At 44.1% G+C, this 57,671-nt stretch carries 43 protein-coding genes and 1 pseudogene; 28 read left to right on the forward strand and 16 right to left on the reverse strand.

Annotation, left to right across the window (positions count from 1 at the left end; translation table 11 throughout):
• Positions 1–789 (forward strand): hypothetical protein (locus A4R26_RS19155; protein ID WP_207625787.1); only part of this gene is annotated, 789 nt, incomplete at its 5' end.
• 47 nt (positions 790–836) lie between these two features.
• Positions 837–2,057 carry an AlbA family DNA-binding domain-containing protein gene (locus A4R26_RS19160; protein WP_081166667.1) on the forward strand — a complete coding sequence of 407 codons (1,221 nt, stop codon included), beginning with the start codon at positions 837–839 and terminating at the stop codon, positions 2,055–2,057.
• A gap of 108 nt (positions 2,058–2,165) precedes the next feature.
• Here A4R26_RS19160 and A4R26_RS19165 read toward each other — a convergent pair whose 3' ends face one another.
• The 4 genes from A4R26_RS19165 to A4R26_RS19180 all read right to left on the reverse strand — a co-directional run bounded on the left by A4R26_RS19165 (position 2,166) and on the right by A4R26_RS19180 (position 5,092).
• The gene (locus A4R26_RS19165; RefSeq protein WP_081166670.1) at positions 2,166–2,675 is read right to left on the reverse strand and encodes an HAD family hydrolase; all 510 of its coding nucleotides are present in this window, start codon (positions 2,673–2,675) and stop codon (positions 2,166–2,168) included.
• A complete protein-coding gene (gene dprA, locus A4R26_RS19170) occupies positions 2,666–3,970 on the reverse strand; it encodes a DNA-processing protein DprA (RefSeq protein ID WP_081166674.1) in 1,305 nt (434 codons plus the stop codon). Before dprA ends, A4R26_RS19165 begins: the two co-directional genes overlap by 10 nt.
• 5 nt (positions 3,971–3,975) lie before the next feature.
• On the reverse strand, positions 3,976–4,581 hold the full coding sequence (locus A4R26_RS19175; RefSeq protein WP_081166679.1) for a hypothetical protein: 606 nt from the start codon (positions 4,579–4,581) through the stop codon (positions 3,976–3,978).
• 136 nt (positions 4,582–4,717) lie between these two features.
• The gene (locus A4R26_RS19180; protein ID WP_081166683.1) at positions 4,718–5,092 is read right to left on the reverse strand and encodes a helix-turn-helix transcriptional regulator; all 375 of its coding nucleotides are present in this window, start codon (positions 5,090–5,092) and stop codon (positions 4,718–4,720) included.
• 62 nt (positions 5,093–5,154) lie between these two features.
• Between A4R26_RS19180 and A4R26_RS35870 the strand changes: the two are divergent.
• Positions 5,155–5,280 (forward strand): annotated as a pseudogene (locus A4R26_RS35870) (ATP-binding protein); the annotation flags it as partial.
• A 24-nt stretch (positions 5,281–5,304) separates the two neighbouring features.
• Complete coding sequence (locus A4R26_RS19185; RefSeq protein ID WP_242674957.1) at positions 5,305–5,640, forward strand: magnesium chelatase subunit ChlI family protein; 336 nt, start codon at positions 5,305–5,307, stop codon at positions 5,638–5,640.
• A gap of 65 nt (positions 5,641–5,705) precedes the next feature.
• On the opposite strand, the gene A4R26_RS19190 is transcribed toward A4R26_RS19185, so the two are convergent.
• Complete coding sequence (locus tag A4R26_RS19190) at positions 5,706–6,464, reverse strand: sugar transferase (protein ID WP_081166686.1); 759 nt, start codon at positions 6,462–6,464, stop codon at positions 5,706–5,708.
• Between the two features lie 460 nt (positions 6,465–6,924).
• Here A4R26_RS19190 and A4R26_RS19195 point away from each other — a divergent pair, with 460 nt between their 5' ends.
• From A4R26_RS19195 to A4R26_RS19245, 11 genes are all read left to right on the forward strand, one after another.
• Positions 6,925–7,746, forward strand: a complete 822-nt coding sequence (locus A4R26_RS19195; protein WP_081166690.1) for a glycosyltransferase — start codon at positions 6,925–6,927, stop codon at positions 7,744–7,746.
• Between the two features lie 102 nt (positions 7,747–7,848).
• Positions 7,849–8,976, forward strand: a complete 1,128-nt coding sequence (locus tag A4R26_RS19200) for a glycosyltransferase (protein ID WP_081166694.1) — start codon at positions 7,849–7,851, stop codon at positions 8,974–8,976.
• Positions 8,977–8,995: 19 nt separating this feature from the next.
• Entirely contained in the window at positions 8,996–9,343 is a 348-nt protein-coding gene (locus A4R26_RS19205) for a hypothetical protein (protein ID WP_133054732.1), read from the forward strand.
• Between the two features lie 326 nt (positions 9,344–9,669).
• On the forward strand, positions 9,670–10,386 hold the full coding sequence (locus A4R26_RS19210) for a glycosyltransferase family 2 protein (protein WP_081166702.1): 717 nt from the start codon (positions 9,670–9,672) through the stop codon (positions 10,384–10,386).
• A 336-nt stretch (positions 10,387–10,722) separates the two neighbouring features.
• Positions 10,723–12,969 carry a DUF6020 family protein gene (locus A4R26_RS19215; RefSeq protein WP_133054733.1) on the forward strand — a complete coding sequence of 749 codons (2,247 nt, stop codon included), beginning with the start codon at positions 10,723–10,725 and terminating at the stop codon, positions 12,967–12,969.
• Between the two features lie 111 nt (positions 12,970–13,080).
• Complete coding sequence (locus A4R26_RS19220; protein WP_081166709.1) at positions 13,081–14,064, forward strand: glycosyltransferase; 984 nt, start codon at positions 13,081–13,083, stop codon at positions 14,062–14,064.
• A gap of 60 nt (positions 14,065–14,124) precedes the next feature.
• A complete protein-coding gene (locus tag A4R26_RS19225; protein WP_165760335.1) occupies positions 14,125–16,437 on the forward strand; it encodes a glycosyltransferase family 4 protein in 2,313 nt (770 codons plus the stop codon).
• Positions 16,434–18,101, forward strand: coding sequence for a glycosyltransferase (locus A4R26_RS19230; protein ID WP_081166718.1), 1,668 nt, complete (start codon positions 16,434–16,436; stop codon positions 18,099–18,101). The genes A4R26_RS19225 and A4R26_RS19230 overlap by 4 nt, the downstream gene beginning before the upstream one ends.
• 110 nt (positions 18,102–18,211) lie before the next feature.
• A complete protein-coding gene (locus tag A4R26_RS19235; RefSeq protein WP_278248433.1) occupies positions 18,212–20,350 on the forward strand; it encodes a glycosyltransferase in 2,139 nt (712 codons plus the stop codon).
• Positions 20,351–20,357: 7 nt separating this feature from the next.
• On the forward strand, positions 20,358–21,155 hold the full coding sequence (locus tag A4R26_RS19240; RefSeq protein WP_081166725.1) for an ABC transporter permease: 798 nt from the start codon (positions 20,358–20,360) through the stop codon (positions 21,153–21,155).
• A 2-nt stretch (positions 21,156–21,157) separates the two neighbouring features.
• Complete coding sequence (locus tag A4R26_RS19245; protein WP_081166729.1) at positions 21,158–21,895, forward strand: ABC transporter ATP-binding protein; 738 nt, start codon at positions 21,158–21,160, stop codon at positions 21,893–21,895.
• On the opposite strand, the gene A4R26_RS19250 is transcribed toward A4R26_RS19245, so the two are convergent.
• On the reverse strand, positions 21,889–23,196 hold the full coding sequence (locus A4R26_RS19250; RefSeq protein ID WP_081166732.1) for an O-antigen ligase family protein: 1,308 nt from the start codon (positions 23,194–23,196) through the stop codon (positions 21,889–21,891). The genes A4R26_RS19245 and A4R26_RS19250 overlap by 7 nt on opposite strands.
• A gap of 174 nt (positions 23,197–23,370) precedes the next feature.
• Here A4R26_RS19250 and A4R26_RS19255 point away from each other — a divergent pair, with 174 nt between their 5' ends.
• Together A4R26_RS19255 and A4R26_RS19260 are read left to right on the forward strand one after the other, a co-directional pair.
• Positions 23,371–24,450, forward strand: a complete 1,080-nt coding sequence (locus A4R26_RS19255) for a glycosyltransferase family 4 protein (protein WP_081166735.1) — start codon at positions 23,371–23,373, stop codon at positions 24,448–24,450.
• Entirely contained in the window at positions 24,447–25,586 is a 1,140-nt protein-coding gene (locus A4R26_RS19260) for a DUF1972 domain-containing protein (protein WP_081166739.1), read from the forward strand. Before A4R26_RS19255 ends, A4R26_RS19260 begins: the two co-directional genes overlap by 4 nt.
• A 174-nt stretch (positions 25,587–25,760) precedes the next feature.
• Here the strand turns inward: A4R26_RS19260 and A4R26_RS19265 are convergent, their stop codons facing one another.
• Together A4R26_RS19265 and A4R26_RS19270 are read right to left on the reverse strand one after the other, a co-directional pair.
• Entirely contained in the window at positions 25,761–26,960 is a 1,200-nt protein-coding gene (locus A4R26_RS19265; RefSeq protein ID WP_081166743.1) for a hypothetical protein, read from the reverse strand.
• Between the two features lie 18 nt (positions 26,961–26,978).
• Positions 26,979–28,247, reverse strand: a complete 1,269-nt coding sequence (locus A4R26_RS19270; RefSeq protein ID WP_081166747.1) for an oligosaccharide flippase family protein — start codon at positions 28,245–28,247, stop codon at positions 26,979–26,981.
• A gap of 81 nt (positions 28,248–28,328) precedes the next feature.
• On the opposite strand from A4R26_RS19270, the gene A4R26_RS19275 reads away from it, so the two are divergent.
• The 4 genes from A4R26_RS19275 (at position 28,329) to A4R26_RS19295 (ending at position 33,722) form a co-directional block, all read left to right on the forward strand.
• Positions 28,329–29,168: a hypothetical protein gene (locus A4R26_RS19275; protein WP_081166751.1), complete on the forward strand. Its 840-nt coding sequence runs from the start codon at positions 28,329–28,331 to the stop codon at positions 29,166–29,168.
• A gap of 30 nt (positions 29,169–29,198) precedes the next feature.
• Positions 29,199–30,467, forward strand: a complete 1,269-nt coding sequence (locus A4R26_RS19280) for an O-antigen ligase family protein (protein WP_081166754.1) — start codon at positions 29,199–29,201, stop codon at positions 30,465–30,467.
• A gap of 620 nt (positions 30,468–31,087) precedes the next feature.
• Positions 31,088–32,875, forward strand: coding sequence for an ABC transporter ATP-binding protein (locus A4R26_RS19290; RefSeq protein ID WP_081166761.1), 1,788 nt, complete (start codon positions 31,088–31,090; stop codon positions 32,873–32,875).
• Positions 32,876–33,299: 424 nt separating this feature from the next.
• A complete protein-coding gene (locus A4R26_RS19295; RefSeq protein ID WP_081166764.1) occupies positions 33,300–33,722 on the forward strand; it encodes an NAD-dependent DNA ligase LigA in 423 nt (140 codons plus the stop codon).
• 140 nt (positions 33,723–33,862) lie between these two features.
• Here A4R26_RS19295 and A4R26_RS19300 read toward each other — a convergent pair whose 3' ends face one another.
• The gene (locus tag A4R26_RS19300; RefSeq protein WP_081166767.1) at positions 33,863–34,564 is read right to left on the reverse strand and encodes a response regulator transcription factor; all 702 of its coding nucleotides are present in this window, start codon (positions 34,562–34,564) and stop codon (positions 33,863–33,865) included.
• 34 nt (positions 34,565–34,598) lie between these two features.
• Entirely contained in the window at positions 34,599–36,002 is a 1,404-nt protein-coding gene (locus tag A4R26_RS19305) for a sensor histidine kinase (protein WP_165760336.1), read from the reverse strand.
• Between the two features lie 195 nt (positions 36,003–36,197).
• On the opposite strand from A4R26_RS19305, the gene A4R26_RS19310 reads away from it, so the two are divergent.
• From A4R26_RS19310 to A4R26_RS19340, 7 genes are all read left to right on the forward strand, one after another.
• Positions 36,198–39,311: a SusC/RagA family TonB-linked outer membrane protein gene (locus tag A4R26_RS19310; RefSeq protein WP_081166774.1), complete on the forward strand. Its 3,114-nt coding sequence runs from the start codon at positions 36,198–36,200 to the stop codon at positions 39,309–39,311.
• A 19-nt stretch (positions 39,312–39,330) separates the two neighbouring features.
• Positions 39,331–41,178, forward strand: coding sequence for a RagB/SusD family nutrient uptake outer membrane protein (locus A4R26_RS19315; RefSeq protein ID WP_081166777.1), 1,848 nt, complete (start codon positions 39,331–39,333; stop codon positions 41,176–41,178).
• Between the two features lie 174 nt (positions 41,179–41,352).
• Positions 41,353–44,040, forward strand: coding sequence for a T9SS type B sorting domain-containing protein (locus tag A4R26_RS19320; RefSeq protein WP_081166780.1), 2,688 nt, complete (start codon positions 41,353–41,355; stop codon positions 44,038–44,040).
• A gap of 33 nt (positions 44,041–44,073) precedes the next feature.
• The gene (locus A4R26_RS19325; RefSeq protein ID WP_081166784.1) at positions 44,074–44,985 is read left to right on the forward strand and encodes a PorP/SprF family type IX secretion system membrane protein; all 912 of its coding nucleotides are present in this window, start codon (positions 44,074–44,076) and stop codon (positions 44,983–44,985) included.
• 10 nt (positions 44,986–44,995) lie between these two features.
• Complete coding sequence (locus A4R26_RS19330; RefSeq protein WP_081166787.1) at positions 44,996–45,958, forward strand: hypothetical protein; 963 nt, start codon at positions 44,996–44,998, stop codon at positions 45,956–45,958.
• Between the two features lie 127 nt (positions 45,959–46,085).
• Positions 46,086–46,823 carry a basic secretory protein-like protein gene (locus A4R26_RS19335; protein WP_081166791.1) on the forward strand — a complete coding sequence of 246 codons (738 nt, stop codon included), beginning with the start codon at positions 46,086–46,088 and terminating at the stop codon, positions 46,821–46,823.
• Positions 46,824–46,901: 78 nt separating this feature from the next.
• Positions 46,902–49,184 carry a GH92 family glycosyl hydrolase gene (locus A4R26_RS19340; protein WP_081166794.1) on the forward strand — a complete coding sequence of 761 codons (2,283 nt, stop codon included), beginning with the start codon at positions 46,902–46,904 and terminating at the stop codon, positions 49,182–49,184.
• Between the two features lie 8 nt (positions 49,185–49,192).
• On the opposite strand, the gene A4R26_RS19345 is transcribed toward A4R26_RS19340, so the two are convergent.
• The 6 genes from A4R26_RS19345 to A4R26_RS19370 form a co-directional block, all read right to left on the reverse strand.
• Complete coding sequence (locus A4R26_RS19345; protein ID WP_081166797.1) at positions 49,193–49,642, reverse strand: DUF2721 domain-containing protein; 450 nt, start codon at positions 49,640–49,642, stop codon at positions 49,193–49,195.
• A 310-nt stretch (positions 49,643–49,952) separates the two neighbouring features.
• The gene (locus A4R26_RS19350) at positions 49,953–51,716 is read right to left on the reverse strand and encodes a tetratricopeptide repeat-containing sensor histidine kinase (protein WP_165760337.1); all 1,764 of its coding nucleotides are present in this window, start codon (positions 51,714–51,716) and stop codon (positions 49,953–49,955) included.
• A gap of 302 nt (positions 51,717–52,018) precedes the next feature.
• Positions 52,019–52,663, reverse strand: coding sequence for a response regulator transcription factor (locus A4R26_RS19355; RefSeq protein ID WP_081166804.1), 645 nt, complete (start codon positions 52,661–52,663; stop codon positions 52,019–52,021).
• A 285-nt stretch (positions 52,664–52,948) separates the two neighbouring features.
• Positions 52,949–54,538 (reverse strand): DUF1501 domain-containing protein, encoded by a 1,590-nt coding sequence (locus A4R26_RS19360; RefSeq protein WP_081166807.1) that lies wholly within the window; start codon positions 54,536–54,538, stop codon positions 52,949–52,951.
• A gap of 16 nt (positions 54,539–54,554) precedes the next feature.
• Positions 54,555–56,234: a DUF1800 domain-containing protein gene (locus A4R26_RS19365; protein WP_165760338.1), complete on the reverse strand. Its 1,680-nt coding sequence runs from the start codon at positions 56,232–56,234 to the stop codon at positions 54,555–54,557.
• 207 nt (positions 56,235–56,441) lie between these two features.
• Positions 56,442–57,617, reverse strand: coding sequence for a thiolase family protein (locus A4R26_RS19370; protein ID WP_081166814.1), 1,176 nt, complete (start codon positions 57,615–57,617; stop codon positions 56,442–56,444).
• Between the last annotated feature and the right edge of the window lie 54 nt (positions 57,618–57,671).

Genomic DNA, 57,671 nt, shown 5'->3' on the forward strand with positions numbered 1-57,671 from the left:
CCAATTAGACCAAACTCAGATCTGTTTATGCCTTTCTTTTATTCGTTTATTGAGAGTTATCTTAACGGGAACTCAATCAGCAAGCCCATACGAAGATTTACTGACCTCTTATTATCAGCCAGTATTGTTTCATTTATATTTAATAGATTCATTTTTAAGTATGAATGGATTTCGATAACCGACTACAAAGCAGTGCTGGATTTCTTCATTCAAGGGCATTTTGTGGTACCAATAATCTTATTTACGATCGTACATATTGGACTGGCAAATATTTCTTCAATTATTTTTACAATCACTACGCTGCATAAAAGCTCAAAATTTATCAAGCAAATAAAAAAATATCAGGTAAAAAAAAGGGACTATAAAGCATTTTTCAAAAAAATGAATAACAATGAAATCTTCCAGCTACCTATTGAATTTAATGAAACAGTATTACTTAAAGCCTATTATCACCTGAAGAATAATATCAGTGAAGAAGAGTGGAAAAAGGCAGAGACCGAAGGCAGCAAACTCAAGGAAAACCTTGAAAATGATTTTAATCTAACCGTTAAGGCAATAGTCGCCACCGCAATATACTTTTACAACTTGTCGTATTTTCGCTTCGGGCTTTTCATTACTTCTCTAGCCATTCTTCTTCTAATTGCTATCGCACTTTGGTACTTTTATGTACTTGTTTACATTCTACCTTCAGTACTAAACAAGATAGACACTGAATTTCAAAATTACATCGCAACCCAACAAGACCAAGGAAACATCACCCAAATAGATGAAAATTTGACTATTGAATAATGCACGTGTTTTTAAAAAGAGAAACCTAAAACTTAAAATTGCCTTTAATGTATCTGCAAGGAAAATACATAAATGATATTACTGCTGAAGATATTGAAAACTTAATTAACAATAGCATAAAAGAGAACAAGGAACTTGATTACAAAAGGGAGCTAAATATAAATTCAGGAAAGGACACTGCTAAAAACAGAACTAATTTTATTGGTGATGTTTCCGGAATGTATAACACGGACGGAGGATGCATTATATATGGAATTGAAGAGAAAAAAGATAACGAAAATAAAAACACTGGCTATCCTAGCAAAATCGTTCCTCTAGAAATTGAAAATCAGGACAAGTTCTCTCAGTTAATCTATCAAATAATTGGTGCTCATACAGATCCTAAAATCACAACGATAGTGGCCAGGTTTATTCTTGTTCAAGAAAAATTATTACTCATTATAGGAATACCTAAAAATTACGGATTGCCTTCAATGGTAACCCATGAAAGTACAAATAGATTTCTTAAACGAAATTCGGTTGGCAATTATCTAGTGTCAACTTCTGAATTAAATCAATTATTTTTAATGAATCAGTCGGTAAAAGAAAGGGCCAGCTCATTTAGATTAAACCGAATAAAAGAAATTCAAGAAACTACCTTAGTGCCCATGATTGCGACTGCAGGTAGTTATTTTTTACATTTCATTCCCTATAGTTTCGCTGATGAAAAGCAATATGATTTAATTAAACTAACTGAACTTAAGAACATCTATCCTGTTCCAAAAGAAGAGTATTACAGCAGTAATTACCTGAAATTCAATTTTGATGGCTTATACACATATCAACACGAACAAGGGCAAAATTTAGTTACTTCTCATATTCAATACTTCAGAAATGGTATTATTGAGATGTTTTCGCAAAGGTGCTGCACTATGGCGTCCAATTTGAAAATATTCGAAGGTCATGTATTTATTACAAACTTATTACAGGGTATTCCGAATATTACAGAAGCATTTAAGAAATTACAGGTTGAACCGCCTATTATGCTTTTCGTAAGTATCTTAGATATAAAGGCTGCTTACCTACGGACAGTAGGGGATGTCACTTATCCAATTACATACAATAAGGACAATTTATTCTTTCCTCCAATTGTATTAAATACATTTCCCTTAAGCAAAGATGAGATATTCGGTGAGTTAAAGCCAGCTTTTGATATATTATGGCAAACAGCAGGAGAAAAATCATGTCCTTCAATAGAAACCTTTATAAAGCTGCCGCCAAAAAAATGATTCAACTAACACTTTGTCATTTTTCAACGTATTTTATTAACATGCCAAATGGTGCTATATAAAAACCCATATATTTTATATGGGTTTTGAGTATTCTGGTCACTTTTCTCAATTTGTAAAGAACTGTTTAAAAAGAGGTATCAATTCGTCGGGTTGCTGCGCAACAAATGACGGCGAAAGCTGAATAAGCGAATCTGGATCCGCAGCTCCCCATAAGCAGGCAACTGATTTTACTCCTGCGGCATGTGAAGCCTGGATATCGATATTCCGATCACCCAAAGACAATGTTGATTCTGGAGTAGCCTTCATCATCGAAATTGCTTTAATGATGGGATCAGGATGCGGCTTTCGTCGCGCGGTATCGTGATAGCAGACCTTCTGATTACAGTTAATATTCCAATGGGCTATTACCCGATCGCAATACGTACCCGGACTTGAAGTCACAATGCAAAATGGAACGGTATGAGCTTCTAAGTAGGCGATTGCCTCAATAATGCCTGGATAAAGCGAGAACTGGGGTATTAATTGATATACGTCCGACCAGTTTCTATTGGTGCGATGAGATTCTGCAATTGATGAATCAATTAACGTTTGATCCAAGTCGAACACTACTCCCATAAGCTGCCTTGTTTGGTATCCGTGTTGGATTGTTCTTTCTTTTCTGCATTACCATTCGCTGGGATTTCATCAACATGCTTTTTCAGCCCATGATAGATATGATCATAGAGCTGCAAATACAACTTATTGTCCCTTTTTCCAAATCCGCTGATAAAATCCGCATAGCCAATTGAGTCTGAACGCTGCCATTTTCCGTCAATTGAACTAGCAACACTTATATCGTTCAAATATTCTTTTATGTGGGATGCTAAGACTATGGCGGTGTCGTCGAAATCACTGTAGGTTTTGCCTTCTATTACATTATGCTTGGATTCCCCGTCAGTACAAATGACACCCAACAAGTCAGGATAGAAATATGTCGCTTCTGATCCGTTTATATCTGTAAAATCATTCAGCAGGATAAACATGAGGATATCGATCTCATCCTTTGAATAAACCGGCAAGGCCTTCCCTTCCCTGATAAGCATTTGATTGCCCTGCACCTTCGGTTCAGATCGATATTGCTGCGGGTGATTGAAGCAAACCAATTTCCGATTGTATTCGTTGCAATACTTTGCGGTATGCATTGTTCCGCCCTTCACGTCGGTTTCAACGATAACAACGGATTGCGATAACCCCGCTTGAATCCTGTCGCGATCCACGAAATAGTTAGCCATTGGCCGTTGTTTGACAAAATATTCGGAAACCAACACTCCGTTTTTGTCTACGATCGTCTGCGCCAATTCCTTATTTTCCTTAGGATAGATATGATCGAGTCCGTGAGCCAGAACAGCCGCCGTTGTTCCATTGCCCTTAAGCGCACCCACATGGCCGGCTGTATCGCACCCTAACGCAAGCCCTGAAACCACATTGAATTTGTGCGAGGCAAAGACTTCGCCGAGCCGTTCTCCTATCTTCACTCCGAAGTCAGTGGGCTCCCGCGTTCCGATAACTGCAATGTTCGGCTTCTCCGATAAGACCTTGATATTTCCCTTGTAGCTCAATGTAACGGGAGGATCCGGCGTTTCGCGAAGCTGCTTCGGGTAATCTTCATCGAGGACACTAATTACGGATATGCCAGCTTTTTCTGATTGTTCCAAAATCTGTTCAGCATGGCCAAATGCAAGGTCATAAGCCGCAGCAGAATACTCTGGGAGTCTCATGCTGCCCGCTTGTTCCTTCACATAGTCGATCAAGTCTTGCTTGTCCGAAACGCTATGATCCAAAGCCGTCAGTAATTTCAAAGCCGTTTTCCTGCCCACTTTCGGCAGTTGCAACAAGGAAACTATATTCTGCACGCTTATCTTCTGTCCCATGCTATCTAGTTAAAGTGACTCAAATTTATCGATTCATTCAATGCGCCATCGTATTCCGTTTTCCCTAGGCAGAAAAAATAATAGCGACCGTGGGGCCATTGCTGTTTTAACACCTCCAATATAGCAGAAATGGTTGTATTGCTTGTAGTTACGTCATCAAGGATCAAGACATTCTTATTGTTCAGATCCTTTTCCTGATTTGCTACAAAATAAACATTTTCCATCATTTGCCTCCGCTCATCGCGCGTTCTTATGGTGTGCATCGGTGGCGTTTCCCTATGTTTGGCAAGAATCGTTGGCGAGTATTCACAGTTTAGCTGCTTCGCCAATACTGTTCCCAGTTTGTCCAACGCTTTTTGGCCTGACGGCCGCAGTTCCCTGCTGCCGAGCGCCCTGATAATGCAATCAAAGTTGATATCGGTTCCTGACAATACGGTTGAAGCCCAGTTGCACCATTTATGAACCCATTGCTGGTTATTATCCTTGAATTGTATTACATAATAGGGCAACGTTCCATTCGTCTGCCGTTCCGCCGAAACGTAATAACACAGATGCCAGGCGCCATGCAGTCCGAGGGTTCTATACTTCCATTCGGTTAACAAGCTAATCATTAGATATTTTTTAAGGGGTGAGAAAATGGCGTTCCCTATACGCAAAACACCGCAGGCAATAAAAATTACTACTCCGAGATAAAAAAACCGTAAAAAATACGGGTATGCAGCGAGTATAGGCTATCCGTTAGGAGTCCTATGCCGTCACCAGCACTGGTTCCAGCTTTTCCAAAATACGCCGCCTTGGTTTCGTCTTATTGCCTTCGCAGTCGATAAGGGTTCCGTGATCGATCCCCAGGCGCCTCGCCAATGCGCTTTGGGTCAAGCCGTGCATATACCGGTATTTCTTGATTTTGCCGCCAAGTGTACTGGCATTGATCTCCCACGGGAAAAAGCCTAAAAACTCGATAATCTTCGGATAGTACTTGATTTGCGGTTCGTGCCCTGTCATCTCCCAGTTGGTAATGGTTTGTTCGGTGGTGCCGATACGCTGGGCAACGTCCTTCTGCAGCAGTCCGAGCTTCAGGCGGCGGGCGCGCAAGTGATAGCCGAGCGTATCCGGATCAGGCATAACGCTGACATTCAGGGGCTTCTCCACGCTCCGTTCGAGCCGGGAAAAAGGCAACGCATCAATGCCCCTGCGGCTTCTATAATCATCCCGAAAAAGAGTGCACCTGTGCGCCGGGCGCCGTTCACAAATACCTGAACAAAATATCGGGGCCGCTGCTCGATCGTATAGACCTGCATGTTGAAGTTACGCCGGTTCCATTTAGTGATCTGAGTATGCAAAAGAATGCGGAATCTTCAGAAGAAATCCGTATTAGAGTTATCAATGCCCGTGATCTGCAAACCCAGCGGTATAAAAACAATGCAGGCGTTTATTGCAATGCGCAAATGAGTAGTAAGCTGTTAAAACAAGTATGTGTGCTTGATATGGCGGGACAAACTTTATTAAAAACGGCTATGCACAAGCTCAATTTATCGGCCCGTGCTTATGACCGTATATTGAAGGTAAGCCGCACAATTGCCGATTTGGCTGCAAGTGAAACCATTTTACCGGAACATGTGGCGGAAGCTATAACGTACAGGAATCTTGACAGAGATGGTTGGGGAGCGTGAGCGGTTCGGTTAAGATCTGGGGCAAAGAATAGAAATGGGCAGGCAATCGTTGCGAACTATTTAAATTAGTTCTGTATCGTTTTATAAGAAGGTGTGTTCCACTCTTCTGCAGGTGTGTTCTGTTGCGTTTTTCCTTTAAAGATCCGGTTGAAAACTTCACCTATGATCTGGGCGCCGGTCTTACGTACAATGCGAATATCTAACCAGAAGTTTGCATTACGAACATAAAAAGCATCGAACTGGTAGCGATGAAAAATGCTTTCAAAATCCTTTGTAGGACCGCGATAGCCTTTGATCTGTGCCAACCCTGTGATACCGGGTTTTACGAGGTTTCTGAATTTATATCCATTAACCGCATTGGCGAATTTATTACAGTCGGCATTCATATGTGGGCGGGGGCCTACAATGCTCATTTGTCCCATTAACACATTAAAGAACTGAGGGAATTCATCCAAACCGGTAACACGCAGGAACATACCGACCCTTGTGATGCGGGGATCATTATCAGTGGCCTGGCGAACATCTGCATCCCTATTAATGTACATAGTACGCAGCTTATAACACCAGAACACACGGCCAAGGAACCCTACCCGTTTCTGTTTGAAGAATACCGGTCCTCTTGAGTCAAGTTTTATCAGAACCATTAAGATGGGGAGTAACCATGATAACACCAGTGTAATGATCATTAACGAGGTCACAATATCAAAACACCGCTTTGCAACGAAGTATCCCTGCTTCCGCTCTAAATAGAGCCTGAGTGAAGGTGGATGCTCGGTAAAAAACTTTACTCTCTTATAAACTAAATTTTCAGGTTGCTCGATCATAGCACAGGTATTTGGTTCTTCCAGGATTTCGTAAACGAATTTAATGCCGTATTAGTACTTACGCTCTGTATTTACTACATTTTAACATCTAAAACATCAAAATCGCCTAAACCCTTAATAACTAAAAGTTAAAACAAATGTTTAAAAATTATAAAACCCATCCATTGACAATGCAAACTTAAGAAAGGTTGCACCAAAAAAGGTTTAAAATAATTTTCACTTTTTAGTAAACATTTGACATTCACGAATTTTGTTCAAATCAACGCGCTTATGGGCTAAAACAGCACGGTTATTGCCACTTTAAACACTTTATTATTTTTTACAGTGGGGCTGAAGCAACGTTTTAAGGCATTTTTGCACTCCATTAAGACCTAAATGTTTGAAAATGCATTTACATTTGCACTATTATTTAAAAACCACTGTTTTAAAGGTTAGATTTCGCATAACCGTTAATTAGAAAATGAGATCTTATCCCCCAACAATTGATTTTTATCTTTTAATACCCTTCTACAATAACTTACCGGGGCTGCTTCATTCGCTTAAAAGCGTTCACTATGATGCAGATAAATATACAGTGGTAATTGTTGATGATGGTAGCAGACAGCCTGTTGGCCTGGAAGATATATACAGGGAAATTTCACGCGATATTTCTGTTGAAATAATACAATTGCCTTGTAATAAAGGCATTACAGTTGCATTAAACTCCGGCCTGGAGTGGATAAAAAAGCAAAACAATGCAGCTTTTATTGCCCGGATCGATTGCGGCGATACCTGTTCGGACGACCGGTTCTATAAACAGGTAGCATTTTTAAAAGCGCACCCGTCGGTCGGCCTGGTAGGCAGTTGGTGCATTTTTAAAGATCATGTTTCAAATGTGGCTTACCGGTATATTACTCCTACCCGGCATAAAAAGATAAAAAGGGGTATGCATTTTAGAAATATTTTCATCCATCCTACCGTAATGTGGCGGTGCGATGCGATGAAAGACAATAAGCTTTATCCTGACACCTACCCCGATGCAGAAGACTACGGCTTTTTTTACCGCTTCTTGCAACAGGGCGAAACGGCTATCATTCCCGAATATCTGGTTACATGCGAAATAAACCACAAAGGTATTTCGCTGACTTCCAGGAGGAAACAGCTTAAAAGTCGTATTAAAGTGGTGCAGGAATACGGAAGAAACAGGGTTTTACGTTATTTGGGAGTTGTTAAGTTGAGATTGTTGCTTATTATACCATATAATATCATTTTTTCCATAAAAAAGTCATTATACGGTGTATAATCCGGTACTAATTAATGCCATATGATCAATATCAGGAATTTATTTAGTATAAGTTCCGTTATAGTATTGCAAATTTGCTGATTACCATTAAATCCATTTATTATGAAAATTGTACATGTGGCGGAGGCTTTTGCGGGTGGGATCGTAGTTTTTGTAAAATCGCTGGTTGAGAACCTGCCTGAAGATGAGCATATTATTGTGCATGGAGAAAGAGCTCATGTAACAAGTTTTACTGATATAAGAAAAAAGTTTGCCCGAACCAATGCACGTTTCGTTCGCTGGCATTCAGCACAACGAAGCATTTCCCTTGTTAAGGACTGGTCGGCTTTCTGGGAATTATACCGCATCTTAAAAAGGCTGAAGAAACAACATAAGATCGATGCCGTTCACCTGCACTCTTCAAAAAGTGGATTCATTGGTCGCCTTGTATGTAAATTACTGGGCATCAACAATGTAATATATACTCCCAACGGCGCTCCCTTCCTGGTAGGTACCAGCAAATTTTCGAATTTCCTGTACAAACAACTGGAACGCCTCGGTTATGGCTTTGGCGGTCAGGTAGTTACCTGCTCCCCATCTGAACAGGAGGAGTATGAAAAGATCGGCATCCGGTCTATCACTATCAATAACGGCATTCCTTTCGACCGCGTAAGTGGTTTTGATATGGAGCCTTCCAGCAAGAAATTCCGTATTGTAACCAGCGGACGCATTATCAATCAAAAGAACCCCGCTCTCTTCAACAGCATTGCCAAATACTTCGAAGAGTTCAAACAATTCCAGTTTATCTGGATTGGCGATGGTCCTGAAAGAGAATTATTAACTTCTTCCAATATAACGATCACTGGCTGGCAATCTGGCGAAGAAGTAGCCCGCCTTATTTCCGCTGCTAACGTATATTTGTCTACCGCCAATTTCGAGGGTTTGCCATATGCGGTTCTGGAAGCCCTCGCTCTTAAAAAACCAGTACTTCTTACAGACAGCGTAGGGAACCGTGACCTTGTAAAATCATGTTTGAACGGCGACCTGTTTAAACATCATGCTGAAGCGATAGTCAAATTGTTGCAATACTTTAACAACAGCAGCATGCTCAACATTATGGGAGAATATTCTGCCATGCACGGAAAAGAGTCATTTAATGTAAATCATACCTTTGCCCGGTATAAGGATTTATACGGGGGCAATCATATTGAAAACGATAAATATTTGAAGCCTGCCCTCGTAAATGCTTAATAAAAATTTGTATACAACCATGGAGAAGCAACTCAACGGGGTGATGAGTCATGATATGATCAAACAGCAACTGGACCATATCAGAACCTTTATTGAACTTGAGCTCACAGAAAAGAAAGAGACCATAAAAGAGCAGGCTGCAGAAATTGAAGAGTTGAAACAACTATTGCAGAAAAAAGAACTCGCCATCAGCATGTTTGAAGCCAATACCCAGCAGTTTCAGGAAACGGCCGAGGGCAACAGGCAACTGATCAATAAATTACTTGGAGATATAAGCAAGTTGCAAAACGAGATAGACTGGTATAAAAGGACTTATGAAAACAGAAGTTTTTTTGGTACGATAAAAGAGAAATTAAAAAGAAAATAGCTTTCGTTAGCCCTTGTCTTAATTAAAAAATATGTTCTTTTCACGTAGCGGATATTTCCAATATTTAGCTTCTCTTGTTAACTTCCATTATCTAACAGTGTTATTAAGTAATCGAATCCATTGTTGCAAGTTTACATTTGAACTTGTAGGCCTGATATTAAGCATTCTTTTTTCACCTTTATTTATTTTTCAAAAAGAAACCTTTCGCATCAACTCATTGATAGCGATGGGCTCGTTGCTATGGCATTGTTTGCCTGAAGGCCGTTCCGCTGATACACCAGAAATTACGTTAACCGCCACTGGCAAATAAAATCAAAATAATATTAATGAAAACGTTATCAGTCATTATCCCTGCTTATAATGAAGGAAAGACCATACATCTTATTTTAAACAGAATCAAAGCTACCACGCTGATCAACGAAATATCCAAAGAGATAATAATTGTTAACGACTGCTCTACTGATAATACAGATGAATCAATACTATCCTATATCCAAAACAACCCCGACCTGAAGATATCATATTATAAACATGAAATAAATAAAGGTAAAGGCGCCGCTCTTCATACAGGCATTGCCAATGCCACCGGAGATTATATTATTATCCAGGATGCCGATCTTGAATACGACCCCGAAGAATATAACAGGCTTATAAGACCGGTGTTCAAAGCATCGGCCGATGTAGTGTATGGATCGCGATTCATGGGCGGGTCTCCCCACAGGATTCTGTTCTTCTGGCATACAATAGGAAACAAATTTCTTACAGCGCTTTCAAACATGTTTACCAATCAGAACCTTACCGATATGGAAACCTGTTACAAACTTTTCAGGTCATCCATTCTTAAAAATATTCAATTGAGAGAACGCAGGTTCGGTTTTGAACCGGAAGTCACGGCTAAGATATCCAGGATACCAGATATTAAAATATACGAAGTTGGCATTTCTTATTACGGCCGAACCTATGCAGAAGGGAAAAAAATAAACTGGAAAGATGGGTTCCGCGCCATTTTCTGCATTTTAAAATATGGATTGTTTAAATTATAACAATGCAAAGGCGAATTTAATTATACAACCTGACGAACAATAAAGGTCCCCTGCCAGGTAATTGTAACGGTATACCATTTTTCATCGGCAAACAACCCCATAAATATAATGTCCTCTGCATCTAAAACCATAATTAGATTGTTTATTTCGCTGCTATTGGCAGTGTACCTGTTATTGTTACTTAAATTGTATTACGACTTAAGCACACTGATGAACTGTGTAACAGGGATTGTTGCGTTTACTTGTTGCTATATAATAACAGGCCGTATGCTTTTAAGGTTGCATAATAGGAAGCAGGTCATCCTGCTTTCTTTGGCCTCCGTGATATTTACTGCCATGGTTTGGATTGCAGCTCCCAGAAGTGTCAATCCTTTTACAAGCTCCCCGTATGTTGGCTATGTAAAGGTAACGGCCCTTGGCGAAAAGAATGACAGTGCGAGGGCGCCCGAGGTTTGGATCACCAGTATAAACAACAGTGAAACACAACAAAGCCTGAATGCCATATCACTGGCCAAAGGCTGGGAAAAAAATTACAATTATATCCTTTCGGCCAGAGACCAGCCTGCCACCCAGGAAATAAAAATCAGAAACTCCGGAAAGTATGAAATTGAATTCATAAGTCATTCATGGTCGGGCAAGGTAAAGATCGAAGATGGGAGCAATACGACGATAGTTGATCTTTTCAGAGAAGGTCCGGCAGGCAGCTACACATATACCGGTAGTTCAACGTTTCCGATCGTAAAAAAATTTAATGAGGCATATGCTACCCCAATTAGCATAATATCTTTTTTAGCTTTATTCGCATGCTCGTTTGTTTGTCTTGCCTTTGCTCAGTTAAAAAGCAATTATGCGTTGTTACTTTTTCCGCTTTCCCTATTTGCATTTATACTAACGGATCATTTCTTTTTGGACACAACAGGTAAGTTATTGGTGCTTACATTTAGTATCGGCGGTTATATTTTGATCCGGAAGATTGCATATAAAGATTATCTGAACAATCTTACCACATGGGAGAAGGTCTTTTTTCCGCTTGTAGTCATCTATGGCAGCTTCGCTTTTGTAGGACATCAGTTGTTCCTGGCCGTATATCCCGTTAAACAGCTTATTCACAAAATCTCATATTTCATATTATTCAGTGCCTGGCTGACATTAATGAGTATTGCCTTTTTACATGCTACGGAAATTATAAGAAAAAAGATAGGCCAAAAAGAATCCGTTGTACAGGCACGATCAATAAACCCTGTAAAGCTTTTCTTCACATTCATGGGTATTATGGTGGCATGCTGGTTGGTATATTTTATCGCTTTCTTTCCCGCAGTCATGTCGGCAGATTCTCTTGATCAATGGGCCCAGGCAACCCATTTTATACCACTGAATAACTGGCACCCGGTCTTTCACACCCTTTTTAACAAGCTGTTTATAACCATTTATAAAAGCCCTGCATCGATAGCGCTGGCGCAGATCGTTTTTATGGCAACCGTTTTATCGGCCTTCCTGTTAATGCTGGCGAAGAAAGGACTACCAGTTAAATGGCTGAAATGGATCGCATTAGGTATTGCATTGATACCTGCCAACGGAGTAATGGCGGTTACCCTTTGGAAAGATATTCCCTTTGCCATTTCCCTGGTTTGGTTAACATGCGTTTTGGCTAAAATTGTAACTGACGAAAATTATCTGAATAAGAAAACCAGCTGGCTCGAAATAACCTGCGCGTTAGTGGCAGCGGGATTGTTCAGACACAATGGTATTCCAGTTTACATTTTAGCTGTTATCGGCCTGATGGTATTATATTTCAAAACCAAAAACAAACGAATACTTGTCAGTTTGTCAATTTCTATTGCAGTAATGGCCGGGTACTTTCTTTATATATCCTCCCCTGAACGCGTTATACCCAATCCACCTTCGATAAAATTAGTGGCGCCAATTCATGGAATTGCCGCAGTAAAGTTCTACAACGGCAAACTGGCTAATGAAACAGTACAGGAAATGAGCAAAATTCTACCTGATTCCATCTGGAGAAGCCATTACCGGCCTTTCTCTGCTGACGAATACCTGTTCTTTACCAACAGGCCTTTTGTAAAGAATTTGGCAGAAATGTCTACGGGAAAAGTACTGCAGCTTTATCTTAACACATTAGCTAAAAATCCATATTTAGTTGTAAGGGACCGACTAAATGGCACAGAAATAGTATGGAATGTTTTTGAAGCAAACGGATCGTTCAATTACCGGTATCATCATGATCTCGATGAGAATAAATTTGGTCTTTCAGCAAATCCAAATTTTTTAAAGAAAATCATTGAAAAGTATCTGGAATACTCGGCAAGCATAGCAGACCCCGTTTTATGGCGTGCGGGGGTTTATAATTTTTTGATTTTACTGTTAATGTTACCGATGGCAAAAAGAAGTAAACGGTTCCTGTTATTCTTTATTCCTGTAATAGGAACCAATATTTCGTTGTTGCTTTCCATGACCCTTCAAAACTTCAGATACGTATATTATGTGCCGATGATATTTGGAATTATCTGGTTACTGTCTATATCAAACATTATGGCAGAGAAAAAATTTAAACACGATAAAAAATGAATTGTTAAAAATTGACCTGGTTGAAGGCTATGACGAAAGCATACTGAAAGGCCGCTTTAGGTAGGGCATGCTTGTGCTAGTAATACAAATTTTTTATTCTAATAAAAACTGATGTTACCAAAAATAATTCATTACTGCTGGTTCGGCGGATCAGAGATACCTGATAATTATAAGAATTTGATTGCCGAATGGAAATCTCTTCACTCCGATTGGATAATTAAAAGATGGGATGAATCCAATGCCCCAATGTCATTGCCTTACATTCAAAAGGCGATTAAGCATAACAATTGGGCGAATATCAGTAACTACGTCAGGTTATATGCTCTTCGTAGCGAAGGAGGTATATATCTTGACACAGATATGAAAGTTTTGCGACCATTGAATCAGTTGTTATCACATGAATGCTTTTTGGGCTTTGAGTCAGGGAACACAGGATCGGCCGATTTCTGGGTGAATAATGCAATCATGGGAAGTACACCCAATCATCCTTTTGTTAACGAATGCGAACAAAACCTGCTTAGCCGGTTTGATGGAACCGAACAGGCGAACCTGTCCTCGCCTCATTTGGTGACCAATATTCTCAAAACCCAATACGGCCTGAAAGAATATGGTCGCCAATTACTGAATAACATTATGTTATATGAAAAGGAGGTCTTTTATCCAATTCCGGTTGATAAGGTTTATTTATTGAAGGAAGTAAATACTTACCCGTCACACACCATTGCTGTACATTTATGGGGCAGAACCTGGTTTACAAATGAGATGCTGTTAGAGGAAATGGATAATCTTAGAAAATACACCCATGAACTCAACGAATATATTGAGAAAATGACCAGGGATCTCAATCGTTCAAGGGAAGAGCTGGAAATGGCAAATACCAGGCTTACCGAAGTGCAAAATGAGAATGCCACTTTTAAGTTTCTGGCGACAGATTTCCTGAAAAAGATTGAGGCAGGTCAGTTAACGCTCGAGAAATCTTCCACTGAAACCAACGGAAAGATCAATGAACTGATGAATGATATAAAAGCTATATCCAAACAGCAGGAAGTAATGAATCAAAAGCTTGATGCCCTGAAACTGGCATATAAAAAATAAATGGATGATACGGATTGCGGTCAATTGTCAATGGAATTTTTCAAATCTAAATACACATTAATGCACCCTTTATCCAAGGAGACTAACTTTAGCAACGGTATTAAAGCGACCTCCTATTTTTTTAACGAACATGCCAAAGAGCTTTTTCCTGAATCTGCCTTCGATTCCTTTCATACAGACGGCTCAGATCTGGCTATCTGCCTGCATAGCATTCGTGATGCAGCCGAAGTGATCGTACTGCTGTCGTCCATTGAATACAACCTACCTGATTTTAAAGGATGTATTATACTTTCTACCGATAACCGGCTTTCGGAACAAACAATAAACGTGGAAGAGTACCTGAAAACAAGTGCGGTTCCGGTAAAAATATTAGAACAAAAAGAGAATGCTACTGTAGTTGACATTAAGAATACCATGGCCGCCAACGTGGATAATAACTGGCTTCTTTTTATTGAACCCGGTATGCATTTTATAAAAGATCCGCTTGCGGCCATAAAGACAACTATTGAAGAACTGGGTGTTAACTTTATAAACTTACCCATCGTTAACAACGAAAACGGGAGCATAAGTTCACTTGGGGGCGCTCTTTTGGCAAACCAGAATGACAACAATACTTACCTGGTTTCAGGCAGTTATTTTGATTTTAAACCGGGTGTTGAGTTTACAGAGGTGAATATCCAAAGTCCCTTTTTATCAGATTACCTGTTTAGCAGTTCCTGTGTGGTAAACCGGAAAGCCTTCCTGCAGGAAGGCGGTTTTTCAAATAGTTCCAAAAATGGTTTGGATGACGTGGAGTTGTCCTTCCGCATTTATAAAAAAGGCATAAAAATAGGCAATGTCAACGATTTTGTGCTGGGAGAAACCAAAGTATCGACAAATGTTCCCAACCCTGTAAGATCTGATAAAGACAATTCATTCAACAATCAGGAAATACAGAACGCCATACCCGGTAATATAACCGGCAACATTACCTATTCAGAAGATATCAAAGAAGAAATTAAAGGTGAAAGACAGAAAAAAAGGATTGCCCTGATCGTAGATATAAAGGAGTGGGCCTTCCATAACATTGCCAAAAATATTGAAACACATTTGTCAGATAAATACGATTTCACTATTTATTTCCAGGCCGATTTCAAGGGCGACAAATGGCTTGATCTCTTTGCTGTTCTGTACCATGAAAAGTTTGATATGATTTTGTGTTTCTGGCGGCTTGTCTTGAAGCAAATCTTCAGTTATGAGAACAAGGAATATCTTATAAACAAATTTGGTATCAGTCAGGAACACTATGAGCAGTTCCTTAACGAAACTGTTCTGTTGACCGGCGTTTATGACCATTTATTTCTGAAGCCTGCAGAAATAAAAAACAACTTCGATATTTTTTCGAATCACGTTGACGGTTACTTCGTATCGTCCCATAAGCTTAAAAAAATCTACGACCAGATAGAAGGTTATATCAAACCTTACACAGTTATTCAGGACGGAGTGGATATCGAAAATTTCAAAAGGAAAGAAAATATGACGTTTTCCGATTCATCGTCTCCCCTCGTCGTTGGCTGGGCCGGCAACAGCAAGTGGGGTATGCAGGAGGACGGTATCGATCATAAAGGTTTTGACACGATTATTAAACCTGCTGTTGCTGAGTTGATAAAGGAAGGTTATAATATTACGTTGGTTTATGCCGACAGGCATGAACCAAAGACACGTATTCCGAAATCTCAAATGAACGATTTCTACAACAAACTGGATGTTTACATATGCGCCTCGGATATTGAAGGCACACCCAACCCGGTTTTGGAATCGATGGCCTGCGGAATAGGTATTATCACCACAGATGTAGGTATCGTAAAGGAAGTATTCGGCAAAGAACAACGCAAATTCATTCTTGAAGACCGCACGAAAGATTGTTTGAAAAGCAAGCTGATCACTTTGATAAACGACAAAAGCATATTACTGAAACTGGCAAAAGAAAATCGTATCCGCATAAGTACATGGTCATGGAAAAGCAAATGTGAAAAATTTGAAAATTTATTTCAATATTATTTTCACAAAAAAGATAACAAAAAACTTCATTTCAAGAAATTCCCATACGAAACCAATATTATAACGGAAGAAATAAATCTGGCATCAACCGGACAGAAAGAGGTAAATCTGTCAATATTCAATAAAATAGTTCAAATCGAGGCCAGAGAGTCAATCGGATTACAGGAAGAACTGACTTACTGGAAGCAAAACTTTACCAACACGAAGAACTGGTATCTTAAAGAATACGAAGTATTGCCCCTTTGGTTTAAGCGATTGGGCCATATTATAAAGGTGTTCCAGGGGCACAGAAAATTAAGGTCATTATTACCGAAAAGTCAAAATCACAAATGAAATACTGGTTACTGACAACAGTGTATACTTCAGATGGCGATACAGATATCGGCATGTACGTTAAAGAACATGCCGATATTTTTGCTGCAAATGGCCATGAGGTTTTGATCATTCATGGCAGGAAAGAAAACACGGATAACGTAACCAATATTTCCGACAAAATAAGACTATATACTTTTTCACTAAATGGCCGCGAATCAACGAAATTCATGGGACCTGATGCCGCATTGAGTTTTGAATTTGCCAATGAGGTGATAAAACTTTTAGCCGTAGATACCCCCGATGTAATTGAAACCCAGGAATACCTGGGTATAGGTTATTATCTTTTATTAAGGAAATATGCAGGAGAACCGCTTTTAAAAAATATACCGGTGATCGTAACATCGCATATGCCTTCTTTCATCATACATGCACACAACCACAGCCCTGCCTTCCGGTTTCCGCAATACTGGACCGGGGAAATGGAAAAGTTCAGTATACTGGCAGCCGATCTGCACATATCACCTAACAGGCTGCTGACTCAGTTATTAAAACAGCAAATGCCTGAAGCATACCTCAAACAAACACATCATATCCCCTACCCGTTTCGCGCAACGTCGCACATCGCAACAATGCTCCCGTTGACGGAAGATGACATTTGTTCACCAGAAAATTTTTATTCAACAAAATATAAGATCGTCACAGATCTTATTGCAACAAGTATTGCCAGTAAAGAATTACCCGTTCTCAGGCCGCAGCCCAAACATCTTCCTGTAAAGCCGGGTATGTTGGAAGATGGCCTTACTATTGTAATTCCATATTACAATATGGGGGCATTTGTCGGCGAGAGTGTAGAGTCGGTTCTGGCCAGTTCCTATAAAAATATAAAGATTATCATTATCGATGACGGCAGCACTGATGCTGAGAGTATCAAAATGTTAAAGAACATTCAGGAAAAATACCCGGCAATCGACATCATCCGCCAGTCAAACGGCGGCCTTTCCTCAGCCAGAAATACCGGTTTATCAAACGCCAAATCAAAATATATAATTTTCCTCGACCCCGATGATACGGTTCATCCCGACTATTTCCAACGGTGTATATCCATACTGGATCGTTATGAAAATATAAGTTTTGTAAGTTGCTGGTTAAAGTATTTTGGTGCTGAAGAGGGTATCTGGCCGGCCCAAAATCCTGAAGTACCTTACCTGCTCTATCACAATACCGTGCACAGCGGCTGCCTGTTCAAAACGTTTGATATTCTGCAAACAGGAGGGTACGACAGATCTCTTGTTTACGGCATGGAAGACTATGAAATGGCTATAAATATGGTTTCAAAAGGGTATCATGGTTTCACGATACCGGAAGCACTTTACAATTACCGGATCAGGGAACAATCGATGGCAAGAGGTTTTACCGATGACAAAAAATTATACCTCTATTCTCTCATATCCCAAAAACACAAAACGCTTTTTGACAAATACGGAGCTGAATGTGTCAATATTTTAAACGCCAACGGCCCCGGTTATATGCACGACAATCCCACATTCCCCAGCCGTTTTACAAAAAAATTTACTTCCCGCACAGGTGTTGGAAGGGCCATCGTTGAAGCTGTATTCGATAAATATCCCCGGCTTCACAAACTGGCAATCGGCCTGAGAAGTAAAATGAGGAACGGCCAATAGCAAATATCCGTACCAAACATTGAAAAACAACATTTTAACTACACCTGAAAGGCGGCCATTGTTAAGCATATCGCATATTTCATTACATTGCAGCGATCAAAAATTTAAATTTGAAATTCTGGCTACTGACAACTGAATATCCGCCATTTCACGGAGGAGGTATAAGCACATATTGCTACCAAACAGGCCGTATGTTCGCTGATTCTAAGATAGAAATGACCACTTTCATTCCCGACGACTCTGTTTCGGATTACAAAGTATACAACACCCCGGAAGGAAACCGCCTTATCAAATTCAATACAAACCGTACCAAAACAACAGAAGCTTTTGGTTTTGCCGCCCGCCTCAGTTACGAATTCGCCAACATTGTTCAACATATCATAAAAATGGAAGGCCGGCCCGATATCATTGAAGCACAGGATTACCTGGGCATTGCCTGGTACCTGTTGCAGTTCAAACACCTTCTTTACGAGGAGGTAAAAGATGTTCCGGTTGTAATAACCCTGCATTCACCGGCCTTTTTATACCTCGAGTATAACCGGGTGCCTACCTACCGGTTTCCCGATTTCCATACCTGCGAAATGGAAAAAGAAACGCTGGTTATGGCCGACTGGCTGATAGCGCCTACCCAATATATGGTTGATGCCATTCAACCCTACGTTGACCTGACTGCGAAAAATAAAACAGTAATCCGCAACCCGTATATTACTCCCACCCACAAGGTGGCTCATACAATAAAAAGGAATAAAATCGTTTATTATGGCAAGCTCTCGGCCCAGAAAGGCAGCTTTGAACTGTTATCCTATTTCAAAAAAATGTGGGATACCGGATTTAAACATTCGCTGCACGTTATCGGTGGTACCGATATAGTATTTCATCCAGAGCAGTTAACGATGGGGCAGATTGTCAGCAAACAATATGAACAATATCTCAAAAACGGTCAATTGCTGTTGCACGGCAAAATAAAACCTGAGTTTATTGAGCAGGAGCTGCATAGCGCCCATGTGATCATTGTGCCCAGTATAGTCGACAACCTGCCGTATGTGGTCATTGAAGCCATGGCCCTCGGCAAAGTGGTGCTGGCATCAGTACAGGGAGGCCAGCGCGAAATGATAGAACATGGCGTAAGCGGATTTTTGTTCGACCATACTATTGAAGGCGATTTTGAGGAAAAGCTTAAACTGGTTATTTCATTAACCGATGAGCAGATAGCCGCCATTGGCAAAGCAGCCAAAGCGCAGGTGGCCGCCATGTACGACCCTGCCGTGATCAAAGAACAAAAACTGCCATTACTAAACGACATTATAAAAAATAAAAAGACTTCGACAACCTACCCATTTTTGTATCAGAATCAGTTCAAACCGGTTGCAGGAAACGGAAACCTGTTGAGCGTTGTTATACCATATTACAATATGGGCAAATACATAAAGGAGTGTGTGCAATCGGTAAAATCTTCTACCTGGCGCAACATCGAGATCCTGATCATCAACGACGGAAGCACCGAGGCAGAAAGCCTGGACGTATTAAAAGAAATGGAAAAAACAGCCGGCGTTACGGTATTTCATAAACCAAATGAAGGGTTGGCCTTTACCCGCAATTACGGGGCGGGAAAAGCGAACGGCGATTGGCTGGCATTCCTCGACGCCGATGACCTGGTAACACCCGAATATTATGAAAAAGCGTTGCGGGTACTTAAACAGTACGACAACGTGTTCTTTGCCGGAAGTTTTGTTCAGTATTTTGAAGATACCAACCGGAAATGGGCAACCTTTACCCCCCAGCCGCCCTATGCGCTGGTGCATAACCCGGTTAACAGCAGCGGCCTGGTTTATAAAAAAGCCGCCTTCCTGGCAGCAGGGCTGAATGATAAAACCGTAGACTACGGCCTGGAAGATTATGAAAGTGTAATCCATTTGTTGTCAGAAGGATATAACGGAGTTGTTTTGCCAGAGTTCCTTTTCCGTTACCGGGTGCGCGGCGACTCTATGATAAGAAAAATAACGCGGGAAAAGCTCCTGTATTCTTATAAATACATCGCCGAGAAACATAGCTCTTATTATAGTACATTTGCAACCCAAATAAACAATTTATTGAATGCGAACGGTCCTGGTTTTCTTTTTGATAACCCAACCTTTGCGGTGAATGTGGTTACAAATGCCGAGAACAACAGCTGGTTATACAGGAAGGCCAAAGCGTTTGTAAAGAGGAATAAAACATTAAAAAAAATAGCCCTGCGCTTAAAAAAATAAATAGTTAATGATCGTATCAATTTTAACAGACTGGTTCAAACGATCAAACAAGTCGGAACGGCTTTGGTTGCTTGCCAAGATCGAGTTTAAACTAAGGTATTATGAAAACAAACTCGGTTTGTTCTGGGCGTTGATAAAGCCCCTGATGGACATAGCTATTTATTATGTGGTGTTTCAGGTGATCATGAAACAAAACATTCCGGCTTTTGCTTCTTACCTGTTTATCGGGCTCATCATCTGGAACTTCTTTCTTGAATCAACCACCGGCACCGTTCAGATCCTGAACACAAAAAAATATTTGTACGAATACAGCAACATGAACAAGCTGGAAATTTATGTTTCCACGCTGTTGAGCAACTCCATTGGTTTCTTTTTCAACTTCATCATGTTCCTTTTATTCTTCAACTTTATTGAACGTGGAACATCCCACAGTAACCTGCAAACGCTTTGGATAATACCGCTGTTTATCAATCTATATATGCTGGCACTTGCCACTTCGCTCATCATTTCGAACATTTACGTTATTGCAAAAGACATTACGCAGATCTGGCAGGTATTTACACAGGTGTTGTTCTTTTTATCACCAATACTTTATAACCTCGATAAATTTAAAGAAGCTTTACCCACGTTCGATTACCTTAATCCTTTAGCGGGTATCATTATCAATGCCCGTAAAATAACCATGGAAGGAACCAGCCCCGATCTCAAATTATTCATGTTCGATTTCGGGTATGCTGTTTTATTATTAATCTTCGGATTGTTCCTTTTAAACAAATTAGGATCAAAAGCTGCTGAAAAACTATAAACATGACAAAGGCGTTGGCCATACAGGCTAAAGGGATCAGTAAAACTTTTCACATTTCCGAAGACAGTCATAATACCGTAAAACACCGGTTATTCAACCTGTTCAACCCTCCCCGTTCGAAAAAAGTACCGGCCATAAAGCCCATGGACTTTGAAATATACAAAGGCGAATGTATTGGTATACTGGGAAGAAATGGTTGCGGTAAATCAACCCTCATCAGGTTGCTGGCCGGCGTATTTCCCATTGATACCGGCGAAATAAACATTAACGGCACTACGCTGTTGATGAACCTCGGCGTAGGCATGAGCCATCAGCTAACCGCCCGTGAGAACATTTATGTATCAGCTTCCGTGCTGGGGTTAAAGATCAAAGAAATCGACGCTATTTTCGATACGATCGTAGACTTCGCAGAGCTTCGTGAATTTGTTGATACCAAGATCAAATATTTTTCATCGGGGATGGTGGCAAGACTGGGATTCTCCATTGCCGTAAATGCAGGCGCCGATATCATGTTCCTCGATGAGATCTTCGCCGTGGGCGATATGAAGTTCCAGGAAAAAGCCATCAAAGTATTTGAATCGAGCTGGATCGAAGGAAAGACCGTCATCCTCGTGAGCCATAGCATGGATGTAGTACAGAAATATTGCAACCGCACCGCCTTTATGAAAAATGGCAGCCTGATATATTTTGGCGATACCGATAAAGCGATCCAGATGTATATTGACGATAATCATCAGTAGCCTTTACGAACAGGCTCCCTGTAACTTATTATAAAAGCGATAAAGAAAGAGAACATCATATTACCCATACTGCGGTCGAAATAAGTTTCGGTGCTGAACGACAGCATGAAAGCCGCTATCACAAACAATCCGAAGATATCTCTGGTCTTTATGCCCTGGCGAATAGGTTCAAATAAAAAACCGTAGAGGAATAACAACAAACCTACCGTTCCAAAACTGGCCCATATATCGAGGTAATTGTTGTGCATATTGCGCCGGCTGTCGTAGGCAAAATCAAAATGCCGGGCCTTGTACACTTTCATCAGCTCGGGCACTTTATCGCCCAACTGCACACCAAATACCGGATGCTGTTTTATCACTTCCCAGCCACAACTCCACACCGCCAGCCTGATGTTGGCGCCATTCCACTGATCGGGCGTTACCTCATCTCTGTTAAAATGGCTTTCCTCCCCCTTGTGTGAATAGTCGAAACTGGTATAGGCCAGCTCCCTGAAACGGTTCACTGTTTTTGGAAAGAAATTCACAAACAGGAACAAAGCGGCCGCTATTGAAACGGCAATTACTCCTAACTGTAAACCCTTTTTCTTTTGAATGGCACGCCACACCGCCACTAAAATAATACTGCCATATAAAGTGGTGATGGCCATACGGCTGGCCATTAAAAAATTCCCCACCAGCAAAACAAAAAAGCAGGCATAGATCCACCCTTTTTTACTCACCAGGGCAGACTTTATACTGATCAAATAACCAAAGGAAAAAACAGCCAGGTTCACCAGCAAAGCAATATAAACTGATTGTTTATCGATGAGGTAAGTAAGGTTATCATTATATAACAACGAAGCATCCTGTAAAGAGATACTTTGATAACCCGCATAAATAATACAGAGCAGCACGGTGATCGTTGTGATCACGGCATACGAAAACAGTATCCTTTCTTTCAGCGCCTGTTTTATGAACACCAGTCCCAGTGAAACCGGGAACACAAACAACGGCATACGCACCACGGCCCAGGAAAATCCTTCCTCCTGATCTTTCGAAAGGAACGCACTGACAATATGCAGCACGTAGAACAGGGCCATGGCAATGGCTTCCGGCCGCCGGCGCATCAACCGCTTTTTTTCGCGGAAAGAATTATAAACAAAAAAGCAGTATACCGACAAAAGGACCAACGCCGTAACATTTACCGATGGGATATGAGCAGGGTAAAAGGTGATAAGAAATATGCCCACCAGCACATATAAGATTTTATCCTTTACAGTCAATAAACCAGCCTGGTCATCCATCAAAAACAGGGATCGCATATAGGGTATCTCCTTTACGGGCAAAAATACAGTTACCCGGTTATTTACAGCAATTATATACCGCTATTTAACGAATTCATGATGCCTGTGTTGCCCCCCACTGCCGCCAAAATAAAATTTACCACAGGCAACTCTACCGCAGTTTACTACGAATTATAGAATAAGAAAGGCATCATGAAAGTCGCGCTCATTACCAGGTCAACTTTATATTCCGTAAAAGGGGGAGATACCTTTCAGATCATCAATACAGCCCGGGAATTAAAGCGGCTGGGAATAGCCGCCGACATTACATTAACCAATCAACCTGTTCAATACCGGCAATACGATCTGCTGCACTTTTTCAATATCGTGCGGCCGGCAGATATCGTGTGCCATATTACCCGGTCGAAAAAGCCATTTGTGGTTTCGCCTAACCTGGTCAACTATCATGAATATGACCAGTTGTACCGAAAAGGAATCGCCGGTTCGTTGTTCCGTTTTCTGCCAAAGAATAGTATCGAGTACATAAAAACAATCGCCCGCTGGGCGCAGGGCAATGATGTATTGATGAGCAGGTCGTATTTATGGAAGGGGCATAAACAAAGCATTCAAAAAATATTGCAACAGGCAGCCCGCATCCTGCCCAACACGAAACTGGAATACGACCAGTTGGCCGGGTTCAATGTACAGCTGCCTGGTTACACCCTTGTTCCCAATGGCATTGACCCGGCTTTATTTACGTTGAAGAACGATCGGCCCAAAGACCCCGCACTGGTATTATGCGTGGCAAGAATAGAAGGCCTCAAAAACCAGCTGAACCTGATAAAAGCGCTTAACAATACCAGGTACCGGCTGGTGATCATTGGCAACCCTGCCCCTAATCAGTTACCCTATTATTTCGAATGCCGCAAACAGGCAGCAGCCAATATTTCCTTTATAAATCACCTGCCACAGGACGCCTTGACCGACTGGTACCAGCTGGCCGGTATTCATATTTTACCAAGCTGGTTCGAAACCTGCGGCCTTTCTACCCTTGAAGCAGCCGCTATGGGTTGCAGGGTAGTGATAACCGATAAAGGATATACCCGCGAATACTTCGGGGATGAAGCCGTGTATTGCGACCCCGCATCGCCCGAAAGTATTTTTGCCGCGGTAGAAAAAGCGGCATCAGCACCGGCAACCGATACGCTCAGCAACAAAATAATGGCCCAATACACCTGGCAACAGGCAGCATCGCAAACGGCAATCGCATATAAACAAGTACTACAACTATGACACTACGGATAGGCATATTAGGTACCCGGGGCATCCCCAATCACTACGGCGGATTTGAACAGTTTGCCGAATACCTGTCAACAGGTTTGGTGGCAAAAGGACATGAGGTTTTTGTATACAATTCCCACAACCACCCTTACAATAGCAGTACCTGGAACGATGTTCAGCTTATTCACTGTTATGATCCCGAATACCAGTTGGGCAGTTTTGGGCAATTCATCTATGACTTCAACTGCATCATCGATGCCAGGCGGCGTAATTTCGACGTGATCCTGATGCTGGGTTTCACCAGCAGTTCGGCCTGGGGCTGGTTCTACCCCCAACAAAGCACGCTCATCTTCAATATGGACGGGCTTGAATGGAAGCGCACCAAGTATTCAAAACCGGTGCAGAAGTTCCTGATGCTGGCCGAAAAGCTGGCTGTTCGGTTCAGCCATTATCATATTGCCGACTCCATAGTTATTCAATCATACCTGAAAAGCAAATATGCCATCAGCAGCGAACATATTCCCTATGGTGCAGAAATACTCGACAATGAAGATGAAAGCCTGTTACAGGAATATGGCGTAAAAAAACACGGGTATTATATCCTGATGGCCCGCATGGCCGCTGAGAACAATATCGAAATGATACTCGATGGGTTTCATGCCAGCAATAGCACAAAACAATTCCTGGTAATTGGTTCGGTCGACAATAAACTGGGCCGGCAACTGGTTCAGAAATTCAAACACGATAAACGGATCGTTTTCACCGGCGGCATTTACAATCATCCGCAAAAGATCCACACACTCAAATACTACTCCAACCTGTATTTCCACGGCCACAGTGTAGGCGGAACCAACCCATCGTTACTGGAAGCCATGGCCAGCCGGGCGCTGGTAGCGGCGCATGAGAATGCCTTTAACCGCTCGGTATTACAGGACGATGCATTTTATTTTTCTTCGCCTTACGAAGTAAAAGGGCTTATTGAAAACATCAGCCGCGGCGAAGAGCAGTCGTGTATGATCGATCGCAACCTGCAAAAAATAAAGGAACAGTTCAACTGGGAAACGGTGATAAAGAAATATGAGGACTTTTTACAAAGGTGTGTAGTAGAGAAAATGAGCCGCTCGTTGAAAGAGAAACCTACTATGTAAAGTTGACGAGTTAACGGGTTGACGGGTTAACGGGTTGACGAGTTAAGGGGTTGATAAAGGTGATAGAGATGATAAAGGAAATGCGGTTAGCATGCTAAGGAATGTAGGGTAGCGAGGCAAACCTAAAGTAGTAAACTATGAAGCAGGAGCCTTTCACGTTTGCCGTTTCACGATTCACGATTGCCGTTTCACGACATCATACTCCTTAAACACCGGCGTAAAAACAATCACCCAGATAACATACTCCGCCACATTTGTAATAAAACTCCCCGTAAACTGGTAAATAAAAATAAAGGCGAACAAAAGCAGCCGGTAATAATTACGCCATACCCTGGTATACACAAATAAAAACCATTCCGTTAGTATTCTTACAATAAAACCAACCCAGCCAAACAACGCCAGGGTTTCAGCGGCCGCGTTGGGAATAGCCACCCGCACGGTATCGTAACTATACCCATAATAATCGCGAATGAGATCAAAACCCAGGATCTTGATCTGTCCCGCACCAATGCCCCACCAGTAACTCTTTTTTTCAAGCAACTGACCGGCCAGCCAGAATGCTTCAAACGTTCTGCCCCGGCCCGACGAATCTTTTCCCGAAAGCACATTACCGATACGAACAAACAGGATATTCTCAGGAAAGAAAATAAAGCCGGCCATTACCGCCGCCATGCCGGTCACTATTGCTATTCCGGCAAGGTTCACGAACCGTTTATTGCGGATAAACGTTCTGAAGTAAACCACCGATGTAATAACCAGCGCCATTACCAGTGAACCGATAACCCCTAATGAAAACGACAGTGCCAGCGGCAGCAGCAACATCACCAGCAATAACCAGCCATTGATCCTGTTCCGGTAAAAGATGAGCTGCAGCAAAAAATAACAAAACAAAGGGGTGAACAATAAGGCATAGTATGAAGGCTCATACGTCAGCAGGCTCAACCGCTGTACAGCTTCTACCCCGGTAGTGATCAATTGTTCCGTCCACAGGAGGTGCGAATACGGCGTAAAGAACAACGGTATGGCTATCAGGCAGCAAACAAAATTGATGATCAGCAGCTGATGAAGTATTTCGCCCGGGTGTTCGCACTTTATAAAGAAGGTATATGCTGCCCGGCAGAAAATATACACCAGCGTTATGTTCAACAGGGAAATGAAATAACTTTTTTCATCTACACCGAGGCTGAGATGAATAAGCACCACCGGCGCCAGCGCAAGCAGAAACGGCCACAATATTTCCTGGCGGCGCGTTATTACTACCCACACATACAGGAGCGGACTTAACAACGCCGTATAAGTCAATCCAAACGGCAACCCGAATGAATTAATAAAGAAGTATATAAAGGCAACAGGAAAATATTTACTGAATCGCATGCCCACCCTTGTATTGATTTAGTTCGCGCCGGCGCTCAGGTAACCGGCCAGTTTGTTTTTATAAAGCGCCCGGTTAAAGCCCACGGTTATAAACAGTTCGGTCAGCAGAACGGTAACAGTTGTGCCCACCGGGCCCCAAACCTGTACCAGCAGCAGGTTACCAATCATATTCAGCATGGCGCCGGCGGTTAACACCCGCAGGTAACTTTTCTTTTGATTGGCCGCCATCAGCAACTGGCTGGCCGGAATATGCAAACAAACGATCAACGGCCCAAAGCAAAACAACCGAAGCAACAGTACCGCATTTCCACTATCGGCTCCCAGGAACAACGAAATAATAAATGGCGCAAAACCGAATAACAGTAAGCCCGCCAGCAGCATCAGCAATAAAAAAGGTATGTATACCGACCTGAAAAAACTTTGGGTTGACATTTTTCCTTTTTGCATCAACTGGCACAACGGCGGGTAAACCGCCTGCGAAAACATGACCGGCAACTGGCGGGCAGCCAGGAATATTTTCTCCGCCACACTGTAATAACCGGCTATCAGGTCATTGGTAAACAATCGTAAAATAAATACATTGATGCTGAGAAAAGTGTTGATGGAAATATTGGACATCATTACCGGCCAGCCTTCTTTAAGTTCGTGTTTTATATCGCTCCATACCGGGCGTATCACCGGCAGCTCACAAAGCCTGATGGCTTTGACAATGCTAAAGATACCTGCCACCATACTTCCCGCCCCCATAAATAAAATAAAGAACCGGTAATCTGCGCGCTCCCTGATAAATATAAACACCAGCACTACGAACAGTGATCTTGCCAGCAGGGTGTAAATAGTGATGTATTTCATTTTCTCTACCCCCTGAAAGAACCAGCTCACCAAAAGCGCCTGGCCAACTACCCAGGAAAACCCGAAAAGGTATAACTGAAAATGCGCCTTGAAAAAAGGAACAAAGGTGATCAGCAGCAGCAACAGCAGGAACAAAGCAATACAGATAACCATTTTGGTCCCCAGAACGGTAAAGAACAATCGGGCATTTTTGGCGGCATCGTTGCGGTGCATGGCCAGTTCCCGTGTTGCCGTTAAATTAAACCCGTAATCACATACCGTCGAAAACATCAGCATCACTACCTGGGCAACGGCCACCACGCCATACCCATCGGCCCCTATTTTTCTAATTACAAAAGGCATTACCAGTACAGGCAGCAAAAAGTTGGCGCCCTGTAAAATGCCGAGGGCTATAAAATTCGAAAAAACCCGGTTGCGTCTACTGGTACTTTCCATATTTACGATTCAGGCAATAGTAATGGTCAAATTATAACAATTAACGCAACCCTCGCCTGTTATTTTCCGTAATCGATATTGATGAAACAGGTTAAACTGGTACAACACCCCGCCGATGAACTGGATGTAGTGGCGCTTTTAAAGAATGCCCTTTCCTTCTTCAGGCATTACGGAAAATTATTGCTGATAGTTGCCTTAACGGGAATGCTGGCCGGCGGCATCCGGTTCCTGACCACTCCCAACCTGTATTCTTCATCGCTGGTTCTGAAACCAACACTCCTCAGCGATCCTGAACAACTGGAGCTCATCAATAGCTGGAGTAACCTGCTAAAGAAAAAAGAACTGCCGGTACTGGCGCGGGAATTCAATATAGCAGAAGGCCTTTTAAAAAAGGTAATATCCATTAAGACAGAAGAACTGCAAAAATCTGTTTCGCCCAATAATTTCACCGCCTTCACACTTACCGTGTTGGTTACCGACACCGGTGTGCTGCGGCCCTTACAAAAAGGCATAATGTATGCGCTCGATAACAGCGAATATGTAAAAGACAAACTGGCTGCCCGTAAAACCATCCTGCGTTCCATGATACAGACGGTACAACAGGAGATCACCCGGCTGTCGGCCATACAGGGCGCGGTTGAAAGCAGTTTACAACAGAACAGCTCCGGCAGCGCGCGTTTTTTGGTAAGTGTTTCAGATATCAGCAGCCAACTGGCCAGTTTGCAGGAAAAGAAACTCAACTATGAAGAAAATCTTTCCTTTACTTCGGGCGTGTATGTGTTACAAAATTTTTATACTCCATCAAAACCAGCGCACCCCCAATTGATAAAGTTATTGGTGATCGGCTTTGGCGGCGGGCTGTTCCTCGGTGGCCTTCTTGCATTGTATTTATACATTAAACGTAAACTGGCCGAAACATAACCCACATTTGTAACCTGTATCGTTGGCACGATGGAAAAAAGCAACCTGATCAATAACCTACTGCACCTTTTTTACCTGTGTTTTCTCGCCAGCGCGATAGGCGGCTTCAGAGCCATCAGCAGTATTGCCATCGCATTGATACTGGTAACCGGGTTTATAAAAAATAAAGTTGATACCGGCTCCTGGTTCAGCCCTGCATTACGCAACAGGTTCCTGCTTTTTTGCAGCCTGTTTTTTCTATTACAACTGAGCTGGCTGCCGTTTTCGAATAATTTTTATGAGGGCTGGAAACATGTACAGGTAAAAAGCGCCTTACTGTTCATTCCACTTGCATTTTACTGCTGTCCGTTTATAGACAAAAACCGGTTCCGTTCATTAATGATGGTTTATGTTATAACGGCTGCCATTATGCTTACCTGGTGTTTGGGCGTGGCGTTTATACACTACCGGTTTTATCAGGCGCCTGTAACCGTTTTTTTTTATCACCAGTTGGTAAGCAACCTTGGGCACCATGCCGTGCAGTTTTCCATTTTTGTATTTGCCGCATTGGTGTGGTTATTACAAGCAGCTTCACAGGGGAGTTATATCAATAACAGAAGTATTCACTTTCTGCTTGCCGCTTATTTCATTACCGGCATTTTCTTATTATCATCCAAACTGGTGATCGTTTTTTTACTGGTTTACCTGGCTGTATTTGGCTTTACCCGGTTACAAAATAAATTCAATACCCGGTGGGCTGTTGTCATAGTAGTGATGGCCACCACGCTTTGCAGTTGCAGTTTATTATTTACGCAGAACCCGGTAAGCCGCCGTTTCAATGAGGTAATGCATGGCGATGTGAGAATAGTAACACAAACTTCATTTACACCCGGGCATTATTTCAACGGGATTCAGTTCAGGTTGCTGCAATGGCGGTTTGTAAAAGAGATCATGCAGGAGAACCGGGCCTGGTTGTTGGGGGTGTCTCCGGCGAAGGCGCAGAAGTTGCTGAATCAAAAATATTTATCAACCCATATGTATACCGGTGTGCCGGGAACCGCCAGTCATGGTTTTTTAGGGTATAATACCCACAACCAGTTTTTAGAGGCGCTGTTACAAACCGGTATTATTGGACTTATATGTTTTTTAGCCATTTGTGTTGAGCTGGTGAGCATGGCGGTGCGAAATAAAAACAATATGCTCACCGCCCTGGTGATCCTCTTGCTGACCTATACGTTCAGTGATGCGGTACTTGAAACGCAATACGGACTGGTGCTGTTTATTTTTCTGCCTTTGTTCTTTCATCGTTATTCCAAATGAAGATTTTATACACCCATCCTCCGGTAGCCGGCATGTGGCATAGCAAGATTTTCATAAGAAAACAGGGTATTTTCATATGACAGCGCATCATTTTCATATGAAAACAGGGTATTTTCATATGACAGCGCATCATTTTCATATGAAAACAGGGTATTTTCATATGACAGGGCACCATTTTCATATGAAAACATGGCATTTTCATATGACAGCGCACCATTTTCATATGACAGGGCACCATTTTCATATGAAAACAGGGTATTTTCATATGACAGAGCACCATTTTCATATGAAAATGGGGTAAAATAATATGATGAAATACCGCTTTTTTATTGAGGATCAGGCAGAAAAGCGCTGCACATATTGTAAATCTGCTGTAGCGCCGGCGTAGGCGGCACTTAAATATGCCCGGCCCGAACCATCGAACTTAAAAACACGTTATTCAAACCAAACTGCGAATTAATGCTTCCCTTTAGCAGCTGGTGGTTTTGGATTGCACTTTTCCCGGATTTACCTGCACTCTTCCCAGTGAACGGGGCTTTTTTGACAGTTTTCTATAAATTGTACTGTAATTCCTTAGGCCCTATATAAACATTCAGGTTAGTAATCTGTTAATTGCAATTATGAAGATTTTATTACGCTATCTCAAACCATACAAATGGTTGGTAGTATTGACGCTATTTCTGGCAGCCGTTAATACCGCCTTTTCTCTGATCGATCCCATCATCTTAGGTAAGCTGGTGCGGCTGGCCGGCGATTACAATAAAACACCCAAAGACCAACGGCCAGTTACTGAATTCTTCAACTCCTCGTTTTTTAACGGGGTTATCCTGCTGCTGCTGGCATCCATTGGCGTAGCTATGGTAAGCCGCATTGCGAAAAACTTCCAGGACTACTTCCTGAACGTGATCGTTCAAAAGTTTGGCGCCAAAGTGTTTACCGATGGGTTGAAACACGCGATGCGTTTACCTTATCAGGAATTTGAGGACCAGCGAAGCGGTGAAACCCTGAGCGTACTTACCAAGGTAAGGGCCGACACGGAGAAGTTCATGAACTACTTCATCAACATCATGTTCGGCGTACTGGTAAGCGTAACCTTCGTTATGGTATATGCCTCCATCTTTATCAGCTGGTATATAGCTGTTGCCTATGTGGTAGGCATATTCCTGCTAACCACCATCACCAACCTGCTGAGTAAGAAAATAAAAAGCATTCAAAAGAATATTGTAGGGCAAACCACCGCTCTTGCCGGCGCTACTACCGAATCGTTGCGCAATATTGAACTGGTAAAAAGCCTCGGCCTTACCAATCAGGAAGTAGGCAGATTGAACAAAAACACCTACAAGATCCTTGGGCTGGAATTAACCAAGGTGAAACGCGTACGCAGTATTGCGTTCGTACAGGGCACTTTTGTAAACACCCTGCGCCAGGTGATCCTTTTCATTTTAATGTACCTGATCTTTCATGATCAAATGGATTTCGGTGACCTGGTCACCATGCAGATCTTCTCGTTCTTTGTATTCGGGCCGCTACAGGAGATCAGCAATATCATTATTTCATACCGCGAAGCGGAGGCATCACTGAATAATTTTCACAACCTGATGCAGAAGTCACCCGAGCGCATGCCCGATCACCCGAAACATCTCGGTGATATTCAAACGCTCGATTTTCAGACAGTGGTTTTCAAACACCAGACAGCCCAGCAACGCGCTATCGATGATATCAGCTTTTCAGTAAAAACGGGTGAAACCATTGCCTTTGTAGGCCCTTCCGGTTCGGGTAAATCTACCCTCATGAAACTGCTGGTAGGTTTGTACCGTCCGCAGGAAGGCAAGATCGTGTATAACGGCATCGATGAAACCGACATCAACTTTGAAGACCTCCGTAACCAGATCGGTTTTGTAACGCAGGACACGCAATTGTTCTCTGGCACCATCAAGGAAAACCTGATGTTTGTGAACCCCGCCGCCACCGAAGAAGACCTGATGGACGCTCTTAAAAAAGCAGCCTGCATCAACCTGCTGGCACGCGCCGAAAAAGGTCTCGATACCATGATCGGTGAAGGCGGCCTTAAATTATCAGGCGGCGAAAAACAACGGTTATCCATTGCCCGCGCCCTGTTACGTAAACCGCGGTTGCTGATCTTCGACGAAGCCACGTCTTCGCTCGACTCACTCACCGAAGAGGATATCACCAATACGATAAAAGAAATTAGCTCAAAACGAAATCAGATCACCATCCTCATCGCCCACCGCTTGTCGACCATCATGCATGCCGACCGCATATATGTGCTCGAAAAAGGCGACATAGTGGAAACAGGCAGCCACGAAAGCCTGTTGGACGAAAAAGGCTTGTATTACGCCATGTGGCGCCAGCAGATAGGGGAACGGAAAAAAGTTCTTAGTTTATAGTTCATAGTTCACAGTTCACAGTTTATAATCCATAGTTTATATATAGTGAAGTTCCCGGGCAAAAAACCCGGGAACTTTTTTTGGCTACCCTGCCTCCAGGCCATTTAGGCTTTCGCCTGTATTCCGTATTTGCTTTCGCTTACAGCTTACAGCTTGAAGCTTGCAGCTGTATTCCGTATTTGCTTTCGCTTACAGCTTACAGCTTGAAGCTTGCAGCTGTATTCTGTATTCGCCTTTGCCTTTAGCCTTTCGCCTGTATTCGCTTTCAGCTTGAAGCTTGCAGCTTGCAGCTGTATTCTGTATTCGCCTTTGCCTTTAGCCTTTCGCCTGTATTCGCTTTCAGCTTGAAGCTTGCAGCTGTATTCGCTTTCCCCCTTGCAGCTATTTTTTCGTACCTTTGCGGTTCATCAATAAAGAGCCCTTAATGCCTGCATCCAAACCCAATTTCCTCTGGAGCATGTTAACCATGAAATGCCCCCGCTGTCGCAGAGGACCTATGTTCAATACCGCCAATCACTGGAATCTGAAAAAAGTGTTCGACATGCCCACGCATTGCCCTGAATGCGGACAGAAATTTGAACTGGAAGTAGGCTTTTGGTACGGCACCGGTTATGTGAGCTACGCTTTATCAGTGGCATTATCCGTAGCCTCCTTTGTTGCCTGGTATGTGCTCATTGGCATGAGCACCAAAGACAACCGTTTCTTCTGGTGGCTTGGCATCAACATTGGCCTGCTCATTGTGTTACAACCCTGGCTAATGCGCCTTAGCCGTGTTATCTATTTATACTTCTTTGTGCGCTATGACGCTAACTACAAAACAAAGTCGCCCACTAAATTCGATTACTAAACAGGTTTCTATTTCAAAGGTGATGTATCGCTAAAACCGCTGCAGGCCTCAGGTTATGCCCTGCAGGCAATGGCGGCAGCCAGAACCTGAACTATGACCTATGAACTATGAACTATGAACCATGAACTATGAACAGTGAACTATTCTTCAACCTGAAAAATAAACCCAACGCCATAAACACTGTTTATGGCTATTTTTTTTGAGGAGTTTAAATGTTTTCTCAACCGCGAGATAAACACATCGAGGCTGCGCCCAAGAAAATAATCATTCTCACCCCACAGGTTCTCCAGTATTTCTTCCCGCTTCAATATTTTATTCTTATTCTGAAAAAGGTAATCGAGCAATTCAAACTCCCGTTGGGTAAGCGTAACATGTTTGCTATTGGCGATACTTATTTTAAACTGCTCTTTATGCATCACCATATCGCCACATGTTGTAATACCAATAAGCTGCCTGTTCTTTTCTGTAACATGATGACGGCGCAGGATGTTCTTAATGCGCAATACCAGTTCATCGATATCGAATGGCTTGCTGATGTAATCATCTGCACCCAGCTTCAATCCATACAGGCGGTCTTTCTTTTCGTTACGGGCGGTTAAAAAAAGAAAGGGAATATCGCTATTGATGCGGTTGATGCGTTCGGCCAGTTCAAAACCATCCATGCCCGGTAATTGAATATCAATTACAAGCAGGCTGAACTCATGTGCTTTTTCCTTAAAAACGTTCAGGGCAGTGGCGCCATTTGTGCACCATTCTATTTCGAAATCCATAACCTCTAGGTATTGCTTAATAACATTCCCCAGGTCTGGTTCGTCTTCTACAAACAGGACCTTATGTTTCATCGATGACGATGATTGATTTCTGGTTTTATATTTCTTAATGTTGACAGGGAATAAAAATAATGAACTCACTCCCTTCCCCGGGTTTGCTTTTTACATCCAGCTTCCAGTTATGTGCTTCAACACATTGCCGGGCATAATGCAAACCAAGGCCCAATCCCTGTATGGGTTCTTTTTTCCAATTTGGTGCACGATAAAACTTATCGAATATGCGCCGGGTGATGGCATCCGACATACCAATACCGTTGTCCTTTATACTCAGCAAAACATGTTCATCGGTATTGGTTGTTGAAACGGTTATCATCTTGGGCGCGCTGTTATTATATTTTATGCCATTGTCGATGATGTTTTGCAGCATGGTCGTAAAATAAAAAACATCTACCGCTACCTGGTCATACGTGGTATGATTTTCAAAGTCAAGCTGCACACTGCTATCAGAAATATTCAACCGGTAATCGAGTAAAACATCTTCGAGCAGATCGTTCAGCGAAAGGGTTGTTTTGTTCAACTTTACCATTCGTCCCACACTAACATCAATTACCTGTCCTATCAGCTTTTTAAGGCGGTCCGACTGACGGCCGATAACCCCTGTCAATGATGATACATTCTCTTTCTTCTCCGTTAACTTTTCATTCTGCAAACTTTTATTCGCCACCATGATAGCCGATAGCGGTGTATGAAATTCATGCGTAATATTATTGATGAAATCGGTTTGCATATCGGCCAGCTTCTTTTGCTTAAGCCAGTTCCTGAACGTGATATAAAAAATAACCAGTACGCTGAATATAGAGAATAAGGAAAGCATGAATACCCGCATCATTTTTTTGATAACGCCCCACACCCGGTCGGGGGTGTCGATGTGCAAGGCAAAATCCATCTTATAACTGCGGGCGAGCGGACTGCTCACCACCAGGCTGCTGATGGTGTTCTTTCCATTGATATCTTTCAGGACGCCCGAAATACGAATGCCGGAACGATCCTGAATGGCCGGGTTAATGAGCGGGTATTTATGCCCACGGGTGTAAACAGGAATATATTTCCGGGCTTCAAAAGCGAAATCGATGTTCCCGATTAGGAGGCAATACTGCAGGCTATCAGTAATTCCAAGTTGTTTTTTCATGTCCTGCACAAGGCTGTCGCCGCAACTTTTAGCCCGCAGTTCGGCAAACATGCTATCGCACATCAGCTGCCGCAGGGTATCAAATGCCCTGAACTGTTTACGTTCATACAGCATACCCAGCGTATCTATATACTTATATACATGCTTATCGATGATCTGCACCGCGCCGGGGTATAACTTGTCGTTCCTGATAACAGGTTCATACACATCGTGCAGCTTTTGCTTTTCAATAGCATAATAATGCTCGTCTTCCATCCTGTACATGTTGAATAACAGGAAGAACTGCACTGAGGCCAGCACTACGAAAGCAATAACAGCCACAACCTTATAAATAACAATGGGGTGCTTCATCATAAACCAGATCCTGCTCAGGAAGGTAATCAGGATTGATGAATTAATGCTACTGCCGGCGGACCGTTTAATTTCCGTTAACAATTAGTTTGGTTTCTGTTGACAACAATATACTTCAAAGGAAATTATTTTGTTGCCAATTTTCAACCAAAACTAATGCTTACTATGAGATGGAAATCCTATCGCAGGATCAGCCGGTACCTGCTTTTATTGCTATTGCCGGCCATTTCAGCTACTCATGCGCAAACGGACCGCTCCGCGAATAATGAAGTTCCGGTTTCAGGTACCGTTAAAGACAAACTCGGCGCTCCTATTGCCGGGGTTTCAATCACTGTTTTCGGCAAGTCGGGCCGGGGCAGCAGTTCCGATGAACAGGGGCGATTCACCATTCAGGCCAGCGCCAAGGCCACCCTTGTGTTTTCGCACATCAATTACACCGAACAATCAGTTCCCGTAAACAACACCATTGTACTTGACGTAGTGATGGAAGCCAGAGAAGGCAACCAGAACGAAGTAGTGGTGGTGGGTTATGGTAAATCGAAAAGGATCAGCCTGGTAGGTGCGCAAACATCTGTAAACGTTGCAGAACTAAAGCAGCCGGTTGCCAACATCAGCACCATGCTTGCCGGCCGTATTGCAGGTATTGTGGGTGTTCAACGTACAGGTGAACCGGGTATGGATGGCGCCGATATCTGGATCAGGGGTATCACTACCTTCAACGGCAATAACAATGCAAAACCGCTGGTATTGATCGATGGAATTGAAAGAGACATCAACAGCCTTGACCCTGAAGACATTGAATCTTTTTCGATCCTGAAAGACGCCAGCGCCACTGCCGTTTATGGCGTACGCGGCGCAAATGGCGTAATACTTATGAAAACAAAAAGCGGTAAAGCCGGTAAACCCTCTTTCACCGTCAATTACAACCAGGGTATTACCTCCTTCACCAAAGCGCCTGAACTGGCCGATGGCATCACCTACATGCAGCTCACTAACGAAGCCATGCTGGCTAGCGGTCAAACGCCTAAGTATTCACAGGACTATATCGACAAAACAGCTGCCGGTACCGATCCCTATGTTTATCCCAATGTCGACTGGATGGATGAGGTATTCAACAAAACCGGCGAGAACCGCCGCTTCAATGCAAGCGCCCGGGGCGGATCGGCCAATGCCAATTACTATGTATCGGTGGCTTATTATGATGAAAAGGGTTTCCTGAAAACCGATGGACTAAGCTCTTATGATGCCGGCGGCAGGTTCAAACGGTACAACTTCACCAGCAACCTGAATTTAACCCTTACCCCAACCACCAAATTTGAACTGGGCGTACAGGGCTATATTACCAATACCAATCACCCTGCCATTTCATCGCAGGATGCGTTCATACAGGCCATGCAAATAACACCGGTATCGTACCCGGTTATGTATCCCGGCAATTTTGTACCCGGCCAAAGCAGCAATGGCGATCAGCGTAATCCCTATGCCGATGTTACGCAACGCGGCTTCTGGACCATCGCCAACAACCAGTTGTACACCAACGGACGTCTTACGCAACAACTTGATTTTATCACGAAAGGGCTTTCTGCAACGGTGCTGTATTCGTTCGACGCTTACCGCAGCAATACACTTAGCCGCTCCCGGCGCCGCAGTACGTATTATGTCGATGCCAACAATCCCCGTCTGCCCGATGGCAGCCTGAACCTGATACGTACCTGGGTGGGCAGCGATGAGTTGGGCTATTCCAATAGCAACATAAGCAACCACCGGTATTATACCGAGTCGTCGATCAACTATGACCGCGATTTCGGCCCGCACCACGTAGGCGCCATGTTATTGTATAACCAAAATGATTATACCTATGAATCAGCCGGCGACCTGGTAGGTTCACTCCCCTACCGGTCGCGCGGTTTGGCCGGCAGAACAACTTACTCTTTACATAACCGGTATTTTATAGAAGGCAACTTTGGTTACAATGGCTCCGAAAACTTTGCACCCGAAGCACGTTCCGGTTTCTTTCCTTCCATTGGTATCGGCTGGGTAGCTTCCTCTGAAAAATTCTTTGAACCAATAAAGAATGCTATTTCCTTTTTGAAATTCCGCTATTCCGATGGTTTGGTGGGCGCCAACAGTTCGGTAAACGAACAGAGCAATGTTACCCGTTTCCTTTACCAGACCTGGGTAACCAATGGTCCTGGTTATTCATTCGGGTTGAACTGGAACGACGCCCGCAACGGTATAGCCATTGCGAACTATGGCGTTGACGTTACCTGGTCTGAAAGCCGCAAACAGGACCTTGGTATAGAAATTAAAACCCTGAACGATAAATTATCACTGACCGTCGATTTCTTTAAAGAACATCGCACCGGTATATTTATCGGCCGGGGCGGCGTAGCCGGATTTGCCGGCATCGCTACGGCTATCTACGGCAACCTCGGCGTAGTAGACAATAGAGGAATTGACGCCACACTGGAAACAAACCCGCTACGCGTAGGAAATACTTACTGGAACTTTCGCGGAAGCTTTACCTATAATAAAGACAAGGTGATCGAAAACGATCAGCCCGCGCAAAAGTTCCCTTACATGGACCGCAGGGGGCAGAACCTGCTCTCTGTTTATGGCCTTACCGCCATTGGCCTTTTCGAAAGCCAGGATGAGATCAACAAAAGCCCACAGCAAAGTTTCGGCGCACCCCGTGTTGGCGATATTAAATATGCCGACTGGAACGGCGACAATGTAATTGACAACTTCGATGCCCATCGCATTGGCAATGGCGATGTACCGAACATGGTGTATGGCTTTGGCTTCAATACTACCTGGAAGAATTTCAACTTCGGCGTTTTCTTTCAGGGCACCAGCGGGGCCGACCGTATCATTTCCGGCGATGGCATTATACCTTTCAATAACAGCACCGGCGCCGACCGCAGCAACCTGTATGCTATTGCCACCGACCGCTGGACGGTCGACAATCCCAGGCAGGATGCCTTCTACCCGCGCCTTGCCTACGGCAATACCGCCAACGTCAACAACGCTCAAACCAGCACCTGGTGGTTAAAGGATATCGACTTCATTCGCCTGAAGACCCTCGACCTGGGTTACTCATTCCCTAAAAAGATCTTACCGAAATGGGGTGTAAAAAATGTACGTGCTTATGTGAATGCCGTGAACCTGCTTACGTTCAGCAAGTTCAAATTGTGGGATCCCGAACTGAACACCTCTAACGGAACAAGATACCCGAATGTACGCACCATCTCCCTTGGCCTTATCGTAAACCTTCAGTAACCACCCACAAAAAATGATTATGCTGTATAAACAACTTCTACATAAAACAGGAATTACCACCCTGGCAGTTATATGCGCATTGAGCGCCTGCAAAAAAGGATTTCTTGACCAGGTGCCCGACGACCGGCTCACTACCGACAAAATATTTAAAACCAGAGAGAATACGCTCAACTACCTTTCAGGTGTTTATAGTCGCGTACCCGATGAAAGCTACGACCGTTTTGTAGGCGACCGCAACTGCGGTCCCTGGACGGCCGCTTCAGATGAAGCCAAATATACCTGGAGCTTCGTGGGCAGTAACTTCTTCAATTTAGGAACAACCGTACCTACCCAGGGTTATTTTTCCGGCCCCTGGAGCAGGTATTACCAGGGCATTCGCGATGCGGCCTACTTTATGAAGAATGTTGACCTGTGCCCCGAGCTCACCGCAGAGCAGATAACCCAGTACAAAGCGGAAGCAAGGGCCATCAGGGCAATCTATTACTACTATCTTATTCGCATGTTCGGCCCGGTGGTACTTACAGGCGATGAACCAATTCCACCCGACGCTTCTTTTGAATCGATCCAGTTGCCGCGCAATACCATGGATGATTGCGTTGAGTATATCGTAAGTGAACTCGACAAGGCAGCGGCAGATCTTAAATTCATTACCCGCAGCGTTTACAATAACGCCAACGCCCACGAATATGGCCGCGTAACAAAAGGTATTGCCCTTGCGTTCAAGGCGCAAACCCTGTTACTGGCAGCCAGTCCGCTCTTCAATGGAAATACCGATTACGCAACGCTCAGGAATCCTGACGGCACTCAACTGATTGCACAAAACTATGATGCCGGTAAATGGAAACGGGCGGCCGATGCCTACAAAGCATTCCTGACCCAGTTCGTTCCCGGCGTATATGAATTGTATAAAGAAAATGATGCGCAGGGAAGTTTTAGTCCCTACCTCAGTTGCCGCAACGTCATGCTCACCAACTGGAACAGTGAATGGATCTGGGGACGGCCCACTGCCGGCATCTCGGTAATGCAATATGCCCGTACCCCTTATCATTCCGGCTTTGCCAATGAAATAAAAGGCGGCGGCGGTTTGGGCGTTACACAAACCATGGTGGATGCTTATTTCATGGCGAACGGCTTGCCAATCACACATCCGGCCTCGGGTTATGTAAATGCAGGTTTCTCCCAGTTCAAAGCCCCCGGCGATGTTGCCGATCGTTCAACATTCAATCAATGGGTGAACCGCGAACCCCGCTTTTATGTAGGCGTTACCTACGATGGCAGTCACTGGCTGAACACTTCTTTCAGCGGTGATGTAATCACCAGCACACAATTCTCCGGCAACTCGGGTAAAAAGTCAGCAGGCAGCGATTTCAGTCCAACCGGCTATATCGTAAGAAAGAACATGTCGACCGGCAGATGGGCCGATGATGCGCGCCACATGGTATTGATGCGGCTGGCGCAGGTATACCTCGACTATGCAGAAGCGTTAAACGAAAGCGAACCCGGCAACCCCGATATCCTGAAATACCTCAATCTCATTCGCGAAAGAGCAGGTGTTCCGCAATATGGCACCAGTACCGATCTGGCAGTGCCCGCAAACCAGGATGCCATGCGCCAGGCTATCAGAATGGAGCGCCGGGTTGAACTGGCTTTTGAGTGTGTACGGTATTTTGATACCCGCCGCTGGAAGATCGCCGAACAAACAGATGCCGGTGCTTTCTACGGATTGAACATAGACCTCGACGGCGCCGGTTTCTATACCCAAAAACAGTTTGAAACCCGCGTGTTCAATAAAAAACATTACCTGTTTCCCATACCGCAGGTTGAGTTGGATAAAGACAAACAACTTGTTCAGAATTCAGGCTGGTAGAATCAATCGGCAATAGACAATGGCAATATGCCAGGTGCGTGAAACAGCAGGGAATAAAGCGGCTTGCCAGGTATCTACCGATCCTGGCGCCCTTTTCAACCTGTTAACTCATCAATGTTATCAACTATACGCCAATATTCGTTCAGCCACTTTAAAAATTAAACGGATCCAGCAATGAACATCTCTATAAAACACCTTGGCATAAGCCTGCTTTTATTCAGCGGTTTTGCCATCACCTCGCAGGCACAGGACCTCATTTCAACGGTAGGCGGTGCACTATACACCAATTACGAATGGTACTATTACCGGAATGGCGGAACTACCACCGAATATTCCGGGAAACTGGTAGATAATAGCACGGCCAGCAAATGGTTCCTGTACAACCCCGATGATTTCTCAACACTTCCCATTCAGGTAACCTACAAACTGAACACGGCATCTGTTGTAGCCCAATATACCATAACCTCAGCCAATGACGCTTCGGAAAGAGACCCGAAGACCTGGACCTTACAGGGCTCAAACGACAGTACATCCTGGACAGTGCTCGATACCCGCACCAATGAAACCTTTGCCAGCCGCATACAAACAAAAATTTATGACGTGGCCACCACCGGAACTTATTTGTATTACCGGTGGAATATAACCGCAGTAAACGGCACCAGCCATTTTCAATGTGCCGAATGGCGGCTGGTAGGGCCCGCAGCACCCAATGCTCCCACCAGCTTAAACGGTACTGCCACCAGCGGCGCCGAGATCAATCTTAGCTGGACCGACAATTCAGCCAACGAAAACAGTTTTGTGATCGAACGTTCCATCGACGGCACCAACTACACACAAATAGGCAGCGTTCCGGTGAACACCACATCCTATACCGATAACGCCGGTTTACAGATCAACACGTTGTATTACTACCGCGTAAAAGCAGTAAGCAACACCTTAGGCAGCAGTTCCTACGCATCAACCAATTTAAAAACCCTCAACCTGAGCGGGGCCATCGTTGATGTAACCGATGACGGCGGCAGTTTAACGGTATTGGTTGAGAACAGCGGCGGCGCTACCGCCGGTGAAGGATCAACAAAACTCATCGACAACAACTACGGCACCAAGTACCTTGCTTTTGGTAATGTACCTGCCGGTGGCTACTGGATGTTGTATAAAGCGAAGTTTTCCTATGTGGTAACCAGTTATACCCTCACAACTGCCAATGACGCCGCGGGCCGCGATCCAAAGGCCTGGCAATTCCAGGGTTCGAACGACAGCCTCAACTGGACGGTGCTCGATACAAGGGCTAACATTTCAACCCCCATACGCGGCACCAAATACAAATACAGTTTTGGCAACACCTCAGCCTTTACCTACTACCGGTTGCTGGTAACTGAAAAGAACGGTTCAACCGACGGCGTAATGACGCAAATAGGCGAATGGGAAATATGGGGTATGAACGCAGCAGCGCCACTGGTACCAACTGCGCTTACCATCACCAATACAACATTCAATACGGTTGCCTTGAGTTGGACAAATAATTCGACCAACGAAACCAGTTTTCAGATCGAACGTTCAGAAGACAATCTCAGCTTTGCCGCCGTAGGTACCGCAGCCGCCAACGCAACCACCTTTACCGACGTGAACCTGTATGGCGGTACCCAGTACTTTTACCGCGTACGCGCCATCAGCAGTACGGCCGGTGCATCCATTCCATCGAACGTGGCCACCACCACTACCCTGTGGGACCCCAACCTGCCGTTCTCACCCCGTAATTTGAAAGCGACCGCTATTTCAACATCAGAGATCGAACTGGTTTGGGAAGACAGGTCGGCGAACGAAACAGGGTTTAAAATAGAACGCTCGACAGACGGCGTAGCCTTTACTCAGATTGCAACGGTAGGCGCCGATATAACAACATACGTGAACACCGGCCTCACTAAAGCCAGCATGTATTATTACCGCGTAATTGCACACAACACCATGGGCTCTTCTTATTACAGCAATATAAGCTCAGCTGTAACCCAGGGTGTAAATGCGGCGCCAACCTTTACGTTTGTCAGCGACACAACAGCCTGCACCGCGGCCTTTGCCTACAAAGTGCTGGTCACCGGCATATCTGCAGGCACCGCGGAAAGCTACCAGAAAGTGACCATGGGCGCAGTAAGCAGTAATGCCAAACTGTTCGCAACCTTATCCTTCTCTGCCGTTTCGAACGACAGCGCATGGCTTACCTTCCAGGCACAGGGCGAAGTAAAAGACAGCGCTGTTATCACCATTACCGCAATGGACGACGGCGGCACTTTCAACAACGGTACAGATAAATTCACCAGAACATTTAAAGTAGTTTATAACCCGCTTACCATCGCTATTGCCTCTTTGGAAGGCGTTGCCATTGCCCCCTACCAAACCGCGCACTTAACTGCTTATGGCGACCGGGTAACCGATTACCGCTGGACGGATACGGTTGGTATCGTAAGCGGTTCGCTGACCACCAATAAACTCGAAGTAAAGCCAACGTACCATACCAAGTATACTGTTACCGGCACCAATAAACAGGGCTGCTCCGTTTCAAGCAGCATTACTATTGGTTTCAACGGCAACGTACTGCCCAACCCGGTGAATGTGATCACGCCGAACGGCGATGGCAAGAACGACAAATGGGTTATCTGGAACATCAACCGCTATCCCGATAACACCGTAACCGTATTCGACCGCGCCGGCCGCACCGTGTTCTACAAAAAGAATTATTCCAACGACTGGGATGGCACCCTGAACGGCCGGCCCCTCGAAGAAGGTTCTTACCTGTATGTAATAACCATTGGCCCGGGCATCGAACCTGTAAAAGGTGTGGTAGTCATCATTCGCGATCACAAATAACCAATTACGTAACCATCATTAACGTATTGAAACATGAAACAATTCACTCACTATAAAAAGCTGATACCGGCAATTGCCTGTATCTGCCTCGCCACAACTGCCAAAAGCCAGCTAAACACTTTCGGCAGCGGTTATTACCAGAACCGTTACCTGCTGAACCCCGCCATGAGCGGGTTACAGCAACAACTGATCATCAATGCCGCTTACAAAAAAGATCAGTTGTCGTTTACCGAAAGTCCAACCAACCAATACCTCACCGCCGACTATGGCCTTAGCGAAAAAACCGGTGTAGGCGCATACGTGGTGACCAACCAGGCGGGCCCTCTAAAACAGATAAACGCTATGGGTACTTACTCGTACCACATCGCTTTTTCTGAAACAAACAAACTGCACATGGGCATTTCACTGGGCATAAACAATAACCGCCTCGATATTTCTAAAACAAATGGCGAAGCAGATGATCCGGCGTTGTTGAATTATAACAGCAAAGGCACCAGGTTTGAAGCGGGGTTTGGCGCCGCATACGCTTATGGAAATTTACTGGTACAGGCTTCGCTGCCGCAACTGGGCAGCCAGTTCAAAAAAGAAGAAAAAAACCAGGCCAACCGCCCGCTGGCATTTGCATCGGTTTCTTACAAAATAAAGATCAGCGAAGAAGCAGAAGGCATTTACGCCGAGCCCATGCTTTGTGTAAGGGCCATTAAAGATGCCGACAACATCATCGATGCCGGTTCAAATTTTACCTTCCTCAACAACCGCCTGAACATAATGGCCGTGTACCATACCAACAAAAGCATTACTGCCGGTGTGGGCCTGCAGGTAATTGACCAGGTTCTGGTGAACGCGCTTTACCATTCTGTTACCGGCGGTTTAAAAACATTCTCCGATGGCGGCCTTGAAGTTGGATTAAGAATTAACCTCTCAGGCATTTCTAAAAAGCAATAAAACGGCACACATGAACTATTCAAAATATTATCCATTATCACTCATAGCGCTGATCTTCTTTTTCGGATCGGCCTCCAACAGCTGCAGTAAGTCAACCAAAACAGGCCCTGCAGAAATACCGGTTTCCAGCCTCGACACCATTACGCCCACAGGCGGTGTACCGCCCCTCTTCTGGCAGGAGCGCTGGTTAGATCACCGGCAGTATTTAACCCGGGTTGCTTATAACGAGCACGTAGCGGTTTATTACGATAACAATATGGAGCGTACCATTACCTGGCCGTTGGATTTTATGACCGATGTATGGAAATATACCAAATCGGTATATGGCGATTTTGGCAATGAAAACCGCCTTTATTGTGTGTTTCACCGCAGGAATTATAGCGGCGGCCGCACCGGTAACATCTTTGATGAAGCCGATGATTACCGTAGCCTGGCCGATGTAGCTACAGACGGCAGTTTTGAAAAACCCGAAGGCTGGAACATCGACGCCATTGTACATGAAGTTGCCCACGTAGTGGAAGGCTCTGCCTATGGCGTGCACGAATCACCGGCATATACCGTTTGGGGCGACAGCAAATGGGCCGAGATCTATCAATACGATGTGTATATGGGCATTGGCAAAACCGCAGAAGCTGAAAGAATGAAATCGCTTTATATGGAACAGGCCGACAATTTTCCCGTTGAAGGCACCAAATGGTTTAAGAACTGGTTCTGGCCCATTTACAACAATTATGGGAAAAGCAAAGTACTGGCCAATTACTTCAAATTGTTATCGATCCACTTTCCAAAGAAAAACATTCCCTCGGGTGTTGAATACACCCGCCGGATGAACCTCGGCGAGTTCATTCATTTTTATAGCGGCGCAGCTGGCGTTAACCTGAAAGCTCAGGCCACTACCGCTTTCGGCTGGTCATCAACCACCGATGCCCAATTCAACAAAGCCCGTCAGGATTTTCCCGGCATCACCTATTAACAAAATGACCTGTAAGGCAGGCTTACGTTTCCCGAACTGGTGGAGGCTAAAAGGCTACCTTGCAGGTCTTTACCTTAAACCCTGCATTTTTCATGTAACAAAACCACAAATATTAAAAGAAAAATCAATGAAGCGAGTATTTCTCACCGTTGTAGCTTGTAGCTGTTTTGGTATAGCCATTTCTCAAACCGGTACCAGCAAAAAAAATAGTAAACGTTACGACTGGAACGACCGTAACAACAACACCATTTACCGGAGCGACTCCCTCACCAAAAAAGGGTTTACACTCATTTTCCTCGTACAGGATTCCACCTTCAATTCCGAAACCCAGCAAAAACTAACCGAAGCATTTTTTACCGTATATCCGCAGGAAGTAAAACGCTTTAACCGGGATGCGCACAAAAAAGTGGTCTTTATTATTGACCCCTCCTACGACGGGGTGGCCGCCGCCAGCAACGGCATCATCCGCTGCAACCCCGAATGGATGAAGAAACATCCCGAAGATATCGATGTGATCACCCATGAAGCCATGCACATCGTTCAGGCTTATCATAAAGGCCATACACCCGGCTGGCTTACAGAAGGTATTGCCGATTATGTTCGCTATAAATACGGCGTAAACAATGAAAAAGGCGGCTGGCAGTTAACGCCTTTCAAACCCGACCATCACTATACCAATGCGTATAGAATTACTGCCCGTTTTTTGGTTTGGATAGAAGAGAATGTAAACAAGAAGATCGTTGACAAAATGAACGCCGCCGCTTATAAAGGGGAGTATAAAGACACCCTTTGGATGGAATATACCGGCAAAACAGTTGACCAGTTATGGGAAATGTATGCGCAGGCGCAGGAAGCTAAACAATAGCTAAACCCAGCACTACAACAATTTAGCATTAGATTTGTAGCCTCCCATCTTTCTCATTAAAAAAAGAAATATATAGAAATGAACAAATGGTCATTGTTGTTATGGGTGTTACCCTTATCCGTTTTCGCTCAACAAAAAAACGTAGTTCAATATGTAAACCCATTGATCGGTACCCAGCGCATGGGGCATACCTACCCCGGCGCCACGGTTCCGTTCGGCATGGTACAACTAAGTCCCGATACCGATACCCTGCCCTATGAAATGAATGGGAAATACAATCCTGATGTTTACAAATATTGCGCTGGTTACCAGTATGACGATAAAACCATTGTAGGTTTTAGCCATACTCATTTCAGCGGTACCGGCCATAGCGACCTGGGCGATTTCCTGGTTATGCCAACCGTTGGCGCATTGCAACTGAACCCGGGCGTGGCCACCGATACAAAAACCGGTTTCCGTTCGGCCTTTTCACATGCCAGGGAAAAAGCAGAAGCGGGGTATTACAAAGTGCAGCTCGACGATGACAACATCACCGCCGAGTTAACCGCTTCTACCCGTACCGGCTTTCATCAGTACACCTTCCCCAAGACCAGTGATGCACATATCATTTTCGATCTGATGCATGGCATTTACAATTACGATGATAAAAACGTATGGACCTTTGTTCGCGTTGAGAACGATACGCTGATCACCGGATACCGGCAAACCAACGGCTGGGCCCGTACGCGCACCGTTTATTTTGCCATGACCTTTTCAAAACCTTTTAAAGAATACGGTTGTAAGGACTTCAGCAAAAAACAGGTATACCGTGGTTTCTGGCGCAAGTTCGACCAGTCGAAGAACTTCCCCGACCTTGCCGGCAGGCAGTTGCGGATGTTCTTCAATTTCGACACCGACGCGGGTGAAAAAATAAAACTCAAACTGGCCTTATCATCGGTAAGTACCGAAGGCGCCCTGTTGAACCTGCGCACCGAAGTTCCGCATTGGGATTTCGAAAAAACAAGATCGGAAGCGCAGGCCGCCTGGAACACGGAGCTTACAAAAATTGCGGTTGAAGCGCCGGAACCGGAAAAACAGAATTTCTATACGGCCATGTACCATGCATTTCTGGGACCTACCGTATATATGGATGTTGACCGTAAATACAAGGGGCTCGATCAGAATATTCACACGGCAAATAATTTCACCAACTACACCACCTTTTCGTTGTGGGATACCTACAGGGCATTGCATCCTTTTTTCAATGTAATACAACCCGCGCGTAACAGCGACATGATCAACAGCATGCTGGCTCATTATGATCAAAGTGTGCTGAAGATGCTGCCTATCTGGAGCCATTACAACAACGACAACTGGTGTATGAGTGGTTATCACAGTGTATCGGTCATTGCCGATGCGCTTGTCAAAAGCAGCACATCGGTTGATGCAGCGCATGCGCTGGAAGCCTGTGTAACCACAGCCAACCGCAGGAATTATGAAGGGATTGGCAGTTATATTGAAAAAGGATTTATTCCCGATGAAAAACTGGGCACTTCCGCTTCCACTACACTGGAGTATGCATATGACGACTGGTGTATTGCGCAGCTGGCGCAAAAGCAGGGCCGTTCAGATATTTATGATGCGTTCATAAAACGGTCGGCCAATTATAAAAACCAGTACGATGCGTCGGTTGGTTTTATGCGCGCCCGCAAAGAAGACGGCAGTTTTAAAAAGGAGTTTGATCCGTTGAGCACACATGGCCAGGGTTATATTGAAGGCAATAGCTGGAACTATAGCTTTTTTGTTCCGCACAACCCCGATGATCTTATCAACCTGATGGGTGGTAAAAAGAAATTCGGCGCCCGCCTCGATACGTTGTTTACCATGTACCTGCCCGATAAATATTTTGCCGAAACCGAAGATATTACCCGCGATGGCATTATCGGCAACTATGTACATGGCAATGAACCGGCGCATCACGTAGCGTATCTGTACAATTATGCCGGTCAGCCCTGGAAAACCCAACAGCGGGTAAGGATGATCCTCAAAAATCAGTACAAGCCTTCGCCTGACGGCCTTGGCGGAAATGACGACTGTGGTCAAATGAGCGCCTGGTATTTATTTTCTACCCTCGGCTTTTACCCCGTAGCGCCCGGTTCTCCCCTTTATCAATTGGGAAGCCCCGCCATCAACAAAGCGGTGATCAAACTCGAGAATGGCAACTCGTTCACCATAGAGGCCAATAACCAAAGCGACAAAAATGTGTACGTGCAGAAAGTGTTGCTGAATGGCAAACAACTGGAGCAGCCGGTTATCAGCCATGAGGACGTCATGAAAGGCGGCTCGCTGGTTTTCTTTATGAGCAATAAGCCGAAGAAATAGTTACGGTACTATTTCTCTTTATTATCATCTGCAGGTCGCAACAAATTGAACAAATTGGTTTTCGTTAACTCTTCCATATCACTCAGGGCCACTTCGAGGGCCCTGGTGCTAAGGAAGATCTCCAGCAGCGATAACACCAGCGAAACCACAAATGAAATAATGCTTAAAGCAAAGATGATATAAGCCGCCGCATTCCAGTTTTTAAAGATGCAGAACATACACACCACACAAAAGATAAAACTTACCACCCCGAATAACTGCATCGATTTTATAAGCCTGATACGATCGCGCAGGTTCTGGATCTGATGTACTATGTTCTTTTGCCGGGTGTCGGATTGGTATTTATCGTACAGCGACCTGATGAGCGTAGCTATGGCAAGGAACCGGTTGGTATAAGCCAGCATCAACAGGGAGATGGCCGGGAACAATAAAGCCGGCGTGGTTATAGACAGATCCATAAAATCGATATTTTGAATTTGGTTGATCAGGATTTACAAGCCAGGAACATTCAATTGTGTAGTGAATATAATAAGTATTCCAAAATAAAAGTCCTCCGAAGTGTCGGAGGACTTTATCATTTATGTACATGGGTTAGTAAGTAATTATCTTAAACGTTAAAGTACAAAATTTATTATAATTAAGAAAATTCAATCTTTACTGGCCGAGACCGGCAATGTGCAATTATGCCTGAGACCTTAGCGCCTGTATTCTTGTATTCTGTATTCCACTATCACATTATCACATTAGCTAATTATCACATTGTTCCTGCTACTTTTTCAGCAAAACTGTGAATAACGACCCCTTTCCAACTTCGCTTTCACAGGTTATTCTTCCGTTTATTTCTTCAACGATCCTTTTTACGATCGAAAGGCCTAAACCATTGGAGGCTTCGCCATCGGTAGGGCGTGAAGACAACTTGCTATACTTCGAGAACAGATAAGGCAGTTCTTCTTTGTCGATGCCTACCCCTTCATCACGCACCCTGATGCAAATACCATCCTGCTCTTCGCTTATGTGCAACCATACGTTTTTGCCCCGGGGAGTGTACTTAATAGCATTCGATAACAGGTTCTCACAAATACGGCTTACCAGGTACCGGTCGCTTAAGATAAATAATTTTTTACCGCTGGTTTCGGTGTGCAGGGCAATTTTCTTCCGTTCGGCCATCGGCCTGAAGTTATCGGCCATTTCTTCTGTAAATGCCCGCAGGTCGAATTTTTCCAGTTGCATTTTATGATTACCGATATCGGCGCGCTCTACATCGAGGATCTGCCTTATCAGCCGCTCACCATATGCACCCGCCTGTAAAATACGGTTCATGGCCTTTTGCTGTTCTTCCGTAAGGTTAGCGTCGTTTTGCAATACCTGCCCCCAGATCTGAATGGTAGCGAACGGCGTGTTCAGATCGTGTGATACGATACTTATAAGCGAGTTCTTTTCAAAATTCAGCTCCGATAACTTTTCGTTCTGCTGTATTATAAGATCGTTGGTTGCTTTCAACCGCCGGTGCGCATTTCGTTTAATTACAAAACCGATGGCTATCAGCAGTCCGATAATGCCAAGTGCTGCGGCCACCAGAGTGAGCTCTCTCGAACGAAGGGTTTCCTTTTCGATCTTTTCCTGCAGCAGTTTATTTTCCGCTTCGCGTTCGCTTGCATGAAAACGTTCCTGCAGTGCGGCAATGGTTTTATAGGTGTCGCTATGCAGGATAGCCGTATCGAGCGAATACCATTTTTTTATGTACGCGTAGGCTTTGCTGTAGTTGCCGCGGTACTCGGCCAGTTTTGCCAGTATGGAATAACTATCGGCCTCCTTGCTTTTTGATTCCAGCCGTTCGGCCAGTTTCATCGCACCTTCTGCATAAATCGTTGCCGAATCGAACTGTTTCTTTTCTATAAATACATCGGCGAGGTTTAGTTTGGCCACCCAAAGCGCACTCAGGTCGCTGTCGTTGTTATGCCTTACCAGGTTCTGGCGAAAATACGGAAGGGCTTCCTCATACTTTTTTTCCTTGAAATATAAATTACCCAGGTTGTTATAGGTGCTTGATAAACTAATGCGCCCCTGCCGTTCAAGCGGCTGGCCCAACTGCACCGCCTTCTCCAGTAAAAGATGTGAGCTGTCGTATTGTTTCAGTTGCGTATAAATAACGGCGAGGTTATTATAGGTATTGATAAGAGAAGGAATTTTGCCGTCCGACTCGGTCATGCGGGCGCATTGTAAATAGAACTGTTTGGCCTTTTCGGGTTCCCTGATAGAGAAATAAGCAATGGCCAGATCGCTCAATGCAGCAAGTTCATACTCCTGCGCCCTGATATTACGGGCTGCCTGCAATGATTGCAGGTAATATTCGATAGCCTTTTCATAGTTATTGCTCAGGTCTTCATAAATGCCTTTCAGCCGTAACGATAAAACGCTGCCGCGATTATACTTCAATAAGTCAGCTTCTTTGGAAATGTAGTCGGCATAGTAACGAATGGAGTCGATCTTGTCCTCAGAGAAATCGAGACAACGATCGTACAATCTTTTCAAATGAGTTGTATCGACCTGTTGTGCAAATGAATGTACGCATATAATCAAAGCCCCTAAAAGCAGATAGTATTTCAACGGTAATGCCGAATTGTACTACCAAATTAAGAGTTTTTACTTATTAATCAAGTAACTGGGTACTTTTGTAGTTATATAAAACGGATATAATGAATAAATGTATGAAAGACAGTGTAATACTATTTCTCTTGTCATAGTCCGGTACCCAGGCTTTGCAACAGGGAGCGGCGCCGGTTTTGTTTTCCCGGTTAACCATTCAATGAACCAGCAAAAAAAGGAGTGTAATATTATTCAATAAGCCTGTTCTTTAAAGCAAACTTCACCAACCCTACTGTATTGTTCACACCCAGTTTGGCGATCAGGTTTTTGCGATGGGTTTCAACCGTACTTACGCTAAGGAAAAGTTTTTTGGCAATTTCAGAATTACTGTATTCTTTACAAATAAGCGTTAGCACTTCTATTTCCCTTTTCGACAAAATTTCATCGACCTTCTTATCTTCTATGGTAACCGTATTCCTGAAATCCTGGTTGGTATCAAGGATGTTGATTTCCTTACTAAAGTATTTATTGCCTTCAGATACTGTTTCCAAAGCTTTGGTAAGCTCGGCGATATTGGTGTTCTTCAACAGGTAACCCTGTATATCATATTTGAGCAGCTTGTGAATATAGCGGGTGCCCCGCATGATCGTAAGGTAAAGTATCTTCAGCGCCGGTTGTATTTCGCGGATCTTCAACAGCAACTCTTCTTCACCGATGTCTGGAAGGTGTACATCGAGCAGAAGGATATCAATGTCTTTGTTTGGCAACTGGCTCAACAGGCTTTCGCCGGTGAATGCGGAACCTATTACCTCAATACCCGGTTGTTTGTTCAACAACAGAACCAGGCCTTCAAGGTATAATTCATGGTCATCTGTAATAAATACCTTCAGCATATTCAAAATTATAGATCGGTTAGTTTGTAGGATTAATGGTTATTGTACCGATCCAAAGCAAATTAAAACTATTTAATGCATGCTGCAAAAAACAGAGCTGCCCGATCATTGAAAATTCCTTTTTGCGCAAAGGTTATGGGCTGCATATGCTGCCGGTTACTTACAGTCGTTCGCTTTAGCAGGCTTTAGCACAACATTGAAACTACGGTGAAAGCGGGCGCACATAAAAAAAGCTCCCCGACAGAAGTCAGGGAGCTCCCAATTATACGGATTAAATTTTCTACGTCATCGCGTTTTCAGCATGGGCCGTACCTGTTGAACGGTGCCGTTTTGAAAACGGGCATAATAAACGCCCAACGGAAGCCCATACCCATCGAAGGTTACAGTATAGGTACCGGATGTGTATACTTTGTCGGTAACGGTTTTTATCACTCTTCCCATGGTGTCTAACACCTGAACCAGTGTATGTCCGCCGCCTGTTTTGAAGGTTATCGACGTTCTTTCAACAAACGGGTTCGGATAGTTAATGACCAGTTGTTCGCCATCGTTCCTGTTCACATCATCGAGGCCGGTAGCGCCGCAGGCTGCATTCACACACAATGGAATGTTCGGGAAGTCTTTTAACATAACGGTCTGCAAATCGCCATCTTTTACACAGAACCATTGCCTTAACAAAGAAGCATAAATGCTTCTGAAATCGTATTGATAAGGTACGTTACCATTGCCGCCTCCACCGGAAGGAATGTCTGGATTGGTACCGATAATACCACCGCGAACATTCTTTCCGAATACGAACACCGGTGCAGCTGCACCATGGTCGGTACCAAAACTTCCATTTGATTTAATACGACGGCCAAACTCCGAAAAGGTCATACCAACTACACGGTCATCAACACCCAGCCCTTTCAGGTCGTCCATAAAACATTTGATGGCATCCGATACACGCGCCATCAGCCTGGCGTGTGTACCTACCGAAGTGTCAGCCGCTTCGGCCTGGCTTGAATGGGTATCGAAACCACCCGTACCAACCATATAGATGCGGGTCTTTAACCCGCCCTTAACCAGCCTTGCTACAATACGCAATTGTTGCGCGAGGTCGTTATTACCCGGGTAGGAACCCTGTGAGGTAACTTTTGCAGCCGCTGCCCTTATTACGTTTGAATACTGCTCCGTTTGCCCCATGATCATGCGAATGTAGGTCAGTTCCTTTGCCCAGGGCGTATTTGGTAAAGGGTCGGTTACATTATCGAGGAAGTCGTAAAAACTATTGGGGTCGCTGATGGTCATACCCATCGGGAACGACGGTCCCTGCAATGCCAGCGAGGCTACCGAACCGATCTGAATTGCCAGGGGATCGGGCATTTGCGCTGTAGGGTACCCGTTGGGAAAGTTCGGGAACTCATTGTTCAGGTACCGGCCAATCCAGCCGCTGTTTACCACCTGGTCAGAATCGGAAGCCGACATCCAGATATCCGTGGCCCTGAAGTGAGAGAAGTTGGGTGAAGGATACCCAACCGCCTGTATAATGGTTAATTTGTCTTCGTTATAAAGGTTCTGCAAACCGGTCATACTGGGGTGCAAACCTGTTTTGGCAGTGCCTTTGAGTGGAAGGATCTTATTTTGTTTGATGGCAATATTTGCCCGGGCGTTATAATAATTGGAATATGTTTCAATAGGTATTACCATGTTCAGGCCGTCGTTACCGCCGTTCAGTTGAATGAGCACCAGTACCTTGTCGGTATCGGTGGCGGTACCCATAAGGGCCTGTACCAGTGGTGATGCATTTGTAAAGGCCTTAACGGAAAAACCATTCAATAATGCGGGCAACGTTACAGATGCAGGTAATGTTTGTTTGAAGAAGTCTCTGCGCTTCATAAGATCGGTTTGATTGTTAAGCTAAATGATACTCGGCAAGGCCAGTTAAATAACTGTATAGTGGTTGCAAACGGTTGTATACTGTCTGGTAGGCAGCCATATCTGACGGGGTGCCAACATGGGCATTCCAGTAATTGGTCCAGTAAATATCATCCGTTTGTCCGTAAAGCAGGGTATCTGCTTTGAGTTTCGCCTTACGTGCGTCTGATAACGGCACCCTGTACAAAATATCCACCGCATCGTTGATCAATGCATTTGGATCCATTGGATTGGGCAGCAGCCTTGTAAACGCAACCGGATCTATGATCAACGTTGTATTGTTGCGCATATAGCCGGTAGTCATCAGCTGTTCAATTAACCTATGGCGCTTTATAATGGTATCGTGGTTGATCCACATTTCATAGTACGCTGGTAACTGGTGGTAAGCAGGCCATCCCGATACGCTCGGCGGATCGCAAATGTTCTGCTGCATCAGTTCCGACTGGTTGCGCAGGTAATCCCACATATCGTATTGAGCGGCATAATTCGATGCATCGGGAAATGCCACATCGAACTCCCTTACCATGCCTACAATCATTTCGAGAGGACTTTTGATCAAACATCCCTGGCTAAGCACATCGAAGAAATGTTCGCTTTTCAGCAGGGTTGCCAGCACCGGTTTTATTTCCCAGCCGCCATCGCGGAACTGCTGGGCCAGGGGCTTTATAACGTTGGTGAGTGTATCGGGTTCAATAGTGTAATAAACAAACCATGTGTACAGTCTTTTTACAATGAATTCAGAAACCTCAACCTGCTTTGCAAAGATCATGTTCAACAGATCATCGAGCTCAGCTTCGCCGCCGGTAGCATCGCTGCGGCCGGCTATTACGGTTCCGTTATAGAAAGAAGAGAATGTTTTACTGTTCTTGTCATGCGCTTCAGGCCTGAAGAATACCGATTCATCATCGGGTTTTATACGCCAGCCGGTCAATACCCGGGCTGCTGCCACCACATCATCTTCCGTGTAGTTGGGATTGTTTTCCTTTCCCAATGTAAACAGCTCCTGTAACTCACGGGCGTAGTTCTCATCAGGCGCGGTATAAGTATTCAGGTACCCATTGAGGTAACGCAGCATAGCCACGTTGAGGGTCATGTCCTTTACCAGTGTTTTGAAATTGCCGACCGCGCTTTGCGTCAACAGCACGTTGTATTTATAACCATAGGTAGCGGTTTCATACATCGACAATTCGGTTGTAAAATGATTATGCCAGAACAGCACCATCTTTTCGCGAATGCTTCTGTCCTGGTTGATCATGTTACCGATCCACCATGCTTTCAGTGAACCTGCCCTTTTGCTGTTGGCTGTACCATCAGTAGATACCGTATTCACCCAGGTAGATCCCTGCGCTACCGTTGTATCGGGATCGGCGGCATCGATGTCGGTATTGTCGTAATTTTTTAAAGGAGGTGCGGGCAAACCGGTTGGTACGTTCAACAATTCATCAACCGCCGCTGAAGGTGACATTGCAAGAAAATGATTGATGTCTGCTACTTTCGCCCCGAACATGGTACGTTTAAGTAAGTGCGCTACTTCCTTTCTTGTCCAGGCGCCGGTGTAAGGTGCTAAGCCGGAATAAATTTGACGCAAGCCTGCATAGGGCATTGGAGAAGGAGCCTTCGATCTCCTTTTCAGCGTGAAGAATTCTCTTCTATCCATAAGGTTGATTTTGGTGGATTGCTTCATATGGTCGGCCTTTTGACTACATGATGACAATCCAATTATGGCTGTGCTTGAACAAAAATGTTGCCACTTGATGATTTGGGGATAAGTGACGTACATTTTCATATAACGCTAGTACAAGTACGAACATAAAAAAAGCTGCCTCTCAATGAGAAGCAGCTTTCTATATAGTAACTATTTTTACTAATTAATATTTTCTATAATTCCTGCAATCCCCTGTCCGCCGCCAACACATGCCGTAACAATACCATACTTCTTATTAAGGCGCTTCATATCATGAGTAATTTGTATAGTTAGCTTACAACCGGTACAACCTAAAGGATGACCCAATGCAATAGCCCCACCGTTTATATTTACTATTTCAGGATTTATTCCTAACGTACGGATAACCGCTAAGGCCTGTGATGCAAACGCCTCGTTCAATTCAACCAGGTCTATCTGGCCGAGGCTCATCGATGCCTGCTTCAATACTTTTGGAACCGCTTCAACCGGACCAATACCCATAACACGGGGATGCACGCCCGCAGAAGCACAGGCAACCAATCGGGCAATAGGTTTCAAACCCAGCTCGTTCACCATTCTTTCACTCATTACAATTACGAAGGCGGCGCCATCGCTCGTTTGTGATGAGTTACCCGCGGTTACCGTTCCATTGGCGGCAAATACGGGCTTCAGTTTATTCAGCACTTCTATGCTGGTGTCTTTGCGCGGGCCTTCATCGGTATCAACCACAAAACTGCGGGTCTTCTTTTTATTCTTTTCATCGAGGTAAACCTCTTCAACCGTAACGGGCAAAATGCCGTTCTTGAAATAACCGTTTGTAATGGCGTTGATGGCTTTCTGATGCGATTGGTAAGAAAATACATCCTGATCTTCGCGGCTTACATTATACTCTTTGGCAACTGCTTCGGCAGTTAAACCCATACTTAAGTAATAGTCGGGTTCGTCTTTGGCAATGGAATAAGCCGGTACGGTTTTCCAGCCTGCCGTGGGCACCAGGCTCATGCTTTCAGTACCACCGGCAATGATACATTCGGCCATACCGCTGCGGATCTTGGCGGTAGCAATGGCGATGGTTTCGAGGCCCGATGCACAATACCGGTTCACGGTAGCGCCCGGCGTATCGAAACCAATGGCGCGGGCAGCGATGATCCTGCCAACCTGCAAACCCTGTTCGGCTTCGGGAACGGCATTTCCTACAAGCACATCGTCGACCCGCTTAGGGTCGAGCTGCGGAACAGAAGCCATCAGTCCTTTGATCACATCAACGGCCAGGTCATCGGGCCGGTAAAATCTGAATCCACCTCTTTTGGCTTTGCCAACCGCAGTGCGGTAACCAGCTACTATATACGCTTCCATATATAAAGTTTAATAATTAGCTAATTTGATAATTCGATAATTTGATAATGAAAT

Origin of the sequence: Niastella populi (genome assembly GCF_002078015.1) — a bacterium.
Classification (GTDB): Bacteria; Bacteroidota; Bacteroidia; order Chitinophagales; family Chitinophagaceae; genus Niastella; species Niastella populi.

Bases quoted from the DNA above. Each gene is read 5' to 3' on its own strand.
- A4R26_RS19365 (WP_165760338.1), bottom strand. From the start codon at position 56,234: ATGGATAGAAGAGAATTCTTCACGCTGAAAAGGAGATCGAAGGCTCCT.
- A4R26_RS19360 (WP_081166807.1), bottom strand. From the start codon at position 54,538: ATGAAGCGCAGAGACTTCTTCAAACAAACATTACCTGCATCTGTAACG.
- A4R26_RS19280 (WP_081166754.1), top strand. From the start codon at position 29,199: ATGGAAAAAAGCAACCTGATCAATAACCTACTGCACCTTTTTTACCTG.
- A4R26_RS19275 (WP_081166751.1), top strand. From the start codon at position 28,329: ATGAAACAGGTTAAACTGGTACAACACCCCGCCGATGAACTGGATGTA.
- A4R26_RS19240 (WP_081166725.1), top strand. From the start codon at position 20,358: ATGATCGTATCAATTTTAACAGACTGGTTCAAACGATCAAACAAGTCG.
- A4R26_RS19270 (WP_081166747.1), bottom strand. From the start codon at position 28,247: ATGGAAAGTACCAGTAGACGCAACCGGGTTTTTTCGAATTTTATAGCC.
- A4R26_RS19290 (WP_081166761.1), top strand. From the start codon at position 31,088: ATGAAGATTTTATTACGCTATCTCAAACCATACAAATGGTTGGTAGTA.
- A4R26_RS19220 (WP_081166709.1), top strand. From the start codon at position 13,081: ATGTTACCAAAAATAATTCATTACTGCTGGTTCGGCGGATCAGAGATA.
- A4R26_RS19190 (WP_081166686.1), bottom strand. From the start codon at position 6,464: ATGATCGAGCAACCTGAAAATTTAGTTTATAAGAGAGTAAAGTTTTTT.
- A4R26_RS19210 (WP_081166702.1), top strand. From the start codon at position 9,670: ATGAAAACGTTATCAGTCATTATCCCTGCTTATAATGAAGGAAAGACC.
- A4R26_RS19265 (WP_081166743.1), bottom strand. From the start codon at position 26,960: ATGCGATTCAGTAAATATTTTCCTGTTGCCTTTATATACTTCTTTATT.
- A4R26_RS19260 (WP_081166739.1), top strand. From the start codon at position 24,447: ATGACACTACGGATAGGCATATTAGGTACCCGGGGCATCCCCAATCAC.
- A4R26_RS19245 (WP_081166729.1), top strand. From the start codon at position 21,158: ATGACAAAGGCGTTGGCCATACAGGCTAAAGGGATCAGTAAAACTTTT.
- A4R26_RS19340 (WP_081166794.1), top strand. From the start codon at position 46,902: ATGAACAAATGGTCATTGTTGTTATGGGTGTTACCCTTATCCGTTTTC.
- A4R26_RS19215 (WP_133054733.1), top strand. From the start codon at position 10,723: ATGGTTTGGATTGCAGCTCCCAGAAGTGTCAATCCTTTTACAAGCTCC.
- A4R26_RS19335 (WP_081166791.1), top strand. From the start codon at position 46,086: ATGAAGCGAGTATTTCTCACCGTTGTAGCTTGTAGCTGTTTTGGTATA.
- A4R26_RS19325 (WP_081166784.1), top strand. From the start codon at position 44,074: ATGAAACAATTCACTCACTATAAAAAGCTGATACCGGCAATTGCCTGT.
- A4R26_RS19205 (WP_133054732.1), top strand. From the start codon at position 8,996: ATGGAGAAGCAACTCAACGGGGTGATGAGTCATGATATGATCAAACAG.
- A4R26_RS19300 (WP_081166767.1), bottom strand. From the start codon at position 34,564: ATGAAACATAAGGTCCTGTTTGTAGAAGACGAACCAGACCTGGGGAAT.
- A4R26_RS19200 (WP_081166694.1), top strand. From the start codon at position 7,849: ATGAAAATTGTACATGTGGCGGAGGCTTTTGCGGGTGGGATCGTAGTT.
- A4R26_RS19320 (WP_081166780.1), top strand. From the start codon at position 41,353: ATGAACATCTCTATAAAACACCTTGGCATAAGCCTGCTTTTATTCAGC.
- A4R26_RS19330 (WP_081166787.1), top strand. From the start codon at position 44,996: ATGAACTATTCAAAATATTATCCATTATCACTCATAGCGCTGATCTTC.
- A4R26_RS19310 (WP_081166774.1), top strand. From the start codon at position 36,198: ATGAGATGGAAATCCTATCGCAGGATCAGCCGGTACCTGCTTTTATTG.
- A4R26_RS19230 (WP_081166718.1), top strand. From the start codon at position 16,434: ATGAAATACTGGTTACTGACAACAGTGTATACTTCAGATGGCGATACA.
- A4R26_RS19295 (WP_081166764.1), top strand. From the start codon at position 33,300: ATGCCTGCATCCAAACCCAATTTCCTCTGGAGCATGTTAACCATGAAA.
- dprA (WP_081166674.1), bottom strand. From the start codon at position 3,970: ATGGGACAGAAGATAAGCGTGCAGAATATAGTTTCCTTGTTGCAACTG.
- A4R26_RS19355 (WP_081166804.1), bottom strand. From the start codon at position 52,663: ATGCTGAAGGTATTTATTACAGATGACCATGAATTATACCTTGAAGGC.
- A4R26_RS19195 (WP_081166690.1), top strand. From the start codon at position 6,925: ATGAGATCTTATCCCCCAACAATTGATTTTTATCTTTTAATACCCTTC.
- A4R26_RS19225 (WP_165760335.1), top strand. From the start codon at position 14,125: ATGCACCCTTTATCCAAGGAGACTAACTTTAGCAACGGTATTAAAGCG.
- A4R26_RS19255 (WP_081166735.1), top strand. From the start codon at position 23,371: ATGAAAGTCGCGCTCATTACCAGGTCAACTTTATATTCCGTAAAAGGG.
- A4R26_RS19165 (WP_081166670.1), bottom strand. From the start codon at position 2,675: ATGGGAGTAGTGTTCGACTTGGATCAAACGTTAATTGATTCATCAATT.
- A4R26_RS19180 (WP_081166683.1), bottom strand. From the start codon at position 5,092: ATGCCTGATCCGGATACGCTCGGCTATCACTTGCGCGCCCGCCGCCTG.
- A4R26_RS19250 (WP_081166732.1), bottom strand. From the start codon at position 23,196: ATGCGATCCCTGTTTTTGATGGATGACCAGGCTGGTTTATTGACTGTA.
- A4R26_RS19185 (WP_242674957.1), top strand. From the start codon at position 5,305: ATGCAAAAGAATGCGGAATCTTCAGAAGAAATCCGTATTAGAGTTATC.
- A4R26_RS19315 (WP_081166777.1), top strand. From the start codon at position 39,331: ATGCTGTATAAACAACTTCTACATAAAACAGGAATTACCACCCTGGCA.
- A4R26_RS19160 (WP_081166667.1), top strand. From the start codon at position 837: ATGTATCTGCAAGGAAAATACATAAATGATATTACTGCTGAAGATATT.
- A4R26_RS19345 (WP_081166797.1), bottom strand. From the start codon at position 49,642: ATGGATCTGTCTATAACCACGCCGGCTTTATTGTTCCCGGCCATCTCC.
- A4R26_RS19370 (WP_081166814.1), bottom strand. From the start codon at position 57,617: ATGGAAGCGTATATAGTAGCTGGTTACCGCACTGCGGTTGGCAAAGCC.
- A4R26_RS19175 (WP_081166679.1), bottom strand. From the start codon at position 4,581: ATGATTAGCTTGTTAACCGAATGGAAGTATAGAACCCTCGGACTGCAT.